Annotated in this window: 51 protein-coding genes (1 of these 51 cut by a window edge); 24 read left to right on the forward strand and 27 right to left on the reverse strand. The window is 76.4% G+C overall.

The annotated features are described in order from the left end of the window. Positions 1–407, forward strand: partial view of an ABC transporter permease gene (locus tag KJP73_RS15565; protein ID WP_213283784.1) — the 3' portion only. 391 nt of this gene lie to the left of the window's left edge; 407 of the gene's 798 nt are visible here — the last part of the coding sequence; its start codon lies off the left edge, out of view; it ends in the stop codon at positions 405–407. Between the two features lie 4 nt (positions 408–411). Here KJP73_RS15565 and KJP73_RS15570 read toward each other — a convergent pair whose 3' ends face one another. The 5 genes from KJP73_RS15570 to KJP73_RS15590 form a co-directional block, all read right to left on the reverse strand. Continuing rightward, a complete protein-coding gene (locus KJP73_RS15570) occupies positions 412–1,422 on the reverse strand; it encodes a serine hydrolase domain-containing protein (protein ID WP_213283785.1) in 1,011 nt (336 codons plus the stop codon). 210 nt (positions 1,423–1,632) lie between these two features. After that, entirely contained in the window at positions 1,633–2,166 is a 534-nt protein-coding gene (locus KJP73_RS15575) for a hypothetical protein (RefSeq protein ID WP_213283786.1), read from the reverse strand. Positions 2,167–2,243: 77 nt separating this feature from the next. Continuing rightward, positions 2,244–3,125 (reverse strand): helix-turn-helix transcriptional regulator, encoded by an 882-nt coding sequence (locus KJP73_RS15580; protein ID WP_213283787.1) that lies wholly within the window; start codon positions 3,123–3,125, stop codon positions 2,244–2,246. 74 nt (positions 3,126–3,199) lie between these two features. Further along, entirely contained in the window at positions 3,200–3,400 is a 201-nt protein-coding gene (locus KJP73_RS15585) for a hypothetical protein (protein ID WP_213283788.1), read from the reverse strand. A gap of 99 nt (positions 3,401–3,499) precedes the next feature. Beyond that, the gene (locus KJP73_RS15590) at positions 3,500–3,745 is read right to left on the reverse strand and encodes a helix-turn-helix domain-containing protein (RefSeq protein WP_213283789.1); all 246 of its coding nucleotides are present in this window, start codon (positions 3,743–3,745) and stop codon (positions 3,500–3,502) included. Between the two features lie 179 nt (positions 3,746–3,924). On the opposite strand from KJP73_RS15590, the gene KJP73_RS15595 reads away from it, so the two are divergent. Together KJP73_RS15595 and KJP73_RS15600 are read left to right on the forward strand one after the other, a co-directional pair. Then, positions 3,925–4,911 carry a malate dehydrogenase gene (locus tag KJP73_RS15595; protein ID WP_213283790.1) on the forward strand — a complete coding sequence of 329 codons (987 nt, stop codon included), beginning with the start codon at positions 3,925–3,927 and terminating at the stop codon, positions 4,909–4,911. Positions 4,912–4,929: 18 nt separating this feature from the next. Continuing rightward, positions 4,930–5,334, forward strand: coding sequence for a type II toxin-antitoxin system VapC family toxin (locus KJP73_RS15600; RefSeq protein ID WP_213283791.1), 405 nt, complete (start codon positions 4,930–4,932; stop codon positions 5,332–5,334). A gap of 8 nt (positions 5,335–5,342) precedes the next feature. On the opposite strand, the gene KJP73_RS15605 is transcribed toward KJP73_RS15600, so the two are convergent. After that, positions 5,343–5,711, reverse strand: coding sequence for a winged helix-turn-helix transcriptional regulator (locus tag KJP73_RS15605; RefSeq protein ID WP_249669440.1), 369 nt, complete (start codon positions 5,709–5,711; stop codon positions 5,343–5,345). A 79-nt stretch (positions 5,712–5,790) separates the two neighbouring features. Between KJP73_RS15605 and KJP73_RS15610 the strand changes: the two genes are divergently transcribed. Continuing rightward, positions 5,791–6,201 (forward strand): RidA family protein, encoded by a 411-nt coding sequence (locus KJP73_RS15610; protein WP_213283793.1) that lies wholly within the window; start codon positions 5,791–5,793, stop codon positions 6,199–6,201. Positions 6,202–6,261: 60 nt separating this feature from the next. Here KJP73_RS15610 and KJP73_RS15615 read toward each other — a convergent pair whose 3' ends face one another. Further along, positions 6,262–6,888 (reverse strand): phosphatase PAP2 family protein, encoded by a 627-nt coding sequence (locus KJP73_RS15615; RefSeq protein ID WP_213283794.1) that lies wholly within the window; start codon positions 6,886–6,888, stop codon positions 6,262–6,264. 203 nt (positions 6,889–7,091) lie between these two features. On the opposite strand from KJP73_RS15615, the gene KJP73_RS15620 reads away from it, so the two are divergent. Beyond that, positions 7,092–7,655, forward strand: coding sequence for an RNA polymerase sigma factor (locus tag KJP73_RS15620; protein WP_213283795.1), 564 nt, complete (start codon positions 7,092–7,094; stop codon positions 7,653–7,655). Beyond that, positions 7,655–8,665 (forward strand): hypothetical protein, encoded by a 1,011-nt coding sequence (locus KJP73_RS15625; RefSeq protein WP_213283796.1) that lies wholly within the window; start codon positions 7,655–7,657, stop codon positions 8,663–8,665. The genes KJP73_RS15620 and KJP73_RS15625 overlap by 1 nt, the downstream gene beginning before the upstream one ends. 3 nt (positions 8,666–8,668) lie before the next feature. On the opposite strand, the gene sigJ is transcribed toward KJP73_RS15625, so the two are convergent. From sigJ to KJP73_RS15640, 3 genes are all read right to left on the reverse strand, one after another. Beyond that, complete coding sequence (gene sigJ / locus KJP73_RS15630; protein ID WP_213283797.1) at positions 8,669–9,565, reverse strand: RNA polymerase sigma factor SigJ; 897 nt, start codon at positions 9,563–9,565, stop codon at positions 8,669–8,671. After that, a complete protein-coding gene (locus KJP73_RS15635) occupies positions 9,562–10,674 on the reverse strand; it encodes an FAD-dependent oxidoreductase (RefSeq protein ID WP_213283798.1) in 1,113 nt (370 codons plus the stop codon). Before KJP73_RS15635 ends, sigJ begins: the two co-directional genes overlap by 4 nt. A gap of 177 nt (positions 10,675–10,851) precedes the next feature. Continuing rightward, complete coding sequence (locus KJP73_RS15640; RefSeq protein ID WP_213283799.1) at positions 10,852–11,277, reverse strand: VOC family protein; 426 nt, start codon at positions 11,275–11,277, stop codon at positions 10,852–10,854. Positions 11,278–11,378: 101 nt separating this feature from the next. Between KJP73_RS15640 and KJP73_RS15645 the strand changes: the two genes are divergently transcribed. Then, complete coding sequence (locus KJP73_RS15645; RefSeq protein WP_213283800.1) at positions 11,379–12,413, forward strand: helix-turn-helix transcriptional regulator; 1,035 nt, start codon at positions 11,379–11,381, stop codon at positions 12,411–12,413. Here KJP73_RS15645 and KJP73_RS15650 read toward each other — a convergent pair. Both KJP73_RS15650 and KJP73_RS15655 read right to left on the reverse strand, forming a co-directional pair. Beyond that, complete coding sequence (locus KJP73_RS15650) at positions 12,338–13,681, reverse strand: RNA polymerase sigma factor (RefSeq protein ID WP_213283801.1); 1,344 nt, start codon at positions 13,679–13,681, stop codon at positions 12,338–12,340. The genes KJP73_RS15645 and KJP73_RS15650 overlap by 76 nt on opposite strands. Beyond that, positions 13,678–14,367, reverse strand: a complete 690-nt coding sequence (locus tag KJP73_RS15655) for a YciI family protein (protein ID WP_213283802.1) — start codon at positions 14,365–14,367, stop codon at positions 13,678–13,680. The genes KJP73_RS15650 and KJP73_RS15655 overlap by 4 nt, the downstream gene beginning before the upstream one ends. A 181-nt stretch (positions 14,368–14,548) precedes the next feature. Between KJP73_RS15655 and KJP73_RS15660 the strand changes: the two genes are divergently transcribed. Beyond that, a complete protein-coding gene (locus KJP73_RS15660; protein WP_213283803.1) occupies positions 14,549–14,710 on the forward strand; it encodes a hypothetical protein in 162 nt (53 codons plus the stop codon). A 23-nt stretch (positions 14,711–14,733) separates the two neighbouring features. On the opposite strand, the gene KJP73_RS15665 is transcribed toward KJP73_RS15660, so the two are convergent. From KJP73_RS15665 to KJP73_RS15680, 4 genes are all read right to left on the reverse strand, one after another. Continuing rightward, the gene (locus tag KJP73_RS15665; protein WP_213283804.1) at positions 14,734–17,118 is read right to left on the reverse strand and encodes an ATP-binding cassette domain-containing protein; all 2,385 of its coding nucleotides are present in this window, start codon (positions 17,116–17,118) and stop codon (positions 14,734–14,736) included. 164 nt (positions 17,119–17,282) lie between these two features. Next, entirely contained in the window at positions 17,283–17,693 is a 411-nt protein-coding gene (locus KJP73_RS15670; RefSeq protein WP_213283805.1) for a VOC family protein, read from the reverse strand. A gap of 5 nt (positions 17,694–17,698) precedes the next feature. After that, positions 17,699–18,148: a helix-turn-helix transcriptional regulator gene (locus KJP73_RS15675; protein WP_213283806.1), complete on the reverse strand. Its 450-nt coding sequence runs from the start codon at positions 18,146–18,148 to the stop codon at positions 17,699–17,701. A 69-nt stretch (positions 18,149–18,217) separates the two neighbouring features. Then, positions 18,218–18,976, reverse strand: a complete 759-nt coding sequence (locus KJP73_RS15680; RefSeq protein WP_213283807.1) for a DeoR/GlpR family DNA-binding transcription regulator — start codon at positions 18,974–18,976, stop codon at positions 18,218–18,220. Positions 18,977–19,039: 63 nt separating this feature from the next. On the opposite strand from KJP73_RS15680, the gene KJP73_RS15685 reads away from it, so the two are divergent. The 3 genes from KJP73_RS15685 (at position 19,040) to KJP73_RS15695 (ending at position 20,734) form a co-directional block, all read left to right on the forward strand. After that, positions 19,040–19,417, forward strand: a complete 378-nt coding sequence (locus tag KJP73_RS15685) for a DUF4406 domain-containing protein (RefSeq protein WP_249669441.1) — start codon at positions 19,040–19,042, stop codon at positions 19,415–19,417. Between the two features lie 67 nt (positions 19,418–19,484). Then, positions 19,485–20,234, forward strand: coding sequence for a GNAT family N-acetyltransferase (locus KJP73_RS15690; RefSeq protein WP_213283808.1), 750 nt, complete (start codon positions 19,485–19,487; stop codon positions 20,232–20,234). Further along, positions 20,234–20,734 carry a GNAT family N-acetyltransferase gene (locus tag KJP73_RS15695; RefSeq protein ID WP_213283809.1) on the forward strand — a complete coding sequence of 167 codons (501 nt, stop codon included), beginning with the start codon at positions 20,234–20,236 and terminating at the stop codon, positions 20,732–20,734. Before KJP73_RS15690 ends, KJP73_RS15695 begins: the two co-directional genes overlap by 1 nt. Here KJP73_RS15695 and KJP73_RS15700 read toward each other — a convergent pair. After that, complete coding sequence (locus KJP73_RS15700) at positions 20,701–21,273, reverse strand: DUF4334 domain-containing protein (RefSeq protein ID WP_249669442.1); 573 nt, start codon at positions 21,271–21,273, stop codon at positions 20,701–20,703. The genes KJP73_RS15695 and KJP73_RS15700 overlap by 34 nt on opposite strands. Beyond that, a complete protein-coding gene (locus KJP73_RS15705) occupies positions 21,270–22,256 on the reverse strand; it encodes a glycosyltransferase family 2 protein (protein ID WP_249669443.1) in 987 nt (328 codons plus the stop codon). The genes KJP73_RS15700 and KJP73_RS15705 overlap by 4 nt, the downstream gene beginning before the upstream one ends. Before the next feature lie 148 nt (positions 22,257–22,404). Between KJP73_RS15705 and KJP73_RS15710 the strand changes: the two genes are divergently transcribed. Both KJP73_RS15710 and yidD read left to right on the forward strand, forming a co-directional pair. After that, the gene (locus KJP73_RS15710; RefSeq protein ID WP_213283810.1) at positions 22,405–22,899 is read left to right on the forward strand and encodes a hypothetical protein; all 495 of its coding nucleotides are present in this window, start codon (positions 22,405–22,407) and stop codon (positions 22,897–22,899) included. Then, entirely contained in the window at positions 22,896–23,174 is a 279-nt protein-coding gene (yidD, locus tag KJP73_RS15715; RefSeq protein WP_213283811.1) for a membrane protein insertion efficiency factor YidD, read from the forward strand. The genes KJP73_RS15710 and yidD overlap by 4 nt, the downstream gene beginning before the upstream one ends. Here yidD and KJP73_RS15720 read toward each other — a convergent pair. Continuing rightward, positions 23,171–24,349, reverse strand: coding sequence for an epoxide hydrolase family protein (locus KJP73_RS15720; protein WP_213283812.1), 1,179 nt, complete (start codon positions 24,347–24,349; stop codon positions 23,171–23,173). The genes yidD and KJP73_RS15720 overlap by 4 nt on opposite strands. A 72-nt stretch (positions 24,350–24,421) precedes the next feature. Here KJP73_RS15720 and KJP73_RS15725 point away from each other — a divergent pair, with 72 nt between their 5' ends. The 6 genes from KJP73_RS15725 (at position 24,422) to KJP73_RS15750 (ending at position 28,328) form a co-directional block, all read left to right on the forward strand. Next, positions 24,422–24,919, forward strand: a complete 498-nt coding sequence (locus tag KJP73_RS15725) for a DUF2975 domain-containing protein (protein WP_249669444.1) — start codon at positions 24,422–24,424, stop codon at positions 24,917–24,919. Position 24,920: 1 nt separating this feature from the next. After that, complete coding sequence (locus KJP73_RS15730; RefSeq protein ID WP_213283813.1) at positions 24,921–25,133, forward strand: helix-turn-helix domain-containing protein; 213 nt, start codon at positions 24,921–24,923, stop codon at positions 25,131–25,133. 68 nt (positions 25,134–25,201) lie between these two features. After that, complete coding sequence (locus KJP73_RS15735) at positions 25,202–25,675, forward strand: substrate-binding periplasmic protein (RefSeq protein WP_213283814.1); 474 nt, start codon at positions 25,202–25,204, stop codon at positions 25,673–25,675. Next, a complete protein-coding gene (locus KJP73_RS15740) occupies positions 25,672–26,676 on the forward strand; it encodes a cation transporter (protein ID WP_213283815.1) in 1,005 nt (334 codons plus the stop codon). Before KJP73_RS15735 ends, KJP73_RS15740 begins: the two co-directional genes overlap by 4 nt. Before the next feature lie 61 nt (positions 26,677–26,737). Continuing rightward, the gene (locus KJP73_RS15745) at positions 26,738–27,496 is read left to right on the forward strand and encodes a hypothetical protein (protein WP_213283816.1); all 759 of its coding nucleotides are present in this window, start codon (positions 26,738–26,740) and stop codon (positions 27,494–27,496) included. Next, positions 27,489–28,328 (forward strand): phosphotransferase family protein, encoded by an 840-nt coding sequence (locus tag KJP73_RS15750; RefSeq protein WP_213283817.1) that lies wholly within the window; start codon positions 27,489–27,491, stop codon positions 28,326–28,328. The genes KJP73_RS15745 and KJP73_RS15750 overlap by 8 nt, the downstream gene beginning before the upstream one ends. A gap of 14 nt (positions 28,329–28,342) precedes the next feature. Here the strand turns inward: KJP73_RS15750 and KJP73_RS15755 are convergent, their stop codons facing one another. Continuing rightward, positions 28,343–29,869, reverse strand: coding sequence for a PQQ-binding-like beta-propeller repeat protein (locus KJP73_RS15755; RefSeq protein ID WP_213283818.1), 1,527 nt, complete (start codon positions 29,867–29,869; stop codon positions 28,343–28,345). Positions 29,870–29,963: 94 nt separating this feature from the next. On the opposite strand from KJP73_RS15755, the gene KJP73_RS15760 reads away from it, so the two are divergent. After that, a complete protein-coding gene (locus tag KJP73_RS15760; RefSeq protein WP_213283819.1) occupies positions 29,964–30,203 on the forward strand; it encodes a hypothetical protein in 240 nt (79 codons plus the stop codon). Positions 30,204–30,270: 67 nt separating this feature from the next. Here KJP73_RS15760 and KJP73_RS15765 read toward each other — a convergent pair whose 3' ends face one another. From KJP73_RS15765 to KJP73_RS15775, 3 genes are all read right to left on the reverse strand, one after another. Beyond that, positions 30,271–31,326 carry a hypothetical protein gene (locus KJP73_RS15765; protein WP_213283820.1) on the reverse strand — a complete coding sequence of 352 codons (1,056 nt, stop codon included), beginning with the start codon at positions 31,324–31,326 and terminating at the stop codon, positions 30,271–30,273. A gap of 20 nt (positions 31,327–31,346) precedes the next feature. Beyond that, positions 31,347–31,733 carry an STAS domain-containing protein gene (locus tag KJP73_RS15770; protein WP_213283821.1) on the reverse strand — a complete coding sequence of 129 codons (387 nt, stop codon included), beginning with the start codon at positions 31,731–31,733 and terminating at the stop codon, positions 31,347–31,349. A gap of 84 nt (positions 31,734–31,817) precedes the next feature. Next, positions 31,818–34,376: a helix-turn-helix transcriptional regulator gene (locus tag KJP73_RS15775; protein WP_213283822.1), complete on the reverse strand. Its 2,559-nt coding sequence runs from the start codon at positions 34,374–34,376 to the stop codon at positions 31,818–31,820. 120 nt (positions 34,377–34,496) lie between these two features. Between KJP73_RS15775 and KJP73_RS15780 the strand changes: the two genes are divergently transcribed. From KJP73_RS15780 to KJP73_RS15795, 4 genes are all read left to right on the forward strand, one after another. Beyond that, positions 34,497–34,787 carry a DUF4287 domain-containing protein gene (locus KJP73_RS15780; protein ID WP_213283823.1) on the forward strand — a complete coding sequence of 97 codons (291 nt, stop codon included), beginning with the start codon at positions 34,497–34,499 and terminating at the stop codon, positions 34,785–34,787. Between the two features lie 114 nt (positions 34,788–34,901). Beyond that, positions 34,902–35,723 carry an SDR family oxidoreductase gene (locus tag KJP73_RS15785; RefSeq protein WP_213283824.1) on the forward strand — a complete coding sequence of 274 codons (822 nt, stop codon included), beginning with the start codon at positions 34,902–34,904 and terminating at the stop codon, positions 35,721–35,723. Between the two features lie 55 nt (positions 35,724–35,778). Next, positions 35,779–36,888: a carboxylate-amine ligase gene (locus KJP73_RS15790; protein WP_249669445.1), complete on the forward strand. Its 1,110-nt coding sequence runs from the start codon at positions 35,779–35,781 to the stop codon at positions 36,886–36,888. A 149-nt stretch (positions 36,889–37,037) separates the two neighbouring features. Beyond that, on the forward strand, positions 37,038–37,382 hold the full coding sequence (locus tag KJP73_RS15795; protein ID WP_147793582.1) for an RNA polymerase-binding protein RbpA: 345 nt from the start codon (positions 37,038–37,040) through the stop codon (positions 37,380–37,382). A gap of 83 nt (positions 37,383–37,465) precedes the next feature. Here KJP73_RS15795 and KJP73_RS15800 read toward each other — a convergent pair whose 3' ends face one another. The 4 genes from KJP73_RS15800 to KJP73_RS15815 all read right to left on the reverse strand — a co-directional run. Further along, positions 37,466–38,263, reverse strand: coding sequence for a polyprenol monophosphomannose synthase (locus KJP73_RS15800; RefSeq protein ID WP_213283825.1), 798 nt, complete (start codon positions 38,261–38,263; stop codon positions 37,466–37,468). After that, complete coding sequence (gene lnt, locus KJP73_RS15805; RefSeq protein ID WP_213283826.1) at positions 38,260–39,825, reverse strand: apolipoprotein N-acyltransferase; 1,566 nt, start codon at positions 39,823–39,825, stop codon at positions 38,260–38,262. Before lnt ends, KJP73_RS15800 begins: the two co-directional genes overlap by 4 nt. A 498-nt stretch (positions 39,826–40,323) precedes the next feature. Further along, entirely contained in the window at positions 40,324–41,940 is a 1,617-nt protein-coding gene (locus KJP73_RS15810; protein WP_349628333.1) for an amidohydrolase, read from the reverse strand. Positions 41,941–42,045: 105 nt separating this feature from the next. Further along, a partial coding sequence (locus tag KJP73_RS15815) for a DEAD/DEAH box helicase (protein ID WP_213283827.1) occupies positions 42,046–44,062 on the reverse strand: 2,017 nt, incomplete at its 5' end.

Raw genomic sequence — 44,062 nt, forward strand, 5'->3', positions numbered from 1 at the left:
TGGGCGCCGCCCTCGCCATCGGCTACCGGCCCGAGGCCGACGCGCTCGACTGGCTCGCGCTGCTCGGGCTGTTCGTCCTGCTCGGGCTCGCGCTGAACTGGCTGTGCGTCGCCATGGGCCTCAACGCGCAGAGCGTCGAGACCGCGAGCAACCTGCCGCTGGTGCTCCTGCTCCTGCCGTTCCTGGGCAGCGGGTTCGTGCCGGTCGACACCATGCCGTCGGCCGTCCGGTGGTTCGCCGAGCACCAGCCGTTCACGCCGATCATCGAGACCACGCGTGGCCTGCTCGCGGGCGGCGAGGGGCTCGAGGGATCGGTCGCCGTGCAGGCCGTGGCGTGGTGCCTGGTGCTCGGGGTCGCCGGCTACGCGTGGGCCCGGTCGCTGTACCGCCGGGAGCGCCGGGTCTGAGGCGTCACGCGCCCGGCGCCCGCATGACCGGCCAGGCGCCGTCCGAGGTGTTGCCGAGGACGGTGACGGTCACGCCGGTGCGGGGGTCGTGCCGGGTGCGGGCGGAGATGCCGGCGTCGTAGCCCTCGAGGACCACGTCGGCGGAGCGGTCGGTGGACGCGTCGCCGAGCCAGAACCCCCGCCCGTACCGGCGCCCGTCCTCCAGCCGCGTGACCGGCTCGGTGAGGTACGCCACCGTCTCCGCCACCACGATCCGCCCCGCCGTGAGCGCCCGCCAGAACGCGGCCAGGTCGGCGGCGGTGGTCACGAGGCCCCCGTCACCGGTGCCCCGGACCGGCAGGTGCAGCGCGTTGGTGCGGGGGCCCTCGTCGTGCAGGTAGTGGACCGCGAGGTCCTCGGCCGGCTCGTCGGTGCGGGGGAACCCGGTGCGGGACATGCCGGCCGGCGTGAGCACGCGCTCGGCCACCAGGTCGGGGAACGGGACGCCGGCCACCCGCTGCGCGACGAGCGCCAGGACGACGAACCCGCTGTTGTTGTAGGCGAACGTCGTCCCGGGCTCCGAGACCTGCGGGTGCCCGTCGAGCATCGGCAGGTACGCCTCGGTGTCGTCCAGGACGTGCGGCGGCAGGGTCAGCACGTAGTCCGTGATGTCACCGTCCGCCTCCTCGTCCAGGTAGTCGCCGATGCCGGACGTGTGGCTGATCAGCTGCCCGACGGTCACCCGGTCGTCCACGAGCGGCAGGTCGCTCCCGAGGACCGGCCGCACGGGGTCGTCCCAGGCCAGCCGGCCCTCGTCGACCAGCGAGGCCGCCGCCAGGCCGGTGAAGCCCTTCGCGATGCTCGCGACCCCGAACCGGTGCTCGACGGAGGCCGGGAGGCGACGTGCCCGGTCCGACCAGCCGTACGCGCGGGCGAACAGGACCTCCTCGCCCCGGCTGACGTGCACGACGCCGCTGAACCCGGTCGCGACGGCGCGGGCGTCCAGGGTCGGGCCGAGGTCCTCGGGGCTGCTCATCCCGCGACCGTAGTGAGCCCGGCGCCGCGGACGCCATCGCATTGCCGCCGCGCGGGGCGGTTGCGGCACCGTGCGTGGTGTCCACCGCGGCGCCGCGGGTCCAGGGATGTGTCTTCCCCGGACCGTGACCACCGTGTACGCGGCAGTCACGGTCGCGAGAAGGGTGCGGGACTCCGAGCCCGAGACACCGCGGACACCCGGGGGTCCGCGTCAGTGCATGACGACGGCGATCGCCGACCGCGACCCGGCCACCACCTCGAACGACCATGCGCTCGCGGCCTGGACCGTCGGCAGCACCGTCACCGCGGGCTCGACGGCCGCACCCGACGCGTCGGCGCACGCGGCGGTGCCCTCCTCGACGGTCTCGTCGTCCACGCGCACGACCACCTGCGCGGGTCGCCCGCCCAGCGACACGCAGACGACCGTGAGGTCCAGGACGCCGGAGGCCGGGACCGTGCCCGACGAGCCCGACATCGCACCGGCGGCCTCCAGGACGCCGCCCCCGAAGTACGTCCCGCCCTCCGGTCCGGAGCCCGCGAGGTCCCGCGCGGCGCTGGACACCGCCGGCTCCGCCGCGTCCACGTCCGCGTCGGTCCCGCCGGCGGCCCGGACGCCGAGCCCGACCAGGACGACGAGCACGGGCACGCCGACGGCCAGGGCCGCGAGCCGCCCACGCCGCCGACGCCGCGGGCGCCGGTCCGGGCCGTCGCGCGGCTCGGTGTCCACGATGTCGAAGGTCGCCACGGCGGCAGCCTCGCACGACGGCACCCGCCCCGTCCGGCGAACCGAGTCAGGGGTCCGACGGCGCCTCGACGACCGGCTCAGGCGAGGCCGTCGACCGCCGCCTGCTCGGTGCGCCGCGTCGCCGCCCAGCTGGCGAGCATCTTCAGCCCGTCGTCGGCGGGCGACCCCGGCTCGGCGCTGTAGGCCAGGACGGTCAGGCCGCTGTCGGCTGCCAGGTCCAGCGACTCGAACGCGAGGTCGAGCCGCCCGACCACGGGGTGCACGAACGTCTTGACCCCGGTGTCGTGGTGCTTGACGTCGTGCGACGCCCACAGCCGGCGGAACTCCTCGCTGCGGGTCGACAGCTCGCCCACCAGCGCGGTCAGGTCCCTGTCGTACGGGTCCCGCCCCGCCTCGGCCCGCAGGATCGCGACGGTGTCGTAGGCCGCCCGGTCCCAGTCGCCCCAGAAGCGACGCGCGGCGGGGTTGAGGAAGTTGAACCGCGCGTGGTTCACGGGTCGCGACGGGTCCGCGTACAGCTCCGAGTACAGCGCCTCCCCCAGCGCGTTCGCACCGAGGACGTCCAGGCGGCCGTTGCGGACGAACGCCGGCGTGCCGTGCATCGAGTCGAGGATGCGCTGCACCACGGGGCGGACCGTGCTCGCCGGGCGGCGACGGGCGCGGCCGTGGCGTGCCGGACCGGCGGCGCGCGCGAGGTGCTCCAGGTGCTCGCGCTCCGCGTCGTCGAGCTGCAGGGCCCGCGACAGCGCGTCGAGCACCTGGTCGGAGACGCCGGCGAGGTTCCCGCGCTCCAGCCGCGTGTAGTAGTCGACGGACACGCCGGCCAGCATCGCGACCTCCTCGCGCCGCAGCCCGGGGACGCGGCGCAGGCCGCCGTACACCCGGAGCCCCGCCTGCTCGGGGGTGACCCGCGCCCGACGCGAGGCCAGGAAGTCGCGCACCTCGCTCCTGCTGTCCATGCCTCCGACGGTAGGCGCCGCCCGCGACGGGTGACAGGTACTGCCATGACCCGGCACGGCGGGCCCCGGCGACCTCAGCGGCCGGCGACGAGGACCACGACGGCGACCAGGACGAGGAACGGGACGATCGTCAGCAGCGCACCCGCCGACGCCGGCGTCCGCCGGGGGCCGTCCCGGAAGGACGCGCCCAGCGGGTTGCCGTTCACGCCGGGGCGCTCACCCGGCAGCCTCCGGTCGGTCCCGTCGACCGGTTCGGTCCGCTCGTCCTCGGTCATCGTGCCGCCCCCCTGCCTGCGGCACCCCGCGGCGCCGTCCCTGGTGCCGCACAGGCTGCCCTGCCGGGGACGGCCCCGTCCAGGGGTGCTCACCACCGGTCAGGCGGGCGGGACCGACGCGTGCGCCCAGGCGACGGCGTCCGCGCGGGTCGAGACGCCGATCTTGCGGTAGATCGACCGGACCTGGGACTTCACGGTGTTGCGCGAGACGTACAGGCGGCGCGCGACCTGCTCCAGCGTCGCGTCGTCGGCCAGCTCGGCCAGCACCACGCGCTCGCGCACGGTCAGCGTCCCGCCCTCGGCGGCGGTCGAGGGGGCGGGCGGGGTCAGATCCAGCGTCGTCACGGTGCGTCCTCAGGTGGCTGCCGCGGGCCCCGGTGGACCGCACGCCCTTCGTTCGGAGCCGGGGACCCCGCGGATGGGTCGGCGACCGACGCGCCACGCGCCCGCGCCGGGGCGCGCGTCCGGCGGCGCTGGGTTTCAATGAGCCCGACCGACGCGCCGCCGCCGCTGGAGGACTCTCGATGACGAAGCCCCACGTCACGCTCGCGCTGTCGGGGGCCGCCGGCCAGATCGGCTACGCCCTGCTGTTCCGCGTCGCGAGCGGGGAGCTGTTCGGGCCGGACACCCCGGTGCGGGTCCGGATGCTGGAGCACCCGCACGCGCTGGCCGCGGCGGAGGGCGTGGCCCTGGAGCTGCAGGACGCGGCGTCGCCGCTGCTGGCCGACGTCGACGTCACCGCCGACCCCCGCGTGGCGTTCGACGGGGCGGACGTCGCGATCCTCGTCGGGGCACGACCCCGGACCGCCGGGATGGAGCGCGCGGACCTGCTGGAGGCCAACGCCGGCATCTTCGGGCCGCAGGGCGCGGCGCTGAACGACGTCGCCGGCTCCGACATCCGGGTGCTCGTGGTCGGCAACCCCGCGAACACCAACACGATGATCGCCGCGGCGCACGCCCCCGACGTCCCCCGCGACCGGTTCACGGCCCTGACCCGGCTGGACCACAACCGTGCGGTCGCCCAGGTGGCGCTGCGGGCAGGCTGCGGCGTCGCCGACGTCGCGCGCGTGAGCATCTGGGGGAACCACTCCCCCACGCAGTACCCCGACCTGCGGCACGCCGTGGTCGCCGGCCGGCCGGCGCTGGAGGTCGTCGACCGCACCTGGGCGGAGGGCGACTTCATCGACACCGTCGCGCAGCGCGGCCGGGCGATCATCGCGGCGCGCGGGGCCTCGTCCGTCGCGTCCACCGCCACCGCGATCATCCAGCACAGCCGCCTGCGCCGGTACGGCGTCCCCGACGGCGACTGGAGCTCCGCCGGCCTCGTGTCCGACGGGTCGTACGGCGTCCCCGAGGGCCTGGTGTGCTCCTTCCCCGTGACGTCCGTCGACGGGACGTGGCAGATCGTGCAGGGCCTGGACGTCGACGCGTTCTCCCGCGCGCGCATCGACGCGTCGGTGGCGGAGCTGGTCGCCGAGCGGGACGCGGCCCGGGCGCTCGGGCACCTGTGACGGGTGCAGGATCGGGCCATGACACGCGTCGCGATCGATGCCGCCACCGCGATCCGTCTGGTCCGGGAGGGCGTCGTCGTGCCGCCCGGGCACCAGCTCGTCGCGCCGACCCTGCTCCGTTCCCAGGTGCTGTCGTCGCTCTACCGGGACGTCCGGCGCGGTGTGCTCGGCGCGGACGAGGCCCGGACCCTGCTGGACGGCGTCACGACGACGAAGATCCGGCTGCTCGGCGACCGGGTGTCGCGGGCGGTCGCGTGGCAGGTCGCCGCGCAGCTCGGCTGGGACGACACCGCGGACGCCGAGTACGTCGCCGTCGCGAAGCTGCAGGCCGACGTTCTCGTCACCGCGGACGAGGCGCTGGCGCGGCAGGTCGCGGACATCGTGCCGACGGCGCCGTTCGCGCTGCTGACCTCGCTCGTCTGAGCCGGCGCTCAGCCGTCGAACCGGGCGCGCGCCCGTTCGACCTCCGTCATGTGCGTCGTCGTCCAGCGCAGGAGCGCGTCGACCGGTTCGCGGAGCGTCTTGCCGAGCGGGGTGATGCGGTACTCGACCGCGACCGGACGCTCGTGCACCACGAGCCGCTCGACGATGCCGGTGCGCTCCAGCCGACGCAGGGTCGCGGTCAGCGACTTCGCCGTCACCGCGGGGATGGTCCGGCGGAGGTCGTTGAACCGCGAGGGTCCCTCGCAGAGCTCCTCGAGCACCTGGAGCGACCACTTGTCGAGGATCTGGTCGAGCAGCTCGCGGTGCGGCGCGCCGACACCGAGCTGCTCCGTGAGCGGGTGAGTGGTTTCGAGCACGACACCTAGTGTCGTTGAAGTTCCCTCGGGCGACCAGGTAGCAATGGGCAACCACCCGTTCGAACCTCCGGAGGACCCCGTGCCCGTGCAGCGCTTCACCCCTGACGGCCTCATGCAGCCCACCCCCTACGCCCACGTCGCGGTCGGCACCGGCAGCCGCCACGTCCACGTCGCCGGCCAGATCGCGCGTGACGCCGAGGCGCAGCCGCTCGCGCCGGGCGACCTCGCGGGGCAGGTGTCCGCAGCCCTGCGCAGCACCGCGCTCGGCCTGCGGTCCGCGGGAGCCACGTTCGACGACGTCGTGCGTCTGACGTTCTACGTGACGGCGTGGAGCCCCGAGAGGATCGGCGACTTCATGGCGGGCGTCGAGCGCGTCGCGGAGGAGCTCGGCCTGCCGCAGCCGATGCCGCCGTCGTCGCTCATCGGGGTGGACTACCTGTTCGAGCCGGACGTGCTCGTGGAGGTGGAGGCCACCGCGGTCGTGGACTGAGGCGGTCCTCGACCGAGGCGGGCCCGGACCGACGCCGCCCGGTGCGGTCGCGGTACGCGGCTACACCCGCGTGCCGCGCCCGCGGACCCGGCGGTGCACGACGACCGCCACCCACGCGGCCCCCGCGGCCACGCCGGTGCCGACCACCGCGCCCGCCGCGACGTCGTGCGGGTAGTGGACGCCCTCCAGCACCCGCCCGGCCGCGGCGAGCAGCGCGACGCCCACCGCCACCCAGGTGACCCACGCGCGCCGGGCGGCGACCGCGATGACGACCACGGCGGCGAACGCGACCGTGGCGTGGTTGGACGGGAGCGACCAGTCCCCCGCCGGCGGGCAGTGCGGGACGCCGTCCCAGCGCGAGCACGGCCGCGGCTGCACGAGCACGAGCTTGAGCCCCTCGCTCGCGCCGTACGCCAGCACCACGCCGACCGCGGCACCGATGACGCCCGGCAGCGAGCCGGGGCGGGTGCGCCACACGTGCAGCCCGGACACGACGACCCCGGCTGCCAGGAGAGCGAGCGCCGCGGGCGACACGACGTCGACGGCCGGGAGCCGGGCGGGCGACGCCGCCGCCCACTGCGCGACGACCACGCTCAGGCTGCCCGGCAGCGGCAGCAGCAGCACCACCGCGACGAGGAGGCCGAGCGCGGCGAAGGGGGCGGACGGGTGGCGGACGTCGGCAGGCATGCGGACGACGCTACGGAATCCGACCGGCGCGGCCGTCGGCCCGGGGTCGGATCGCGCCGCCGGGCCGGTCCGACGTGGGTCCGACCGGCGTCCGACCCAGGTCCGACAGCGGGCCCGCTAGGGTCCGACGGCCAGGCACCGGTAACGCTGGGGCCGCCGCCGGACACGTCGGGGGTGGAAGCTGCCGACGTGGAAGGGCACCCATGACCCCGGAGGAGCGGTTCGCCGCGCTGTTCGACCGCACGCACCAGCCGCTGCTCGCGTACGCCGTGCGCCGCGTCAGCGACCCGGCCGACGCGGCGGACGTCGTCGCCGAGACGTACCTGGTCGCCTGGCGCCGGCTCGACGACGTCCCGGACGGCGACGCGGCGCGGCCCTGGCTGTTCGGCGTGGCGCGGCGGGTGCTGGCGAACCTGTACCGCGGCGAGCGTCGTCGGCACGCGCTCGCCGAGCGTCTGCGGGACTCGCTCACGGAGCTCGCGGTCGAGGACGAGTCCCCCGCGACCGGGGTCGTCGCGGCCATGCGGCGCCTGCCGGGACCCGACCAGGAGGTGCTGCGGCTCGTCGCGTGGGAGGAGCTGGCGCGCGACGAGATCGCCCTGGTCCTCGGGATCTCGCGCACCGCGGTCCGGGTCCGCCTGCACCGGGCCCGGCGACGTCTGATGGAGCAGATGGCCCGGATGGCCGCCGACGACGACCCCGTCGCAGCCGCGCCCCCACCACGGGTGCTGACCGGCACCGCCCGCCCGACCACTGAGGAGGCATGATGCGCGACGAGACCACGACCGGGGACGCCCTGGCGGCACTGCGCGCGGCCGACCCGGCGCTCCGCGTCGACCTGGCACGGGTGGGCCCGGAGGCGCTCGGCGCCCTGCGCGACGCGGTCCCCGCCGCCGCGGCCGGCACGGCACCGACCCGGGGCCCGCGGCGGCGCTGGGCTCGCCGCACCGTCGTGGCGGGCGGTGTCGTGGCGGCGCTGGTGGGCGGCGGGGCCGCCTACGCGGGGTACCAGAGCTGGTACGCGGGCGACGGCGGCGCCGAGGGCGTGACGTGCACGCTCGCCTACGGGGAGCTCGGCACCGTGGGCCCGGAGTCGAGCGGCGGCCCGGTGCTCACCGGCGACCCGGTGGCCGACTGCGCGCACTACCAGGAGCTCGTCGGCCTGCCGCCGATCCCCGACCCCGTGGCGTTCCGCGACGCGTGGCACCCGGTGGTCGTCGCTCCGGCGGACCAGGTGCCGCCGGACGCGACCCTGCTGCCGGGGTCGACACCGCAGGACCGCGCCGTCCGCGAGCTCGAGGCGACGTTCCACGACTACGTCGACGGCGTGAGCTCGACCTGCGCCACCCCGGACGAGGCGATCGCGGCGGCGCAGGCCGAGCTCGACCGGCTCGGGCTGTCGACGTGGCGGGTGGAGCTGCGGGCGGCCCCGGAGCCGCCCGGGGGCGCGTGCGCCAGCGTCGGACCGGACCCGGACGCGCATGTACTCGTGGTCCATCCGCTGGGGGTCGACACGCTGGAGACCCTCGTCTCCAGGGGCGACATGGTGCCGTGGGTGCGGGACCTGCGCGACGCGCTGCGTGCCGGGGTGGCCGAGCAGTGCCTCGGCCTCGCGGACGCCGAGGCTGTGGTCGACCGGGCACTGGGCAGCGAGCACCACTGGCCGACCACCGTGGTGGAGGACCCGGAGGCCACCTGCACCCGCGTCGACCTCGAGGTCGGGGGGAGCGTCCAGGTCACGCTCCGCGGCCCCGAGGCGGCGGCTCCCCCCGCCTGAGGCTCACGCCCGCGGCCCGGACCCTCCGGGCCGCGGACGGACCACCCGCGCGAGCTTGTCCGGGTTCCGCACCACGTAGATCTCCTGCACCACGCCGTCGCCGACCGCGAACTGGAACGTCGTCGACACGACGCCGCCCTCGACCGCGAGGGCGGCCGTCTGGCCGTTGAGCACCACCGGCGCCACCGTGGCGGAGCTCCCCTGCCGCGCGCGCAGCCCGAGGAGGAACCGGACCACCGCGTCGGCGCCGTGCACCGGCCGGCGGGCGGCCGTGACGCGACCCCCGCCGTCGACGGTGAGCACCACGCCGGGGGCGAGCAGCGCGAGGAGCCCCGCCACGTCGCCGTCCCGCGCCGCGGCGAGGAACCCCGCGACCACGTCGGCGTGCGCCCGCGGGTCGACCGCGAACCGCTCGCGGCGCGCCTGCACCCGCTCGCGCGCCCGGTGCACCGCCTGCCGCACCGCGGCCTCGTGGCCGCCGCCCGCGTGGGCGACGTCCGCGTACGAGAAGCCGAAGACCTCGCGCAGCGCGTAGCAGGCGCGCTCCCGGTCCCCGAGGGTCTGCAGGAGGACGAGCAGCGCCGCCGACACCCGGTCCACCTCGACTGCGCGCTCCTCCGGTCCCCCGTTCAGGTCACCCGTCGGCAGCGGCTCCGGCAGCCAGGGGCCGACGTAGTCGACCCGGGTCCGCTGCGCCGACCGCAGCACGTCCAGGCACCGGTTCGTCGCCAGCCGCGCGAGGTAGGCGCGCGCGTCGTCCGGGTCCACCGTGCGCGTCGTCCACCGCTCGTACGCGTCCTGCACGACGTCCTCCGCGTCGGCCACCGATCCCAGCAGGTCGTAGGCGATCGTGAAGACGAGCCCGCGGTGGCGCAGGAAGACGTCGTCGGCCGGGCTCACGCGGGCGCCGCTGTCCGTGGGCCGGCCGGCCACCGGTAGGAGCCGGGGCGACGTGCCTCACCGGCCAGCCAGTGCACGGTCCGGCGGCACACGAGCTCCTTGACCCCGGCGGCCACGACGCCGTGCAGGCGCAGCGCGCGGGCGGTGTCGTCGGGTCGCACGGTCTGGATGATGCCATCGCCGCGCCCCAGGCTCACGCACTGGAGCGCGAAGCCGGCATCCAGCACCGCCGCGGGGCGTCCGTCGAGCACCGCCAGCGCCACGTCCGCGGCGTGCGCGCCCTGCGGCAGCGCCGCGGCGCACCCCATGCGCAGGTGGTCCGTGCCCGGACCGACGACCCGGCACCCGTCGCCGGCTCCGAGCACGTGCGGGTCGCCGGCCACCCGCAGGTCGGGACCGACGAGCAGCCGCCCCCGCTCGTCGACGGGCAGCCCGCTGGCTGCCGCGAGCGACGCCCCGGCGAAGCCGTCGGCGCGCAGGGTGAGGGCGGTCGGCGGCACCGTCCCCTCCGACTCGTGCACGGTGACGCCCGACCGGCCGAGTCGCGCCGCCGCCGCACGGGCGCCGCGGGCGCCGAGCGCCGGTGCCACCCCACCGCGCGCCAGCAGGTGCACGGCCAGGTCCGGGCGCCGCCCGCGGAGCTCCGCCGCGAGCTCGACCCCGGTGTGCCCCGCACCACGCACGAGCACCGCCGCTCCGGGCAGCAGGGCGCGGACGCGCTCGCGGGCGACGGTCGCGCTCTCCGCGGTGGCGACGTCGGGCTGATCCGTGCCGGTGTCGGGCCGGGCCGTCGACCCGGCGGCGTACACGAGGACGTCGTACGGCACCTCCCGGTCGGCGAGCAGGATCCGGCGACCCGCGGCGTCGATCCGCTCCACCCGGCCGATCTCGAGCCGCACGGCCGGGTGCAGCACGTCGCCGAACGGGCGCACCGGCAGCGGTCGGACGCCCGCGGCGTACTCGTGCAGCCGGATCCGCTCCACGAACGCATCCCGCTCGTTGACGAGCACCACCTCGACCGCAGCCCGCGGTCCCCGCGACCCCGCGAGGCGGTTGGCCGCCATCACCCCGGCGTACCCGCCGCCCACCACCACGACCCGCTGCGTCATGTCTCCTCCTTCGTCGGGCTCTCCCCCACCAGACGGCCGACGCGGCGCCGGCGTGACAGTGAGCCGCGCCACACCATCCGTACTAGCTGGTACGGCGCGCCGCTGGGTGGAAGGTTCGGACGGACACACCGCCGGCGAGTCCGCCCGAACCTTCCACCCGGCCGTGGCGGGGGCCCGTCAGGACGGGTCGTACGGCGCCGCGACGTCGAGCACCCACACCACGCCGAACCGGTCCTGCAGCATCCCGTACAGCGGCGCCCAGCCCGCCGGCGCGAGCGGCACGATCACCGTGGCGCCCTCGCTCAGCCGCGCCCAGCGCTCCGTGACGACGTCCGCCGACGCGCCCCGGACCGAGACGAAGTACGCGTTGCGCCCCGCCTCCCACGGCAGGGACGCCGGCACGTCGTACGCCATCACGCGGAAGCCGTCCGGGGACTCGACCTGGCCCCACATGACCTGGTCGGCCTCCTCCGGCCGCTGGACGGCGCCCGCGTCGGCGTAGGTGACGACCGTCAGCTCCCCGCCGAAGACCGACCGGTAGAGCTCGAGGGCCGCGCGGGCGTCGCCGCGCAGGTTGATGTGGGTGGTGGTGGTGAGCGACATGGGCTGACTCCTGGTGTCCGTGCGCCGGTCCGTCCGGCGCAGGAGCACCGTCGCAGCCCATCCGGACAGGACGTGTCCGGATACTGCGGGAGACTCGTCGCGTGCCGACGACCTCCGCCCGCCTGCTCGCGCTGCTCTCCCTGCTGCAGGCGCGGCGGGACTGGCCCGCGACCGTCCTCGCCGACCGGCTCGACGTGAGCGACCGCACCGTCCGCCGGGACGTCGACCGGCTGCGCGAGCTCGGCTACCCGATCGCGAGCACCCGCGGGCGCGAGGGCGGCTACCGCCTGGACGCGGGCGCCCGGCTGCCGCCGCTGCTGTTCGACGACGAGCAGGCGGTCGCGCTCACGGTCGCCCTGCAGACCGCGGCGGCCTCCGGGGCCGACGTCGGTGAGGCCGCGGCCCGGTCCCTGCGCACCCTGCGGGACCTGATGCCCGCGCGGCTGCGACCGCGCGTGGACTCGGTCCTCGTGGCGTCCGCCGAGCCCGTCGCAGCACAAGAGGCGGTCGACCCGGCGGTGCTCGTCGCGCTGAGCACCGCGATCCGGCGGCACGAGACGGTGCGGTTCGACTACGCGGTGCCGGGCCGGCCGGCTGAGGGGCCGCCCCGCAGCGCGGAGCCGCACCACCTGGTGACGCGCGGGGGCCGCTGGTACCTGGTGGCGTGGGACCCGGACCGGGCGGACTGGCGGACGTTCCGCGCCGACCGGATGCGGCTGCGCGACCCCGGCGGACCGCGCTTCGCCCCGCGGGACCTGCCCGGCGGCGACGTCGCGGCGTTCCTCACGGGCCGGTTCCGCGGATCGATCGACCCGGACGCGCAGTGGCCGTGCCGGGGCGAGGTGGTCGTGCACGCCCCGGTGCGGGACGTGGCGCCGTGGGCGCGCGACGGCGTGGTGGAGGAGCTCGCGCCGGACCGGTGCCGCCTCGTGCTCGGGTCGTGGTCGTGGACCGGGCTGGCGGCCGAGCTCGGACGGCTCGACGCGGAGATCGACGTGGTGGGGCCGCCGGAGCTGGCCGAGGCGTGCGCCCGCCTGGCCGGACGCCTCACTCGCGCGGCTCAAGCCTCCGGTTCAGCCGCGTCGCCCGGTGTACCGACGCCCCCGGACACCTCCCCCAGCCGCCGCGCGAGGTAGCGGCGCTCTGCCTCGTTCGCGACGAGGTCCAGCGCCTCGCGGTAGGCGGTCGCCGCCTCCGACCGACGCCCCGCGCGGCGCAGCAGGTCGGCCCGTGCCGCGAGCACGTAGTGGCTGCCCGCCAGCCTCGGGTCGCCGGCCACCGCGTCGACGGCCGCCAGCCCCGCCCCTGGTCCCTGCGCCATGCCCACGGCCACGGCGCGCGCGAGCCCCGCGAACGGCGACGGGGCCACGCGCAGCAGCTCGTCGTACAGCCGCACGACCTCCGGCCAGTCAGCGCCCGCGTCGGACGGCACCGCGGTAGACGGCACCGCGCCCGACGACCCCGCGCCCGACCGCACCGCGCGCGTGTGCTCCGCGGCGATCCGCGCCTGCAGCAGGTACGGACCCACCCGGCCACCGCGGGCGACGAGGTCGCGCGCGACGGCCAGCGCACCCATGCCGTCGGCGACCTCGCCCGCGTCCCAGAGCGCACGGTCCTGGTCCTCCAGCGGCACGAGGTCGCCGTGCGCGTCGGCCCGGGCGGCCCGGCGCGAGTCCTGGAGCAGCACGAGGGCCAGCAGCCCGTGGACCTCCGGGTCGTCGGGCACGAGCCGCGCCACCAGCCGCGCCAGCCGCACGGCCTCGTCGCACAGCCGCAGCCGTACCAGGTCGGCGCCGGCGCTCGCGGAGTAGCCCTCGGAGAACAGCAGGTAGACGACCGCGAGCACGCCGTCCAGCCGCTCGGGCAGCCGGTCGGCGGGCGGCACGCGGTACGGGATGCGGGCGTCGGCGATCTTGCGCCGGCCCCGGACCAGCCGCTTGGCCATCGCGTCCTCGGACGTGCCGAACGCGCGGGCGATCTCCGCGACGCTCAGGCCGCACAGCGTGCGCAGGGTCAGGGCCACCTGCACCTCGAGCGCCAGCGCCGGGTGGCAGCACGTCGCGATCAGCGCCAGCCGGTCGTCCGGGAGCTCGCGGGGGTCGTCGGGCTCCGGCCCGGGCACGGTGCCGCCGTCCGTCATCGCCGCCACCTCCGCCCGGTGCCGCGCCTCGGTGCCGGAGCGACGTAGCCGGTCCAGGGCGCTGCGCCGCGCCGCCGTCGTGAGCCACGCCCCGGGACGGTCGGGCACGCCGTCCCGGGGCCACGTGCGGGTGGCGGCGGTGAAGGCGTCCTGCGCGCAGTCCTCGGCCAGCGCCCAGTCCCCTGTCACCCGGATCACCGTCGCCACGACCCGCCCCCACTCGTCCCGGAAGGCGCGGGTGAGGGCGTCGTCGACGGCGGTCACCACTGCCAGAGGGGCCGGATCTCGACCGCTCCCGCAACGGCCGCCGGGTGCTGCGCGGCGACGTCGATCGCGGCGTCCAGGTCCGGCGCCGCGATGAGCGCCACGCCCGCGACCTGCTCGGCGACCTCCGCGTACGGGCCCCGGGCGACGACCGTCCGGCCGTCGCGGACCCGGACCGTGCGCGCCTCGGCCGGCGGCCGCAGCCGGTGCCCGCCGAGGTCGGTCCCCCGCATCCGCTCGGCCCACGCGGTCGGCGGCTCGTCGGGCTGCGGCGTCCCGTCGGGGACCTCGCCCATGAGCAGGAGGTAGTGCCCGGCGCCCGCCTCGTCGGGGGCCAGGACGTGCCCGTCGGGCTGCGCCCCGTCGAACGGCCACACCTCCCGCACCTCGATCGCCCCGAACCGCGCGGCCGGGTGCTCCGCCGCGAGGGCGACGGCCTGCTCCAGGTCCGGCACGTCCAGCACGTCGAACCCGCCCACCAGCTCCTTGTACTCGGCGAACGGGCCGTCGGTCACCAGCGTGCGCCCGCCCCGCACCCGCACGGTGGTCGCCGAGCTCGCCTCGGCGAGCCGGTGGCCCTCCCGGCGTCCGGCACGGTCGGCGCGCTCCACCCAGGCGGCGGGGTCGGCCTCCTCGGCGGTCGGTGCGGCGTCGGCACCCACCCGCACGAACGTCACGTACGTCATGGCTCCTCCTCGGTTCGTCGGTCTGTCAGCAGCACGACGCACAGGTCGGCGTCACGAGGACACCCCGGCATCATCCGGGACCGGCGACATCCCGGTCGAGGGTGTCCTGACGGGCCGGGGGACGGCGTCGGGGAGGTGCGGCGTCCCCGTCCGGGGCGCCCGGACACCCTGGAGGTCTGCCATGACGTTCGACCAGCCCCAGCTCGCCCTGCTCCTGTCGCGGCGCGCCGTGCTCATCGAGTCCCGCAGCGCGCTGCCCGACGCCCCGCAGGTGCCGCCGCCGACCCCCGAGCAGGAGGAGCGCGACCGGCGAGGCGTGCCGGGTGACGCCGGCGCCCGCTGAGCCCGGCGCCGGACCCCGGCCCGTCAGGCCCCGACGTACGCCGCCAGGTGCTCTCCCGTCAGCGTCGACCGGGAGGCCACCAGGTCGGCCGGGGTGCCCTCGAACACGACGTGGCCGCCGTCGTGCCCGGCCCCCGGCCCGAGGTCGACGATCCAGTCCGCGTGCGCCATCACGGCCTGGTGGTGCTCGATCACGATGACCGACTTCCCTGAGTCCACCAGGCGGTCCAGGAGCGCGAGCAGCTGCTCGACGTCCGCGAGGTGCAGGCCGGTCGTCGGCTCGTCGAGCACGAGGATCCCGCCCTTCTCCCCCATGTGCGTGGCGAGCTTGAGCCGCTGGCGCTCGCCGCCGGACAGGGTGGTGAGCGGCTGGCCGAGGCTGAGGTAGCCGAGCCCGACGTCCGCCAGGCGCTGCAGCACCGCGTGCGCGGCCGGCGTGCGGGCGTCGCCCGACCCGAAGAACGCCTCCGCCTCCGTGACAGGCATCGCGAGCACCTCGCTGATGTTCTTCCCGCCCAGGTGGTACTCCAGCACGGAGGCCTGGAACCGGCGGCCCTCGCACTCCTCGCACGTGGTCGCGACGCCCGCCATCATGCCGAGGTCGGTGTAGACGACCCCGGCGCCGTTGCAGGTCGGGCAGGCGCCGGCGGAGTTGGCGCTGAACAGCGCGGGCTTGACCCCGTTGGCCTTCGCGAACGCCTTGCGGATCGGCTCCAGCAGCCCCGTGTACGTCGCGGGGTTGCTGCGCCGGGAGCCCCGGATGGCGCCCTGGTCGATCGCCACCACGCCGTCGCGGCGGGACACCGACCCGTGGATCAGCGAGCTCTTGCCGGACCCCGCCACGCCGGTGATGACCGTCAGCACCCCGAGCGGGATGTCGACGTCGACGTCGCGCAGGTTGTGCGTGCTCGCGCCCCGGACCTCCAGCGCGCCGGTGGGCCGGCGCACCGACTCCTTCACGTGGGCGCGGTCGTCCAGGTGCCGCCCGGTGAGGGTGCCGCTGGCCCGCAGGCCGTCGACGGTGCCCTCGAACACGATCTCGCCGCCGCCGCTCCCGGCGCGCGGGCCGAGGTCGACGACGTGGTCCGCGATCGCGATGGCCTCGGGCTTGTGCTCGACGACCAGCACCGTGTTGCCCTTGTCCCGCAGGCGCAGCAGCAGCTCGTTCATCCGCTGGATGTCGTGCGGGTGCAGGCCGATGGTCGGCTCGTCGAACACGTACGTCACGTCGGTCAGGGACGACCCGAGGTGCCGGATCATCTTGGTGCGCTGCGCCTCGCCGCCGGACAGCGTGCCGGAGGGCCGGTCGAGGGAGAGGTACCCCAGCCCGATCTCGACGAACGAGTCCAGCGTGTCGCGCAGCGCCTCCAGCAGCGGCGCCACGGACGGCTCGTCCAGGTCCCGCACCCACGCGGCGAGGTCGCTGATCTGCATCGCGCACGCGTCGGCGATGCTGATGCCGCGGATCTTCGAGGACCGCGCGCCCTCGTTGAGCCGGGTGCCGTCGCAGTCGGGGCAGGTGGTGAAGGTGATGGCCCGCTCCACGAAGGCCCGGATGTGGGGCTGCATGGCGTCGACGTCCTTGGCGAGCATCGACTTGGTGATCTTCGGGATCAGGCCCTCGTACGTGAGGTTGATGCCCTCGACCTTGATCTTGGTCGGCTCCTTGTGCAGCAGGTCGTGCAGCTCGGCCGCGGTGAAGTCCCGCACGGGCTTGTCCATGTCGAAGAACCCGCTGCCGCCGAAGATCCGCCCGGACCAGCCGTCCATCGAGTACCCGGGGACGGTGATGGCGCCGTCCGCGAGGGACCGGTCCGCGTCGTACAGCTGCGTGAGGTCGAAGTCCTGCACGGTGCCGCGGCCCTCGCACCGCGGGCACATGCCGCCGGTGATGCTGAACTCGCGGCGCTCCTTGGTGGTCTCGCCGCCCTTGGAGTACGTCACCGCGCCGGCGCCGCTGATGGAGGCGACGTTGAACGAGAAGGCCTGTGGCGAGCCGACGTGCGGCTGACCGAGCCGGCTGAACACGATGCGCAGCATGGCGTTCGCGTCGGTCACGGTGCCGACCGTCGACCGGGGGTTGGCGCCCATGCGCTCCTGGTCGACGATGATCGCCGTGGTCAGCCCGTCGAGGACGTCGACGTCCGGCCGGGCCAGCGTCGGCATGAAGCCCTGCACGAACGCGCTGTAGGTCTCGTTGATCATGCGCTGCGACTCGGCCGCGATCGTCGCGAACACCAGCGAGCTCTTGCCCGAGCCCGACACCCCGGTGAACACCGTCAGCCGGCGCTTCGGGATCTCGACGCTGACGTCCTTGAGGTTGTTCTCGCGGGCGCCGCGCACCCGGATCAGGTCGTGGCTGTCGGCGACGTGCGCCTCGGCGGGCGGGGTGCTGGTGGCCAGGCTCATCGGGTCTCCGTCTGTGAGGCGGGGGTCGCGGTGCGCCGGCGGTCGGGCAGGCCGGGACGGCGGTGTCGGCGGGGGTCCGACGCGGCGCAGCTCCACCGTAGCGGGGCCGCTCCCGCCAGGTGGAGACCCCCGGGGGCGGGACCCCGCGCCGGGTAGGTGCTGCGTCAGCGGCGCTCCTGGATGCGGATCATGTTGCCGGCGGGGTCCCGCACCGCGCAGTCCCGGATGCCGTACGGCTGCTCCGTCGGCTCCTGCATGATCTCGGCGTCGGCGGCCTGCAGGCGCTCGAACGTCCCGTCCAGGTCCGTGGTGGCCAGGAGCAGCCCGGCGTAGGTGCCCTTCGCCATCATCTCGGCGATCGTGCGGCGCTCGTCGTCGGTGAGGCCCGGGTTCGCGGACGGCGGGTTCAGCACGATCGACGTGTCCGGCTGCCCGGGCGGACCGACCGTGAGCCAGCGCATCGCGCCCTTGCCGACGTCGAGGCGGACCTCGAAGCCGAGCAGGTCGCGGTAGAACGCCAGCGAGGCGTCCGGGTCGTCGTGCGGGAGGAAGCTGGAGTGGATGGTGATGTCCATGCCCGTCACGCTAGGTGCGGCACCGGCGTCCGTGCTTCTCGATTCCTGACCGGTCGCGTCACCTGCTTCGCGACGCAGGGCGGCAGCCCGGTGGTGGCCTGCGCCTCCTGCTTCCGGTAGACGCTCGGCGGCACCCCCACGAGCTCCGTGAACCGGGTGCTGAACGTGCCGAGCGACGAGCACCCGACGGCGAAGCACACCTCGGTCACGCTGAGGTCCCCGCGCCGCAGCAGCGCCATGGCGCGCTCGATGCGCCGGGTCATCAGGTACGAGTACGGGGACTCCCCGAACGCCAGCTTGAACTGCCGGCTCAGGTGCCCGGACGACATGTGCGCGTCCCGGGCGAGCGCCTCGACGTCGAGGGGCTGCGCGTACTCGCGGTCGATCCGGTCGCGGACGCGGCGCAGCCGGGCGAGGTCCTGGAGGCGGTGCGTGCCGGCCGCGTCGGTGGTCACGGGTGCGATGCTGCCACGCGCGCCGGCCCGTGCCCAGGGCCTTCCGGCGGGCGGGTCAGGGCGCGCGCGTCACGGCGCCGGGAGCAGCGGCGCCCCCGCGTCGAGGAGCGCACGCGCGGCGGGCCCGTCGAGCGGCGCGTCGGTCACGATCCCCGTCACGTCGGTCAGCGGGAGCACCCGGAACGGCGACGCCGCGCCGATCTTCTCGGCGCTCGCCAGCACGTAGGTGTCCCCCGCGCGGGCGGCGAGGGTCCGCTTGGTGGCGGCCTCCTCCGCGTCCCCGGTCGTGAGGCCGGCCTCGGCGTGCACCCCGGTGACCCCGAGCAGGAACACGTCGGCCCAGATGCCCGCGGCGGCCTCGGCCAGGAGCGCGCCGGAGGTCACGACGGAGTGCTTGAACAGGCGCCCCCCGAGCACGAGGACGTCGACGGTCGGGTGCTCGGCGAGCGCGGCGGCCACCGTGGGGCTGTGCGTGACGACGGTCGCGCGCAGGTCCGGGGCCAGCGCGCGGGCGACGGCCAGCGCGGTGGTCCCCCCGTCGAGGATCGCCGTGCTCCCGGGCCGCACCAGCTCCGCCGCACGGCGCGCGACGCGGTCCTTGTTCTCCACGGCGACGCTGCGCCGGCCCGCGTAGTCGGCGACGGCCGGCGACACCGGCAGGGCGCCGCCGTAGACGCGCTGGCACAGGCCCGCGGCCGCCATCTCGCGCAGGTCACGGCGCACGGTGTCCTCCGACAGCCCGAGCCGCACCGCCACGTCCTTCGCGACCACGCGGCCCTCGGTGCGTAGCACCCGCAGCAGCTCGTCCTGGCGTTGCGCCGGCAGCATCGCGTCCTCCTCATGTCGATTGGTGCCTAGTCTTGCACGTTTCTGCACGCTAGTGTGCACGGCATGACACCTCTGATGATCCTCATCGCCGGCCCCTACCAGTCCGGCACGAACGGCGACCCCGACGCGATGGCCGCGAACCTCCGCCGGCTCGAGGAGGCCGCCTGGCCGGTGTTCGAGCGCGGGCACGTGCCCATGATCGGCGAGTGGGTCGCGCTGCCCGTGCTCAGCAGCATGGGCGCCTCGGGCCCCGACGACCCGCGCGCCGCCGACGTCCTCTACCCCACCGCCGAGCGCCTGCTCCAGCACTGCGACGCCGTCCTGCGCCTGCCCGGCGAGTCCCGCGGCGCGGACAACGACGTCGTCATCGCCCGCCGGCGCGGCATCCCGGTGTGGACGTCGGTGGACGAGATCCCCGTCGCCGCGACGACCCGGGCCTGACGTGGGACGCGCGCCGGCCCGCGCAATTCGCGTGCCGGCGCGGGCCCCGTCGCGGTTCACTGCGCGGGTGGACGACCGCACCGACCTGGCCCGCACCGCCCACGCCGACGCGTGGGAGCAGCACGGCGTGCTGCGGGCCGGGCGCGGCGGCGGCGTGGCGGACCTGCCCGGCGTCCGGCTCATGGCCAGCGGCCTGGCGCACCCGCAGTGGAACAACGGCGACGTCACCGACCCGGCCGTGGTCGACGTGGACGCCGTCCGCGCCTGGTACGCCGCGCTCGGGGTCCCGTGGGGCGTGCGGGTGCCCGCGGGAGCACCGTGGCCGCACGGCCGCCACCTGTTCCGCAAGCGCCTCATGCTGCTGGACCTCGCCGCGCTCGTCCCGGCGCCCGCGGTGCCGGGTCTGCGGCTGCGCGCCGCCGGCCCGGACGACCTCACCGCGGTGGCGGCGGTCGACGCGGCGGCGTTCGACGGGGATCCGGCGGCGGAGGCCGCGTGGATCGGGGGCCACCTCGGCGCCCCGGGCGTCACCGTCGCCCTCGCCGAGCTCGACGGGGTCCCGGTCGGCACCGCGTCCGCCCTGCGCTCCGACGGGCGCGCCGGGCCGGCGGCCTACCTCGCGGGGGTGGGCGTCCTCCCGGAGGCGCACGGCCGGGACGTCGCCGCGGCGATGTCCGCGTGGCTGCTCCGGGACGCGGCGGACCGCGGCGCCCGCATCGCGCACCTGCACCCGGACACGGACGCGGCGGCCCGGGTGTACGGACGCCTGGGCTTCGTCGAGGTCGGCGGGCTGGACGTGTACGTGGACGTGGCCTGATGCCCGTCGGCGACGGCGCTCCCCACGGCGTCCTGCTGCGACCGGGCGCACCCGCGGACGTCCCCCACCTCGTGGCGCTCTGGCGGCGGGCGGTGGTGGCGACGCACGACTTCCTCGCGCCGCAGGACGTCGACCACTACGAGCAGGTCGTGCGCACCGCCCTGCCGGCGCTCGCGGTGGGCGTCGCGGAGCAGGACGGCCGGGTGCTCGGGTTCGTCGCCACGGACGGGCCGCGCGTCGAGATGCTGTTCGTCGACCCGGAGGCGCACGCCCGCGGCGTCGGCACGGCGCTGCTGGCCGCGGCCACGCGGGACCTGCCGGTGGTCGAGCTGGACGTCAACGAGCAGCATCCCGGCGCCCGGCGGTTCTACGCGCGCCGCGGGTTCCGCGAGGTCGGCCGGTCACCCGTGGACGGCGACGGCCGGCCGTACCCGCTCCTGCACCTGCGTCGCGCGACGCCCACGGATCAGGAGCCGAGGCGCCGCAGCGCGAACAGGTAGGGCTCGCGCATCCCCCGGGCGTCCATCGCCCCGACCACGGTCGCGTCGTCGACGGTGCGGAACACGTCGATCACCGGCAGGTCGTCGTAGACCAGCGCGGCGGACACCACGCCGCGGTACTCCACCGGACGCAGCCGCCCGTGCGGCCGCGTGGTGCCGAGCAGCGGGGCGACGAGGCCGAACGCCCCGGCTGCCGCGCGGTTCCGGAGCGCCGGCGCGCACCGCAGGGCCAGCCCGAGCGGGACGACGGCCGGGTTCACGCTCACCAGCCGGCGTCCGGACCGGAACACCAGCGGGTGCACGCGGTCCTCGTCGTCGAACCGCTTGCCCTGCCACCCGAGCGCCTCCAGCACGCCGTCCAGGCGGTGACCGGTCGGGATCCCCCACCCCCGCCACGCGCCGCGGAGCTGCGCGAGGGACGTCGGCGGGAGCGCGTCGTACCGGGCCAGCGCGGTCGCCGCCGTCCCGTCGCCGAGCAGCGCGTCCTCATCCGGCACGCCCCCGCCCCGCACGCCGCCGCCCCGCACGTCCCCGCTCACCCGACGTACCGGCGTGCGCGCGACGTCCGCTGCGACGCCGCCAGCGCGGCGAACCGGGCCTCGACCCGCGGCGGCAGCGGCCGGCGCTCGCGCAGCACCCACGGCAGCCCCAGGACCGCGGCCAGCACCCCGGCCGCGGACACCCGGTCGCGCTGCACGGTCGTCAGCACGTCCCAGGTGCGGCGGAGCATCGGGCGCAGGGGCCGCCGCAGCCACGTGAACCACAGCGTGTTCCGGACGCCGTCGCGCCGCCGGCGGTCGTGGTCGCGGGCCGTCGACGCGTGGTGGTGCACCGTGAGGTCCTCGAGGTAGCAGAGCTCCCAGCCGGCCGTCGCCAGGTCGGCGGCGAGCAGCTCCTCCTCCCCGCCGAGCCACAGCCGACGGTGGAAGCCGCCGGCCGCCAGGAACGCCTCGCGGCGGACCACGGACGCGCCGGCCAGGAACGACCCGAGCGCCGGGCCGGGCAGCCCGGGCGCGGCGGGCACCGGCGAGTCCCGGAGCTCCGCCACGATCGGGTCCTCCGTCCCGGCGGGCTCGACGACGATCCGGGCCGTCAGCACCGCGACCTCCGGGTGGGCGTCGAGCACGTCCGCCGCGCGCCGCAGGGAGCCGGGGTCCCACCACGTGTCGTCGTCGCAGAACGCCACGTAGGGCGTGCTCAGCCGCTCGACGCCGACGTTGCGCCCCACGGCACCGAGGTTCGACCCCGCGACGACCAGCTCCGCCCACGGGTGCCGTTCGCGCACCGCGGCGGCCGTGCCGTCGGTCGAGCCGTTGTCGACCAGCACCACGTGCGGGCGCTCCGGCAGGTCCCGCAGCCGGTCCAGCGCGCGCAGCGCCTCCTCGCGCCGGTTCCAGGTGATGACGACGACGCCCACGCGCGCGTCCGGCCCGCCGGCAGCCGCGGGCACGGCGCCGGGCGCGTCCGCCGGTCGCGGGTCGGCGACCGGTCCGCGCGCGGAGGCAGGGCGCGTCGTGCTCACCCTGCCGTTCTACCCGAGGGACCTCGCCGCCGCGCGCGGTCGGCCCCCCCTGCGACCGGCCCTGCCACGGTGGAGCCGCGCGCTCGCGCGGGACACCGGCGCCTCCAGGCACCGGGCAGGCCGCGGGCGGTCGGCAGGGGGTCGGTCGATGGATGCCTGGAACTACGTGCTCATCCTCGCGCTGGTGGTCTACGCGATCATCCGCCAGACGCAGCGCCACGAGGTCGTGGGCCGCAGCCGCTTCAAGCTCGCCATCATCTACGCGGGCGTCGGCATCCTCATCGGCGGGTTCAACCTGCCCCGGACGCCCTGGTCCATCACGTTCCTGGCCATCAGCCTGCTGCTCAGCGCCGTCGTCGGCATCGTCCGCGGCCGGCTCACCCGTGTGTGGCGGGACGAGGCCGACGGGACGGTCTACGCGCAGGGCACGCCCGTGACCATCGGCCTGTTCGTCGGGCTGATCCTCGCGAAGTTCGCGCTGGGGACCCTCGCGTACCTGTGGGACATCAGCGACGACGGCGGCGTCGGCGAGGTGCTCGTGATGATCGCGCTCATGGTCGGGCTGCAGGCCGAGATCGTGTGGCGGCGGGCCCGCCCGCTCGGCGCGCGGAGCCGCGGAGGTGTCCGTACCGTGACGGGATGAGTGCCGCCGCCACCGCCGTCGACCGTCTGATCCGCGGGTACCAGCGCCGCATCTCGCCGCACAAGGGCTTCAGCTGCGCGTACCGCGTCGCGCACGGCGGGACGTCGTGCTCCGAGGCGGTGCGGCAGGCGGTCGTGCGCCGCGGCGTGCTGCGCGGCGTCCGGCCGAGCGTCGTCCAGCTCCTGGCCTGCTACCAGGCGGCCGGGATGCTCGCGCAGAGCGACGTGCGGGGCGTGTGCTGCTGCGGGCCGATCCCGATCCCGTTCCGCTTCTAGGACCGCGCCGCGGCGGGGTCCTCGAAGCGGAAGGGGCGGAAGAACTCCCGCAGCTCGGCCGCGTACACCTCGGGCTCCTCGAAGGGCGCGAAGTGGCCGCCGCTCGGGGGCTCGGACACGTGCACGGTGTTCGCCGTGCGCTCCAGCCACGCGCGCGGCGGCCGGACGACGTCGCCGCCGAAGATCGCGAACCCCGACGGCACCTCGACCCGCCGTGCGAGCTGCTCCGCGGGGATGGCGGCGTTCGCGCGGTAGGCGCGCATCGACGAGCCGATGGTGCCGGTCAGCCACGTGGTCGTGAGCAGCGTGAGGATCTCGTCGCGGGTGAACCGGCGCTCGACGTCCCCGTCGCAGTCGCTCCACGCCTGCAGCTTCTCGACCACCCACGCGGCGAGCCCGGCCGGGGAGTCCGTGAGCCCGACGGCCGCCGTCTGCGGCTTCGTGCGGTGCATCGCGGCGTACGCACCCTCGGTGGCGCCCCACGCCGCGGCCCCCCGCAGCCAGTCGCGCTCCTGCGGCGTCAGGTCCGCGGGGTCGCCCTGGTAGACGGGCAGGCCGGCGTCGGTCCGGTGCACGGCCACGACCCGGTCGGCGTGGTCGAGAGCGAGGTACCGGCTCACGTGGCTGCCCATGTCGCCGCCCGCGGCGCCGAACCGCTCGTACCCGAGCGTCCGCATGAGCTCCGCCCACAGGCCGGCGACGGCGATCGCGTCCAGGGGGGCGCCCGGGGGGCGGTCCGAGTAGCCGAAGCCCGGCATGTCCGGGACGACGACGTCGAAGGCGTCGGCCGGGTCCGCGCCGTGAGCGCCCGGGTCCGTCAGCAGCGGGACGACCTTGCTGTACCGCCACGAGGAGTCCGGCCAGCCGTGGCAGAGGACGAGCGGCAGCACCGGCCCCGTCGGCCGCACCGCGCGGACGTGCACGGCGTGGACGCCGAGTCCGCCGACCTCCACGCGCACCCGCGGCACCCGCGCCAGCTCCGCCTCCTGCGCCGGCCAGTCGAAGCCGTCCGCCCAGTACGCGACGAGGTCGCGGAGGTAGTCGACGTCGGTGCCCATCGACCAGCCGGCGTCCGCCGGGACGTCCGGCCAGCGGGTGGCGCGGAGGCGGCGGCGCAGGTCCTCCAGCGCGGCGGGGTCGGTCCGGGGCGTGAAAGGGTGCGCGACCTGCGGCATGACTCCCAGCGTACTCACGGCGCGCCGGCGCAGTCGATTGACATTCGATAGGTATGCGCCGACACTCGATGCATGAACCTGACCCGCCCCGCCGTGGCGCTCCTGCGCGTGCTCCTCGTGCTGCTGTTCCTGGCCTGCGTGATCGGCCAGACCCTCTCCTGGCCCGGGCAGTTCGCGAGCCTCGCCGACGCGGACCCGCCCGTCTCGCACCTGCGCTGGCCGCTCACCGCCGTCGCCGTGCTGATCCTGGTCTGCGTCGAGATCGTCATCGTCTGCACCTGGAAGCTGCTGACGATGGTGAAGGCCGACCGGATCTTCAGCCCCGACGCGTTCGCGTGGGTGGACGGGATCGTCTGGGCCATCGTCGGCGCCTGGCTGATCTTCCTCGCGGGGGCGCTCACCGTCGGCATCACCATCTACGTCACGCCGGAGCTCCGCGACCCCGGCATCCCGGTCATGCTCGGGGGGATCCTGCTCGGCAGCGGCGTGCTCGTGCTGCTGATGATCGTGATGCGGGCGCTGCTGCGCCAGGCGGCCGCGCTGCGCACCGACATGGACGCGGTGATCTGAGATGGCGATCGTCGTCCGCATCGACGTGGAGCTCGCGAAGCGCAAGATGAGCGTCGGGGAGTTCGCGGAGCGCGTCGGCCTGACGCCGGCCAACGTGGCGGTCCTGAAGAACGGCCGCGCGAAGGCCGTGCGGTTCAGCACCCTGGAGGCCATGTGCCGGGTGCTCGAGTGCCAGCCCGGCGACCTGCTGGAGTGGGTCGAGGACGAGGGCTGACCCCCCGCACGCGACGCCCCGCGCGGCTCTGACGTGCAGCCTCGCGGCTTCCGGGCTTCACTGGGCCGATGGCACGGATCCTCGGCGGCCTGCTCCTCGCCGCCCTGCTGCTCACCGGGTGCGCCGGCGGCTTCCCGGCCGACCCCGACGGCACGCTGGACCGCGTGACGGGCGGCGTCCTGCGGGTCGGCGTCTCGGAGAACCCGCCGTGGACGGTGGCCGGTCCCGACACCGACCCGTCCGGGCTGGAGGTCGACCTGGTGCGCGAGTTCGCCGCCACCCGGGACGCCGAGGTGGAGTGGGTGCCGGGCAGCGAGGAGGTCCTGCTCGGCCGGCTGGAGCGCGGCGAGCTGGACCTGGTGGTCGGCGGCCTCACGAAGGCGTCGCCGTGGTCCGACCAGGCGGCGCTGACGTACCCGTACGCGACGGTGCTGGACCCCGAGGGCGCGCCCGAGCCGCACGTGATGGCCGCTCCCCTGGGCGAGAACGGGTTCCTCGTCGCCCTGGAGACGTTCCTGCTCGAGCAGGAGGTGCGGCCGTGAGCGCCCGGTTCGGGCACACCGAGCTGCCGCAGGAGCAGGCCCGTGCGCTGCGCCGGGCCGTCCGGCTCGCGTGGGGCACCATCGCGTTCCTCGCCGTCGGCGTCACGCTCGTCTACCTGGTCATGGGCAGCTCCCAGGCGATGAAGGCGGCGTGGGTCGAGGATCTGCTGTCGTTCATCCCGCCGATCTCGTTCCTGGTCGCCGTGCGGTTCGCGCGGCGGGCCCCCACGCCCGAGCACCCGTACGGCTACCACCGGTCCGTGGGCGTCGGGCACCTCGTCGCCGCCGCCGCGCTGCTGACGATGGGCACGTTCCTGGTCGTCGACTCCGCGTCGGGGCTCCTCGCCGCCGAGCACCCGCCCGTCGGCGTCATGGTGCTGGCGGGGCACCCCGTGTGGGCGGGCTGGCCGATGGTCGCCGCGATGGTCGTGACCGGCATCCCGCCGGTCCTCCTGGGCCGCGCGAAGCTGCCGCTCGCCCGCACGCTGCACGACCGCGTCCTGTACGCCGACGCCGACATGAACAAGGCCGACTGGATGACGGCCCTCGGGAGCATCGTCGGCATCCTCGGGATCGGCGTGGGGCTGTGGTGGGCGGACGCCGCGGCGGCCCTGTTCATCGCCGGGAGCATCCTGCGCGACGGCGTCACGAACCTCCGGGTCGCGTCGGCCGCGCTCATGGACGCGCGCGCGAGCACCGTCGAGGGCGACGAGCCGCACCCCCTGGTCGCCCGGATCGACGCGCACCTGCGCGGCGCGCCCTGGGTCGCCGAGGCGGGGTCGCGGGTGCGCGACGAGGGGCACGTCTTCCACGTCGAGGCGTTCGTCGTCCCCCGCGGCGGCCAGGCCCCCGGCCTCGCCGAGCTCGCCCGCCTGCGCGAGAGCACCATCGCGCTGGACTGGAAGATCCAGGACCTCGTGGTCGCGCCCGTGGAGCGCCTCCCGGTGGAGATGCTGCCCGGGGCCCGCGACGCGTCGCCGTCCGCCACCACGGCCGGCTGACCGGGACGTCCGGTCCCCGAACCGGGCACACGCCGGGCACCGCTCCCCTAGGTTGGCGCTCATGACCACCCCCTCCGGCCCGCGCGGACCGGCCCGCGTGCCGGGACCCGCGCCAGTCGAGCTGATCGACGTGCTGCCGGCGACGGTCCCGCCGTCGCCGCTGCCGGTCCTCCTCGTGCGCGTCGTGGTGGCCGCGCTGATCGTGCTGAACCTGGTCGGCACGTGGCAGTCGCCCGCACAGCGCACCGTCGACGAGCTGCTGGTCGCGCTGGACCGCGGGGACGTCCGCACGCTCACGGTCGAGTCCCACCCGGGCGGCGACATGGTGGGCCCGTTCCGGGTGCTGTGGACGGGGCCCGGCCGCCCGGGGACCGCGCTGCTCCAGGTCGAGACCGCCGCGTCGTCGGCGACCGACGGCACGGTCGCCGCCGGCGACCCGGGCACCGAGGAGGTCGTGCTCGACCAGCGGCAGGAGGTCCTGGACGCCGCGGACGCCTCCCCGGGCGACGTCCGTGTCAGGTTCGCCGAGAGCGTCGGCTGGACGTCCTGGCCGCACCCGTACGTGATGGCATCGGCGTTCCTCGCCGCCCTGATGCTGCTGATCACGCAGCCCGGGCCGCACCTGGCGACCCGCTGGGCGTGGTTCTGGCTCGGCGCCTTCGCGTGGCCGTTCTGGCTCGCGTTCGTGCTGCTGGAGCCGACGCCGGTGTGGAGCCGCCGTCCGGTCACGCTCCCCGTCCGACGGCTGACCGGCGGCTGGGCGTGGCTCGGTGGCGTCCTGCTCGGGAACGCGGTCGTGGCCGCGGTGACCGGTGCGTGACGACCCGCTCTCGCTCCTCGCGGACCTGCTCGGCGCGGGCGCCCGCGTCGAGGCGGACGTCTCCGGCGACGGCGGCGCGCGCACCTGGCACGTCGTGCGGCCGCGCGACGGCGACCTGGTCGTCAAGACGGCCCCCGTCGGTGCGCCCGGGCTCGACCTCGCGCGGTCGTCCGCCGCGCTGCAGGCGGCGCGGGCGGCCGGGGTCCCGGTGCCGGCGCTGCTCGCGGCCGGCGCACGGGACGGGTGGCAGTACCAGGTGTGCGAGCGGGTCGGCGGGCGACGGTGGAGCGACGTCGCGCCGACCCTCGGCCCGCCCGGGCGCGCCCGCGTGCTCACCGCCCTGACCGACGTCCTGGCACGGCTGCGCACCGTCCGGTACCCGGCCTTCGGGAACCTCGGCCCGCAGGACGCACCGGCGTCGACCGAGCTCGACGCCCTGCGGGCCCGCAGCCTCGCGAGGACGGCACCGGGACCCCGGCGCACCGCCGTCGAGCGCCTGCTGGACCGGCACGGCCACCTGTTCGACGGCGCCGCTCCCGCGGTGCTCGTGCACGGCGACCTGCACCACGCGAACGTCCTCGTGCGCCCGGCTGCCGCCGGGTGGGAGCTCGCCGCCATGCTGGACTGGGACAGCGCCTGGGCCGGGCCCGCCGACGCCGACACCGCCCGGGCGGCGCTGTGGGACGACATGCCCGGCACCCCGGTCGCCCCGGGCCCCCGGGCCGCGGTCCAGCAGCTGCTCTGGTGCCTGGAGTACCCCGCGGAGACGGAGCGGCACCGGTCGGACACCGCGCGGCTCGCGGCGCTGCTGGGCGTGCCGGCGCCCGCCTGAGCCGCCGGCAGGGGCTAGTCGTCGGCCGCGTCGTCCAGCCGGACGACGGCCTCCCCGCCGCCGAACAGCTCGTGGTCCCACACGACCAGCTGCTGCCCGGCCTCCTCCGGCAGCGGCGTCGTCCACAGGTGGGCGCCGGAGCCGAGCGACCACGCCGACAGCACGGGCTGGTCGCCCTCGTACTGCACGAGGAGCAGCTGGCGTCCGTCCGTCATCGGGGACACCCACATCGACGTGCCGTCGTCGTCGTCGATCGCGTCCACCCGGCCGCGCTCGGTCCGCCAGCGCACGCTCCCGTCGCGCGCGTCCAGTGCCCACACCGCGGTCGTGTCGGCGCCGTACAGCACGCCGTCCAGGAGGACCGCCGACCCCTCTGCCCAGTCCGGGACCTCGTGGGACCACACGGTCGCGCCGGTCGCCGGCTCCACCGCGCTGACGACGCCGACGCCCGTGCGGGTGTCGGACAGCAGGTCCAGCCCGGGCACGCTGCCGTCGTCGACCGTGAGCTGCAGCGGGTTCCCCAGCACCCGTGCCGTGCCCGTGCCGTCCGTGCCGCGCAGCCAGGTGTAGCCGTCCTCGCCCGTGGTGAGGATCCGGTCGCCCCGGCCGAGCCAGACGCTCCGGCCCGAGGCCTCCAGGGCGCCGTCCGACAGGCGCAGAGCGGCCGCGCTCATCGACCGGTGGACGAAGACGTGGCCCGCCTGGACGCCCATGCCCGGTGCGAAGACGCCGGCCGGCTCCTGATCCAGCCCCGCGTCGTACGGCACCTCCGGCAGCGTCGCGACCCACTCGGCGTCGCCCGTCGCGAGGTCCTCGGCACGGACCTGGACGACGCCCTCGACCTCCTCCGCGACGACCAGGTACCGGCCGGAGGCGAAGGCCATCGACACGGGCGCCAGCTCCCGCTCCGCGAGGACCGCCCCGGTGGCGACGTCCAGGGTGAGCAACCGTGTGCGCGTGAGCGGGCCCGGGCCCAGGTACCCCGAGGCGTCGGTCTCCCCGGCGGACCGGTCCTGGACGACGCACAGGACCTCCTCGACCGGGGCGTCCCCCGCCGAGCACACCGGCGACTCCGGCAGGGCGGCGCCAGCGGCCGGACCCGTCTCCTCGAAGGCCGTCCGCCAGACCACGTCGCCCGACGCCGCGTCCACCGCCGTGACCCCCCGCGGCTCGCCGACGGTTGACTCGTCGGCCGCCACCCGCAGGTCCCCGGCCTCGACGCCGAACATCAGCCGCCACTGGCTCGACCCCCGGCCCACCGGTGTGGCGGTGAGGGCGGGCCCCACGTCGTGGCCGACGACCCCCTCTACCTCCCGCGCGGCGTCGACACGCTGCCGCTCCCGGGTGTCGAGCACCAGCTGGGTCGCCACCACACCGGCGACCGCGAGCACGGCGACCGGCCACCACCGCAGGAGGCGGGCCCGGCGCCGCCGGAGGGGGTCGTCCGGTCCGGACGGCAGGCCGGAGGTGCCCACGGGCAGGTCGTCCGGCGCCTCGTCCTCGAGGTCGACCTCCTGCATCGCGTCCCGCTGCGCCGCCATGGGCACAACCTAGGGGGCACCGGCCTCCGCGCGGGCGGATTCGCGCCGTGGACCTGCGGTGGCGCCGGTCCGGTCCATGCGGTGCGATGGCCGCATGAGCGCAGCCGAGCCCCTGCTCCCGCACGCCGGACCGACCGAGGACACCGTCGCCGCCGCCGACCCCGGCCCGGGTGCGCCCCCGCCCGCGCCGGGCTTCGGCATCGGCGGTGAGGAGCCCGACGTGGCCGAGGACGCCACCGGTGACGAGGAGGCGACGCCACCGCGGGACACGCCGTTCCGCAGCCCCGACGGCTCGTCGGTCACCCGCGACCGCCTCGAGGACGACCTCGGCTGAGGGTCCACGTCCGCGCGGGCGGGGGCTGACTCCGCCCGGGCGGACGTGAGGCGCTGTCAGGGACCGGTCACCCGCGTGCGCGACCGCGCATCCCGCGCACCACCGCGGTCAGCACCGCACCCACGCCGCACGCGGCGCCCGCGAGCAGCGCGACGCCCGCCGGGGACGCGCCCGTCGTCGCGAGGACGCCGGAACGCGGTGCCGCGGCCTCGACCGTCTCGTCCACGGCGAGCACCGCAGAGGTCGTGCCGTCGGTGACCGGCGGCAGCGGGACGGTCGGCTCGGCCGGGGTGCCGGGCTCCTTGGGGGTGTCCGGCTCGGTCGGGGTGTCCGGCTCGGTCGGGGTGTCCGGCTCCGTCGGCGTGTCCGGCTCGGTCGGCGTGTCCGGCTCGGTCGGGGTGTCCGGCTCGGTGGGCTCGTCCGGGACGCAGTACGTCCAGCCGCGCTCGTCGACGCCACCACGTCCGGAGTTGTCCTCACCGAAGTGGTAGCCGTACCCGTTCGACTCGGTCCACGCCACGCACATCCCGGGCTGCAGGCCGAACCGGTCCCACGGCACGAACGTCGCGCCGATCAGGTCGCGGTTGACGTCGATGTTGAGGTTCTGCGCACCGGGCACGTTGATGTTCACGTAGCCGTTCGCGGGGATCGGGTCGCGGAAGTGCAGCCCGTCGTCCTCCCACCAGAACGGGCGGTCGACGCCGTCCTGGTGGTAGCCCTGCGTCACGCGCGCGGCCGGCTCGCCGGCGGACGCGGGCGTGCCCGGGACGTCGCCCACGGGTCCCGCAGGGGCCTGCGCGCCCCCGTCGGGCGTGGTGCCCGCGCAGACGCTGCACGTGTCGCCGGCGGTGTCGTCCGCGGGCTCGGTGGGCTCGGTGGTCGGCTCGGTGGTCGGTCCGGTCGTGGGCGCGGTGCCGGGCTCCGTCGCGGCGCCCGACGTGTCCGTCCCGGCGTCCGGCTCGGCCGTGCCGACCTCCGGCTCCACCGGGCCGGTCTCCGTGACGGTGCCGGCGACCGGCGCGGTGTCCGCGGGGACGACGTCGGCCAGTCCCGCACCCAGCGCTCCCGGCGGGCTCATGAGGAGCGCGGCGAGGGTGACGGCGGACAGGGTGGTCGATGGCATGGGTGTCTCCTCTCGTGCTGTCAGGGGTGCAGGTCCACGAGGGCGGCGACGCCCGTGACGTCGAGGACGCGCCGGACGGCGCCGCGCGGGTCACGGACCTGCAGGGGACGGGTCCCGCCCTGCTGGTGCAGGGCGCAGATCAGGTCCACGGCGGCGGAGTCGGCGAACGTGACGGCGCCGGCGTCCACCACCCGCACGCCCGCCCGGGTCAGTGCGCGGGCCGCGTGCTCGGCGCTCGCGGACGGGTGCAGCACCCGGCAGAACCGGCGCACGGTGCCGAGGTCGAGCTCGCCGCGCATGCGCAGCGTCCAGGGCTCGGCCGGGTCGACCCAGAGGTCGTCCGCCGCGGACGGCACGGTGATGCCGGCCGGGGTGGTGCCGGCCGGGGTGCGGGTGTCGTGGTCCATGCCTCTACGGCACCAGCGCGGCGACCACGCACCGGGCGCCCGCAGCGGGCAGGGGTGGCCCGCGGGACGCAGGCCTGGGGGTACCTAGTCGCGCAGCGGGTGGGGCTGCGTGGCGGGGCGTGGGCCGGTGACCGGCGGGAACCAGCGCGTCAGGTCGCCGCGGCCGGAGACCCCGAGCTTGCCGAGCACCGCGGACATGTGGTTCTCGACCGTGCGGACGCTCAGCTGGAGCCGGTCGGCGATCTGGCGGTTGGTCAGACCGGCACCGGCGAGCGCCGCGACGTCGCGCTCGCGCGGGGACAGCGCCTCCTGCCGGGGCTCCTCGCGCACCGGGCGCAGGCGGGGGTCGAGCGCGCAGACGACGTCGAGCGCCGCGTGCTCGGGGTCCAGCGACGCGACCGCGGTGCGCACGAGCCCGGCGATGTCCACGGTGGCGGTTGCCAGCGCGGCCACGACCGCGTCCTGGTCACCCGCGGCCAGCGCCTCGTGCAGCCGCAGGTACGGCTCGAGCAGCGGGACCCGGCACGCGGCGAACGTCTCGCGCACGACTGCGAGCCGCTCCGCGTCGTACGGACCGGGGTGCGCGAGCCAGCACACGAGCGCGGGCAGGGGCTGACGGTCGTCGGCGTACCGGCGCCCGGCGTCCCAGAGGGCGTCCCCGCCGCTGCCCGGTTCGCGCGCCTCGGCCAGCGCCGCCCGTCCGAGGGGCTCCAGGGCGGCGAGCACGGGCCGGTCCACGGGTGGCGTTGCCTCGAGCTCCTCGAGGAGCACCTCCGCCACGTCGGTCGCGCCGCGCTGCGCGAGGAGGACCGCGCCGACGGTGAGGCTGCGCCGGAAGAACGTGCTGTCCATCGGCCCGCCGGGGCCGACGCGCAGGGAGGTGCCGAGGACCCGCCAGGCCGCGTCCCCCTCGCCCTGGAGCAGCAGCGCCTCCGCGAGCAGGCACGCGTGCGCGCGGATGCCGAGCAGGTCCAGGTCGTCGAGCGCCTGCTCGAGCCGGCGCCGGGACTCCAGCGCGGCGTCCTCGAGCCGGCCGAGCAGGAGCAGCGCCTCGGCGTGCAGACCGTCGAGGTGGTGGTCGACCTCCCGCAGCGGCTCCCCGGGCTCCTCCGCCTCGCAGACGCCGAGTGCGAGGTCCGGCCGGCCGGCCTCCAGGAGCCCGGCCGCGCGGACCACGCTCCCCCACGCCCGCGCCACCGTGGACGGCGGCAGGTCCACGCGGAGCGCCGCGTCGTCATCGGGCTCGGCCCGTCGCATCGCGAGCAGCGCCTGCACCACGCCGAGCTGGTCGGGGTGCGCCCGCGCGCGGCGCAGGAGGTCCGCGTCGGCCTCCCCGCGCCCCGCGGCCCAGCGCAGCTCGCGGAGCCGGAAGGTGACGACCTCGTCGAGCGCGTCCGTGCCGGTGGGTTCCGTCCCCTGGAACACCGTGGCCACCTGGGCGTCCGCGCGACGGAGCAGCAGCGTGTCGAGGTACGCGTTCGCGTGCGCGACGGTCGGGGCCGTCTGCCACGCGGCGCGCCGGGCCGCCTCCTGCGCGCTCGTCCGCTCGTTGAGCACGCCGGCGAGGTCCGCCGCCCACTGCCGGTACTCGGTCCGATCCCCGTCGAGCAGCATGTCCGCGGCCCGGACGCGACCGTCGGGGAAGTGCGGCGCGTCCGGGCCGACGCGCGCGGCGACGCGCGCCGACAGGTCGAGACGCCGTTCGGGTGCGAGACGGGCACGGAGCGCGGCGGCGAGAGCGGGTGGCGCGACGGTGACGGTGGCACCCCCGGCAAGGTGCTGCCGCCGGACGCGCCCCCGGGCGACGAGCCCGTCGAGCAGGTCGGCACCGAGGGCGGAGCGCGCGGTCGGTTCGGCGACCGGGCCGGTCCAGGCCAGCAGCTCCAGCGCCTCGACCTGCTCGGGGCCGAGCCGGGCCAGCAGCGCGTGCGCCACGGCGTCGAGCGGCACGTCGTCGAGCGAGCCCGTCTTGTGCCACCGGCCCGCGCTCTCCTGCGCCGCACCCGCGAACCGCGCGGCGTCGGCCAGCGCGATCGCGACGCGCGGGTTGCCGCCGGAGCGCGCGGTGATCGAGGACGTCAGCGCGACGTCCGCCGGGGCCCGCAGCACCTCGGCCAGCAGTCGCGCCGTCGCGCGGAACCCCAGCGGCCGGAGCCGCACCTCCGCGGGGGCCCGTTCCGAGACGAGCGCCGCCCGCACCTCCGTCCCCGCGGACGTGAGGTCCGTCGACGTGGTGGCGACGCAGGTGGCCGAGGTCAGGCGCAGCGCCTGGAGCACGACCTCGGTGCTGGCGGCGTCGAGCAGGTCGAGATCGTCGACGAGCAGCACCGCGCGTCGTCCCTGCAGCTCCCCCGCCAGCCAGCCGGCCAGCCCGGACGGCGTCGGGGGCACGCGCTCGGCGAGCACGGACGCGTGCCCCCGCAGCGCGGACAGCGGGGCGTCGCCGGCCGCGCGGAGCAGCACCGAGGTGATGCCGCGGCGCGACGCGTCGGACAGGACGGTCCGCAGCACCCGGGACCGGCCGGACCCCTCGTCGCCCCGGACGACCACGTCGCGACCCAGATCGAGCCAGCGCCGGACCGCGGCGACGGTCACGGCCGCCTCGACCGCGCTGGGGTCGACGTCCTCGTGGGCACGCGCCATGTCGGCAGCCTAGGCAGGCGGGCGTCCGGGCGCGCGAGCGGTCGGGACGCCGCGACCAGGGCCTCGACTCCGGCGCACCGGTCCGCGAGGATTCCCACCACCCCCACGAGAGGATCGACGATGTCCTTCCAGGCCTACCTCGACGCGATCGAGGTCAAGACGGGACTCACCCCGCGCCAGCTGGTCGACCGGGCGAAGGAGAAGGGCCTCGACGACCCCTCGGTCAAGGCGGGCACGATCGTGGCCTGGCTCGCCGAGGACTACGGCCTCGGCCGCGGGCACGCCATGGCGCTCGTGCACGTGATCAGGAACGGTCCGCAGATCAGCACGAAGCACGTCGGCTCGGACGGCTCGCACCGGGACGAGTCCGACACCCTGTGGCTCGACGGCAGGGCGACGCGGCCGAGCTGACGCGCGGCACGCGACCGAGTGGCGGGCACCGCCCGCGCGAGGCACCGTGTGGCCGAGGCTGCAGCGCCGCGGCCGTCCGCCCGCCACCGGGCCCTGGGCCCGCGAGGAGGACCCATGTCCGCGCAGGACCCCACCGCCCGCCCCGACCCCCGCCGCGTCCTGGTCACCGGCGCCGACTCCGGCATCGGCAAGGCCTGCGCGGTGCGCCTCGCGCGCCCCGGCGGCCACGTCGCGATCACCTGGCACGAGGACGAGGACGGCGCCCGGCGGACCGCCGCGGAGGTGCGGGACCGCGGCGCCGAGGCGCACCTCGCCCGCCTGGACCTGACCGACCCGGAGACCGCGCCGCCGGTCGTCGACGAGCTCGTCGCGGCGATGGGCGGGCTCGACGCCGCGGTCCTGGCCGCCGGGACCGGGTCCTCCACGCTGCTGCTCGACATGGACTTCGCGGAGTGGCGGCACGTCCTGTCGGTGGACCTCGACGGGGCGTTCCTGTGCCTGCAGGCCGCCGCCCGGCACCTGGTCGACGCGGGACGGGGCGGGAGCGTCGTCGCGATCACCAGCGTGCACGAGCACGCCCCGCGGGTGGGCGCCGGCCCGTACTGCGCGGCGAAGGGCGGCCTGGGGCTGCTCGTGAAGGTGGCCGCCCTGGAGCTGGCCGAGCACGGCATCACGGTGAACGCGGTCGCGCCGGGTGAGATCGCCACGCCCATGACCGGGCAGGAGGACGAGACCGTGCTGACGGGTCACGAGCGCCCGGGGATCCCGCTGGGCCGTCCCGGTGACGCCCGGGAGATCGCGGCGGTCGTCGAGCTGCTGTGCTCCCCGGACGGCGGCTACACGACCGGCGCGTCCTGGCCCGTCGACGGCGGGATGCTCACGATGGGCCCGATGGCCGGCTCGCACCTGCAGGAGGACGACTGGCGCCGGCCCTGACGTCCGCGGCGCTCTCAGCAGGACAGACGCCGCGTCCCCCGCCAGACTGCGGTGCGTGCGGACCATCGGAGTGGAAGAAGAGTTCCTGCTGGTGTCGGAGGACGGCTCGCCCCGCGCGGTGGCCGCTGCGGCCCTGCAGCACGCCTCGTCGCAGGACGGCGACGACGACCCGGACCAGCCGGGCGGCAGCCTGGAGAAGGAGTTCGCCCAGGAGCAGATCGAGACGTCCACGCACCCGTGCGAGGACCTGCCCGCGCTCCTGGAGGAGGTCCGGGCGGGCCGCTGGCGCGCCGACACCTCGGCGCAGCACGCGGGTGCCCGGATCGCGGCGCTGGCGACCTCGCCGCGCGACGCCGACCCGACAGTCGTGGTCAACCGCCGCGCCCAGGACATCGCCGAGGCGTTCGCGCAGACCGCCCGGGACCAGCTCACGTCGGGCTGCCACGTGCACGTCGAGGTGGCCGACGACGCCGAGGGCGTGCAGGTGGTCGACCACCTGCGCCGGTGGAACGCCGTGCTGCTGGCCCTGAGCGCCAACAGCCCGTACTGGCGCGGGGAGGACTCGGGCTACGCGAGCTTCCGGTCGCAGGTCTGGGGCCGCTGGCCCACCGCCGGACCGACCGCGCCGTTCGGCGACGCCGAGACCTACCGGGCCACCGTGGACGCGCTCGTGGCGAGCGGCACGATCCTCGACACCGGGATGGTGTACTTCGACGCCCGCCTGTCCGCCCGCTACCCGACCGTCGAGGTCCGGGTCGCCGACGTGTGCCTCGACCCCGAGGACGCCGTGCTGCTCGGCGCGCTGGTGCGGGGCCTCGCGGAGACCGCGCTGGACCCGGCGACGCCGTCCGCTCCGCAGCCCCGCGCGGAGGTCGTGCGGGTCGCCGGCTGGCGGGCCGCGCGGTCGGGGCTCACGGGCGACCTGCTGAGCCCGGACCAGGGTCGGCCGGTCCCGGCGGCCCAGGCGGTCGGCGAGCTGCTCCGGCACGTCACCCCGGCGCTCGAGCGGACCGGCGACCTGGCGTGGGTCCAGGAGCACCTGGCCACGCTGCTGCGGCGGGGCAACGGCGCGCAGCAGCAGCGGGCCTGGCGGCACGAGGGCGCGGACGAGGCGGAGCTCGTGCGACGGGCCGTGCGGAGCACCCTGGCGGGCTCGGGCTCCTGACCTGCGGGAAACCGCATGCCGGCGGGGCCGTGCCGCGCTCGCCGCGCGTTCACCGGACCTTCACGCCAGACTGGAACACGGGACGGTCCCCGGACGTTGACCACCCTGAGCAAACGATAAGTCTGTACGTCAAGGCACGGAGGTCCCTGATGTCGAACCGGTCCCTGCGCGGCATGCGCATCGGGTCCCACAGCATGGAGACGGACGAGGGCGTCGACTTCGCCCCGCGTCTCCAGGCCTACTACGACTGCCCCAACGGGCACACGATCATCCTGCCGTTCTCGGTCGAGGCCGACGTCCCGGTGGTGTGGGAGTGCCGGTGCGGCGAGGAGGCGCTGCTGCGCGACGCGTCCAAGCCGGAGCCGAAGGCCACCAAGCCCCCGCGCACCCACTGGGACATGCTGCTGGAGCGCCGCACGATCAAGGAGCTCGAGGAGCTGCTCGACGAGCGCCTCGACCTGCTCCGGGCGGGCAAGCTGCGCCGCAGCGCCTGACCCACCGCGTCCGTCGTCCGGGCCTCGCACCCTCGTGGTGCGGGGCCCGTCGTCGTGTCAGGCGTGCGGGGCCCGTCGTCGTGTCAGGCGGCGGTGCGACCCGCCCGGGCGCCCCGCCGGCGACGCAGCGCGCCCCGCACCTGCCGGGCCCGCTCCTGCGCCCCCCACACGGTCACCCGCACCAGCGCCTCGACGACGATGGCGCGGCTCATCTTCGACCGGCCCTCCGCGCGCTCGACGAACGTGATCGGCACCTCGACCACCCGGCCGCCGGCGCGCACCACCCGCCAGGCCATGTCGATCTGGAAGCAGTAGCCGTGCGACGCGACCTCGTCGAGCGCCAGCGCCCGCAGGGTGCCCGCCCGGTACACGCGGAACCCGGCGGTCGCGTCCCGCACGGGCAGCCCCATCGCGAGCCACGCGTACACGTTCGCGCCGCGGGACAGCAGCTGGCGGTGCAGCGGCCAGTTCACGACCCGGCCGCCCCGGACCCACCGGGAGCCGATCACGAGCTCCGCGTCGGGCACGCGCGCCAGCAGGCCCGGCAGGTCCTCCGCACGGTGGGACCCGTCCGCGTCCATCTCGACGACGGCGTCGTACCCCCGCGCCAGTGCCCAGCGGAACCCCGCGACGTACGCGGTGCCGAGTCCCTGCTTCCCCGCCCGGTGCAGGACGTGGATGGCCTGGCGCCCCCGCACGCCGGCGTCCTCGGCGGCGATCCGCTCGGCGATCTCCCCCGTGCCGTCCGGGGAGGCGTCGTCCACCACCAGGACGTCGGCGTCGGGCGCGTGCAGCCGCAGCGTCTCGAGCGCGCGGGGCAGGCTGTCCCGCTCGTCGTACGTCGGCACGACGACGAGCACGCGGCCCGCGGGGCCGGTCACGCGGCCGCCTCCGGACGGTCGGCGCGGCGCACCCGCCACGCACCCGCCATGCCGGCGAGCGTCATGACGACGGCCAGCGCCCCCACCACGCCGCTCGGCCAGGCACCGAGCCGCGCGGCCGGGGTCAGCGAGTCGCGCAGCGGCAGCCGGGCCACGAGCTGGTCGGCGGTGAAGAGCTCCGTGTCCTGGGCGACCGTGCCGTTCGGCGCGATGACGGCGCTGACGCCGACGGTCGACACCTGCACGGTCGCGCGGCCGAGCTCGACGGCGCGCAGCCGGGCCATCGCGAGCTGCTGGGTGGACTCCGGCGAGTAGCCGAACGAGGCGTTGTTCGTCTGGACCACGAGCACCTCGGCGCCCTCGCGCACGCTCTCCCGCACGATGGGGTCGTAGGCCACCTCGAAGCAGATCACGTCGCCGATCTGCACGGTCCGGCCCAGCCGCGCGGACTCCAGCGGGACCACCCCCGGCTCGGTGCCGGCGATCATGTCGTGCTGGACGAGGTCCACGGCGGACGAGAACGGCCGCACGAGGTCCCGCAGGGGGATGTACTCCGCGAACGGCGCCGGACGCTGCTTGGAGTACCGCGCGACCGGGCCGACCCCGGGCTCCCAGAGCAGCGACGTGTTGTACCGGCCGCCGGACTCCGGGTACTCGATGGTCCCCAGCAGGATCGGCGCACCGACGGCCTGCGCGGCGTCGTCGATGTCGCGCGCGGCCGCCGCGTCGACCTGCGGGTCGATGTCCGTGCCGTTCTCGGGCCACAGCACGACGTCGAGGTCGCCGGGCTCCACCTGGTCGAGCAGCGCGACCGTCCCCGCGAGGTGGTTGTCGAGGACCTCGCGACGCTGGTCGAAGGCGTGCAGCCCCGGCTCGGAGACGTTGCCCTGCACCGCGCCGACCATGAGGTGGCCGTTCTCGGCGCGCGTGTCCATCGGGACCAGCAGCCCGGCGACGACCACGCCGACCACGACCGCGAGCCGGCCGAGGGTCGCGAGCAGGGCGAACCGGCGGGCGGCGAGCCAGGCGAGCGCGAGCGCCGCACCGGCGGCGGCGACGGCGCCGGACACGAGCGGGGCACCGCCGAGCCGGGCCAGGGCGAGCAGCGGCGAGTCGTCCTGGGAGAACGCGAGGCGACCCCACGGGAACCCGCCGAACGGCCAGACGGACCGCAGCTCCTCGACCGCGACCCACAGCACCGTGAAGACCACGAGCTGCAGGGACGCCCGGCGCCACACCGCCTCGCCGCGGCGGGCCCAGGACCACGCGGCGCCGAACAGGGCCACGAAGCCGGCCTCGGCCACGGAGAGCGCGAGCCACGGCACGGCGCCGACCGCGTCGTCGGCCCACGTGAGCAGCGGCACGAAGAACGCGAGCCCCCAGACGAACCCCATGAGGGCGTTCCACCGCGCGCTGTCCCGGCGCATCGCCAGCAGGAGCAGGGCCATCCCGGGTGCGGCGGCGTACGACCAGCCGAGGTCGGGGAAGGCGGTCCAGGTCAGCAGCCCGCCGAGGAGGGCCAGGACCGCGCTCCACCAGCGGGAGGGGTCACGTGCCGGCACCGCGCCAGGGTACGGCACGGACCTGGGGTCTCCCGCACCGGGGGCGACCTGCCGGGACCGGTCCTGCTGGGGTGAGAGGCCGACCGACCGGCCCGCGTGTCCTTCGTACCGCACGACACCGCCGCGAGGCGGAGCCCGTTCTCTAGTGAACACGCGGGCCTGGTCGGAGCCCGACGTGGACCGGATCTCCCGGGCTCGACGCCTCGTGGACGCCCGCTGTGCGCGAGGCCTCCGTCCGGACCACTGCCGAGAACCTACCGGAGCGAGCGGGGGTGTCAAGGGGCGTGCCGGGCGGGGCCTGCGGCGTCCGCGCAGGTCACGCGCCGTGCGCAGGCGTGCCCGAATTGTCCCGATGGCCGAGACGTCTCGGCGTGTCGTCCGGCGTGTCGACGGCGCCGTCCGCGGGGCCGACCGGGTGACGCCCGGGCCCCGCCCGGCGGGTCGTTTCACCCGTCCGCCGCACCCGCGGCCCGCGGTCACCCGATCGGGGCCGGGGCGTCAGCCGAGGGCGTCGTGCAGCACGACCCCGTCGCGGACGGTCCGCACGCACACGGGCGCCGGCTCGTCGTCCAGGCGCGGGAGCGTCGCTCCCCCGGACACGGGCGGGACCGTGCCGTCGGCCTGCCAGACGGCCAGGTGGGCGGGCGCCCCGACGCGCAGGACACCGGCTCCCGACCCGTCCGCACAGGCCGCGGCCCACCCGCCGCGCGTGTGGGCGTCGAGCGCGGCGGCGGCCGGGATCCGCTGGTCGCGCGTCCGGTGCCGGACGGCCGCGCGCACGGCGCCCCACGGGTCGAACGGCGTGACCGGCGCGTCCGACCCGAAGGCCAGGGGGACGCCCGCCGCGCGCAGGTCCGCGAGCGGGTGCGTCGAGGCCGCCCGGCCCCGGCCGAGCCGCGCCGCGTACGTCCCGTCGTCCCCGCCCCACGCGGCGTCGAAGGCCGGCTGCACCGACGCCGTCAGCCCCAGGAGCACCACGGTGGCGAGCGCGGGCGCGTCGAGCATCGTCGCGTGCTCGAGCCGGTGCCGCGCCCGCCGCACGGCCTCGACGCCCTCGACGTCGGCGGCCGCGCTGAACCCCAGCAGCACCTCGTCCATGGCGCGGTCCCCGATGACGTGGAACGCGGCCTGCAGCCCCGCGCGGGTCACCGCGGCGACGTGGTTGCTCACCTGCTCGGCGGTGAGGGCGAGCCGGCCAGCCGGGTCCGGCGCACCCGCGGGCGCGTCGGCGTACGGGGCCCGCAGCGCCGCCGTCCTGCTGCCGAGCGACCCGTCCATCCCCAGGTCGCCGCCCACCCCGGCGATCCCGGGCAGCGCCGCCGCGACCTCCCGCGCGTCGTCGGTCGTCTCGCACAGCTCCGCCCGGTAGCCCACGACGAGCGGCAGCCCGGACGCCGGGTCGGCGGTCAGCGCCAGCAGGGCCAGGAGCCCCGCCCGCGTGTCGACGTGCGGGGCGCTCTGCTCGTGCACCGCCACGACACCCGCCCGCGCCGCCGCGTCGAGCGCCAGCCGCAGGAGGCCCTCGCGCCGCGCACCCACGTCGAGCGCGGCGTCCCGCGCCGCCTGGTGCGCCTCCCCCGTGACCAGGCCGTCCTCGCGCCAGCCCGGCCGGGTGGCCAGGCCGAGCACGTCGGCGAACGACGTCGAGACCACGCCGGAGTGCAGGTCCACCCGGCCCAGGTACACCGGCGCCCCGCCCGCCGCCGCGTCGAGCTCCGCGCGCGTGGGCGGCCGGCCCTCGGGCCAGGCGTGCTCGTCCCACCCGTAGCCGGTCAGCGGTGCGCCGTGCGCGGCCAGCCGGCGGCCCGCCGGGCCCTGCACCGCGGCCCGCACCGCCGCGAGGGCGTCGTCCAGCGAGGCGGTGCCGTGCAGGTCGAGTCCGTCGAGCCGCAGGCCGGCGTCGAGCACGTGGGCGTGGGCGTCGACGAACCCGGGCGTCACCAGGGCGCCGCCGAGGTGGACCACCTCGTCCGCCGCGTCGGCCAGCCCGTCGGCCTCGTCCTCCCCGCCCAGCCACGCGATCGTGCCGTCGGCGACCAGCAGCGCGGTCGGGACCGGGCCGCCGGGCCCGTCCTCCGGGACGACGACGGTGCCGGACCGGTACAGGGTGCTCACGGTCCGCACCCTAGCCACCCGCGCCCCCGGCGGCTCGCCGTGACCAGGCGCGTGACCAGCAGGGTCAGCGCGCCGGAGCCCCCGCCGCGGCGGCAGCCGCCGCCGTCACGTCCCCGCGTAGGCCACGACGCCCCGGCGCACCGCCTGCACCGCCTTGCGCGCGGTGTCCCGCACGTGCTGGTCCGGCGCGGCCTTCGCGACCTGGTCCAGCACGTCGACCACCTGCTTGCACCAGCGCACGAAGTCGCCCGCCGCGAGGTCCGCGTCGCGCAGCACGGCGTCCAGCCCGCGGCCGGCCGCCCAGCGGTGCACCGCCTGCACGAGCCCCAGGTCGATCGGCTGCGTGGACTCCAGGCGGTGCTCGCCCTCGAGGTCGTCCAGCTCGGACCAGATCCGCGTGGTGGCGTCCAGGGCGATGCCGAGCCGGCTCGCCGGCCCGCCGGGGACCGCCGGGCTCCGGTCGCGGTCGTCGCGGCGGGCCGAGTACACGACCGCCGACACCGCCGCGGCGAGCCCGGGGACGTCCAGGTCGTCCCACGCCCCCCGCCGCAGGCACTCGGCCAGCAGCAGGTCGTTCTCCGCGTACAGCCGGCGCAGCCACTGCCCGTCGTCGGTCACCCGCGTGGTGCCGTCGTCGTCGGTCCCGAGGTAGCCGAGGGTGACCAGGACGTCGCAGATCCGGTCGAACACCGTCGCGATCGACCCGGTGCGGCCCTCGATGCGCCGGACGAGCGACCGGTGCTCGCCGTCCAGCCGCTGCCACCGCTCCGCCCACCGCGCGTGCTCCTCGCGGTCGGGGCACTGGTGGCACGGGTGCGCGCGCAGCTCACGGCGCAGCGCGGCGATCGCGTCGTCCTCGTTCTCGGGGAGCGCCCGGCCGCGGCGGCGCGCCGGCGCCACCCCGGTGATCCGCCCCGCGCTGATCTCGCCCCGCAGGGTCGCCGCGAGGTCCCGCCGGGCCGACGCCGCCCGCGGCGAGAACCCCTTCGGCACCTGCAGGTGGCCGACCTTCTTCACGCCGTCGCCGACCTCCTGCACGGACAGCCGCCGGACCTCCCGCTCGGTGGTCAGCACGAGCGGCCGCGCGCCCTCGAACCCGCCGGCGCCGCCCGGGTCGACCACGACCGCGTGCGTGGAGCGCCGCCCGCTGGGCACCGCCACGACGTCGCCGACCGCGAGGCCCTGCAGGCTCTCCGCCGCCGCCTGCCGCCGCGCCGCCGCGCCGGCCCGGTGCACGCCGCGCTCCCGGTCGCCGAGCTCCTTGCGCAGCGACCAGTACTCCCGGAAGTCGCCCAGGTGGCACGTCATCGCCTCGGCGTAGCCCTCCAGCGCCTCCGCGTGGCTCTGCGCCTGCCGGGCGAGCCCGACCACGCCCCGGTCCGCCTGGAACTGCGCGAACGACGTCTCCAGCACCTCACGGGCCCGGACGCGCCCGACCTGCGAGACCAGGTTCACCGCCATGTTGTAGGTGGGCCGGAACGCCGAGCGCAGCGGGTACAGCCGCTTGGAGGCGAGGCCGGCCAGCGCCATCGGGTCGAGGTCGCCTCGGCCGACGACCACCGCGTGCCCCTCGGTGTCGATGCCCCGGCGGCCCGCCCGGCCCGTCAGCTGGGTGTACTCCCCCGGCGTGACGTCGACGTGGTGCGAGCCGTCCCACTTGACCAGCTTCTCCAGCACCACCGACCGCGCGGGCATGTTGATCCCCAGCGCCAGCGTCTCCGTGGCGAACACGACCTTCACCAGGCCGCGGGCGAACGCCTCCTCCACCGTCTCCTTGAACGCCGGCAGCATCCCGGCGTGGTGCGCGGCGACGCCGCGGACCAGCGCGTCCACGAACCCCCAGTAGCCGACGACGTCCAGGTCCTCCGAGGGGATCGACGCGCACCGCGTCTCGGCGATCAGCCGGATCTCCTCCTGCTCGGCCGGCGACGTCAGCCGCAGCCCGCCGGCCAGGCACTGCGCGACCGCGGCGTCGCAGCCCGCGCGGGAGAAGATGAACACGATCGCCGGCAGCAACCCGGCCTCGTCCAGCACGTCGACCATCACGGGCCGCGGCACCGGGCGGGGACCGCCCAGGCCGCCCCCGGGACCGCCCGGCCCGCGCGGGGGACCGGGGCTTCCG

Source organism: Cellulomonas hominis, from assembly GCF_901521055.1.
GTDB lineage: Bacteria > Actinomycetota > Actinomycetes > Actinomycetales > Cellulomonadaceae > Cellulomonas > Cellulomonas endometrii.

Bases quoted from the DNA above. Each gene is read 5' to 3' on its own strand.
- KJP73_RS15570 (WP_213283785.1), bottom strand. From the start codon at position 1,422: ATGAGCAGCCCCGAGGACCTCGGCCCGACCCTGGACGCCCGCGCCGTC.
- KJP73_RS15580 (WP_213283787.1), bottom strand. From the start codon at position 3,125: ATGGACAGCAGGAGCGAGGTGCGCGACTTCCTGGCCTCGCGTCGGGCG.
- KJP73_RS15585 (WP_213283788.1), bottom strand. From the start codon at position 3,400: ATGACCGAGGACGAGCGGACCGAACCGGTCGACGGGACCGACCGGAGG.
- KJP73_RS15595 (WP_213283790.1), top strand. From the start codon at position 3,925: ATGACGAAGCCCCACGTCACGCTCGCGCTGTCGGGGGCCGCCGGCCAG.
- KJP73_RS15600 (WP_213283791.1), top strand. From the start codon at position 4,930: ATGACACGCGTCGCGATCGATGCCGCCACCGCGATCCGTCTGGTCCGG.
- KJP73_RS15615 (WP_213283794.1), bottom strand. From the start codon at position 6,888: ATGCCTGCCGACGTCCGCCACCCGTCCGCCCCCTTCGCCGCGCTCGGC.
- KJP73_RS15620 (WP_213283795.1), top strand. From the start codon at position 7,092: ATGACCCCGGAGGAGCGGTTCGCCGCGCTGTTCGACCGCACGCACCAG.
- KJP73_RS15625 (WP_213283796.1), top strand. From the start codon at position 7,655: ATGCGCGACGAGACCACGACCGGGGACGCCCTGGCGGCACTGCGCGCG.
- KJP73_RS15635 (WP_213283798.1), bottom strand. From the start codon at position 10,674: ATGACGCAGCGGGTCGTGGTGGTGGGCGGCGGGTACGCCGGGGTGATG.
- KJP73_RS15640 (WP_213283799.1), bottom strand. From the start codon at position 11,277: ATGTCGCTCACCACCACCACCCACATCAACCTGCGCGGCGACGCCCGC.
- KJP73_RS15655 (WP_213283802.1), bottom strand. From the start codon at position 14,367: ATGACGTACGTGACGTTCGTGCGGGTGGGTGCCGACGCCGCACCGACC.
- KJP73_RS15660 (WP_213283803.1), top strand. From the start codon at position 14,549: ATGACGTTCGACCAGCCCCAGCTCGCCCTGCTCCTGTCGCGGCGCGCC.
- KJP73_RS15665 (WP_213283804.1), bottom strand. From the start codon at position 17,118: ATGAGCCTGGCCACCAGCACCCCGCCCGCCGAGGCGCACGTCGCCGAC.
- KJP73_RS15670 (WP_213283805.1), bottom strand. From the start codon at position 17,693: ATGGACATCACCATCCACTCCAGCTTCCTCCCGCACGACGACCCGGAC.
- KJP73_RS15680 (WP_213283807.1), bottom strand. From the start codon at position 18,976: ATGCTGCCGGCGCAACGCCAGGACGAGCTGCTGCGGGTGCTACGCACC.
- KJP73_RS15685 (WP_249669441.1), top strand. From the start codon at position 19,040: ATGACACCTCTGATGATCCTCATCGCCGGCCCCTACCAGTCCGGCACG.
- KJP73_RS15695 (WP_213283809.1), top strand. From the start codon at position 20,234: ATGCCCGTCGGCGACGGCGCTCCCCACGGCGTCCTGCTGCGACCGGGC.
- KJP73_RS15710 (WP_213283810.1), top strand. From the start codon at position 22,405: ATGGATGCCTGGAACTACGTGCTCATCCTCGCGCTGGTGGTCTACGCG.
- yidD (WP_213283811.1), top strand. From the start codon at position 22,896: ATGAGTGCCGCCGCCACCGCCGTCGACCGTCTGATCCGCGGGTACCAG.
- KJP73_RS15720 (WP_213283812.1), bottom strand. From the start codon at position 24,349: ATGCCGCAGGTCGCGCACCCTTTCACGCCCCGGACCGACCCCGCCGCG.
- KJP73_RS15725 (WP_249669444.1), top strand. From the start codon at position 24,422: ATGAACCTGACCCGCCCCGCCGTGGCGCTCCTGCGCGTGCTCCTCGTG.
- KJP73_RS15730 (WP_213283813.1), top strand. From the start codon at position 24,921: ATGGCGATCGTCGTCCGCATCGACGTGGAGCTCGCGAAGCGCAAGATG.
- KJP73_RS15735 (WP_213283814.1), top strand. From the start codon at position 25,202: ATGGCACGGATCCTCGGCGGCCTGCTCCTCGCCGCCCTGCTGCTCACC.
- KJP73_RS15745 (WP_213283816.1), top strand. From the start codon at position 26,738: ATGACCACCCCCTCCGGCCCGCGCGGACCGGCCCGCGTGCCGGGACCC.
- KJP73_RS15755 (WP_213283818.1), bottom strand. From the start codon at position 29,869: ATGGCGGCGCAGCGGGACGCGATGCAGGAGGTCGACCTCGAGGACGAG.
- KJP73_RS15760 (WP_213283819.1), top strand. From the start codon at position 29,964: ATGAGCGCAGCCGAGCCCCTGCTCCCGCACGCCGGACCGACCGAGGAC.
- KJP73_RS15765 (WP_213283820.1), bottom strand. From the start codon at position 31,326: ATGCCATCGACCACCCTGTCCGCCGTCACCCTCGCCGCGCTCCTCATG.
- KJP73_RS15770 (WP_213283821.1), bottom strand. From the start codon at position 31,733: ATGGACCACGACACCCGCACCCCGGCCGGCACCACCCCGGCCGGCATC.
- KJP73_RS15775 (WP_213283822.1), bottom strand. From the start codon at position 34,376: ATGGCGCGTGCCCACGAGGACGTCGACCCCAGCGCGGTCGAGGCGGCC.
- KJP73_RS15780 (WP_213283823.1), top strand. From the start codon at position 34,497: ATGTCCTTCCAGGCCTACCTCGACGCGATCGAGGTCAAGACGGGACTC.
- KJP73_RS15785 (WP_213283824.1), top strand. From the start codon at position 34,902: ATGTCCGCGCAGGACCCCACCGCCCGCCCCGACCCCCGCCGCGTCCTG.
- KJP73_RS15795 (WP_147793582.1), top strand. From the start codon at position 37,038: ATGTCGAACCGGTCCCTGCGCGGCATGCGCATCGGGTCCCACAGCATG.